The organism is Pseudomonas sp. PDM13, assembly GCF_025685765.1.
In the GTDB taxonomy this organism is placed as follows: domain Bacteria; phylum Pseudomonadota; class Gammaproteobacteria; order Pseudomonadales; family Pseudomonadaceae; genus Metapseudomonas; species Metapseudomonas solani.
Map to the genome: position 1 here is coordinate 279,627 of NZ_JAOTQU010000001.1, position 56,993 is coordinate 336,619.

The window sequence follows — 56,993 nt, forward strand, 5'->3', positions numbered from 1 at the left end:
GCCCAGCAGCAATGACGGGAGGCCGCCGCATCCGTGACGCCGCCTCGGCACGCCATAAAAGGACTTCACAGGTCGGCGGGGCGGCCGTCATGGAAGCAGGCCCGGGCAGGTGTCGGGGCCGTAACGGAACCAAGGAGAAGGGAACCATGACTACTTTCAACGTGAACTTCGCTGTCGACGACATGGAGGGCAAGACCGTGCTGGTCTTCCTCAAGCCGCAGAACCCGCAGCGCGATTACCGCATCCACGCCTGGCAGGTGCTCACCGGCTCGGCCGGGGCGACCGAGTCGTTCGACTACGAGGCGGTGATCGAGACCGACGTCTCCAGCAATGGCGAGAAGGCCGGCAACCTGATCGTCTCCGGGCGCAAGGCCGCCCTGCCCGGTGGCCTGTTGCAGGCCGTCAGCCCCGGCGGCCTGTCGCCGCAGCTGGAACAGGCGGCCACCTCGCTGGCCCAGGAAAAACTCACCCCGCAGCAGTGCGGCGTGATCAACAAGACCAACCCCTACATCCAGTTCGACAGCAACTGGTACGTCAACGGCCGCCCGGTGGTGACCATGCCCAAGGTGGACTCACGCATGACCGTGAGCTTCGAGTACGAGCCCAATTTCTACTTCATGGTGGCCACGCCGCCCATGATCGGGCAGACCTACATCGTGCAGAACTTCTCGGACATGACCCAGTACGTGGCGCCCATCACCGCCACCGAAGTGGACGTGACCCTGAGCCGCCCGAACGGCCTGTGGACCTTCGACTTCCTGTCGCGCTGAAACCCGCTCGACCCCGTATGAAGAAAGCCCCCGGCGAGTGATCGCCGGGGGCTTTTCGTTGAGCGGGCTCCCGGGCTGAAGCCCGGGCTACGACACTCACAAATACTCGGCAAAGTGGCTGTTCCTGCTCCATTATCAACGCCTGCCCTGACAAGTGCCGGGGCTACGAAGGAACCAAGGAGACAGGGACCATGATCAATTTCAACGTGCATTTCGCTGTGGAGGATATGGAAGGGAAGACCGTGCTGGTCTTCCTCAAGCCACAGAACCCGCAGCGCGACTACAACATTCATGCCTGGCGGGTGCTGACCGGCTCGGCGGGGGCCAGCGAGCAGTTCAGCTACGAGGATCAGATCGAGACCGATCTCTCCAGCACGGGCGATACCCCGGATGAGCAGATCATCTCCGCACGCGTGGCCGTCCAGCCCGGCCAGTTGCTGCAGGCAGTCAGCCCGGGCGGGCTGTCTCCGCACCTGCAACAGGCCCCGACCTCTCTGGCCGAAGAAAAGCTCACCCCACAGCAGTGCGGCGTGATCAACCAGACCAACCCCTTCATCCAGTTCACGTGCAACTGGTATGTCGGCGGCCATCCGGTGGTGAGCATGCCCAAGGTGGACCGGAACATGACGGTGACCTTCGAGATGATGCCAGGCCACTTCTACTTCATGGTGGCCTCGGCGCCCCTGGCGGGGCAGACCTATATCGTGCAGAACTTCTCCGACATGACCGAGTACGTATTGCCCATCACCGCCACCGAAGTAGAGGTGACCCTGACGCGCCCCAGCGGCTTGTGGACCTTCGAATTCATGTCCCTCGGTTGAAGGCCCCCAGCTGGAGTCGAGAGGTTTCCCGGTATTCGCCCCAGGGCTCCCGGACTGAAGTCCGGGCTGCGGTGGCCCGATGACGACCGTTCGGCAGGGCGGGCTCTGCACCGCCGGAAAGTGGTGATGATGGGAACGTACTCCGGCAGGGACCGGGGCCCGAATGGAACCAGGGAGAAAAAGGATCATGGCCACAAAATTCAACGTGAACTTCGAGGTCGACGACATGCAAGGGAAGACCGTACTGGTCTTCCTGAAGCCACAGAATCCGCAGCGCAACTACCAGATCCATGCCTGGCAGGTGCTCACCGGTTCGGCGGGAACCACCGAAACCTTCGACTACGAGGCGGTGATAAGCACAGACGTGGCGACTCAGGGTTCCAGCCTTGAAACACCCCTGATGCCCGGTGTGATGCATGTAATCCCTGGCCGGGTATTTCCCCTGGAGCCCGGCGAGCTTCTCTCACAGCTGGAACAGGGCGACCCACGGAAAGACCCCGCCGAATGACCTGGGGCCACGGCACAAAAAAGCCCCTGGTGATCGCTCACCAGGGGCTTTTTCATTGCCGTTCAGCTTAGAGCGGCTTGCCGCGGTTGCCGTGGGCGGCGACGAAGGCCTGGATGGTCTTCAGGTCGTTGGCCAGGACGGTGCAACGTTCTTCGCGCTGGAACAGGTCGGCGAGGTGCGGCGGCAGCGCCGGGACCGCGTCGATGCCGGCCTTCTCCACCGCTTCCGGGAACTTGACCGGGTGCGCGGTGCCGAGGGTGACCATGGGAGTGGACAGGCTGCGGCGGCATTCGCGGGCGGCGCGCACGCCGATGGCGGTGTGCGGGTCCAGCAGCTCGCCGCATTCCTTGTAGACCTCGGTGATGGTCTCGCAGGTCTGCTCGTCGTTGACGGCCAGGGAGTCGAACAGCTTGCGCGCTTCGGTCCAGCGATCGTCCTCGACGCTGAAGCCGCCGCCCTGCTTGAAGGTGTCCATCAGCCCGGCAATGGCGGCGCCGTTGCGGCCGTGCAGGTCGAACAGCAGGCGCTCGAAGTTGGACGAGACCATGATGTCCATCGACGGCGACAGGGTCGGGTGCAGGGTGTCCTTGACGTAGCGGTTGCCGCTCATGAAGCGGTGCAGGATGTCGTTGCGGTTGGTGGCGACGATCAGCTGGCTGATCGGCAGGCCCATGTTGCGCGCCAGGTAGCCGGCGAAGATGTCGCCGAAGTTGCCGGTGGGCACCGAGAAGGCCACGGAGCGGGCCGGGCCACCGAGCTGCAGGGCGGCGTGGAAGTAGTAGACGATCTGGGCCATGATCCGCGCCCAGTTGATCGAGTTGACCGCGACCAGGCGGGTGCCCTTGAGGAAGCCCTGGTCGGCGAAGCTGGCCTTGACCATCTCCTGGCAGTCGTCGAAGTTGCCTTCCACGGCGATGTTGTGGATGTTCTCGCCGAGGATGGTGGTCATCTGCCGGCGCTGCACCTCGGACACACGGTTGTGCGGGTGCATGATGAAGATGTCGACGTGCTCGCAGGCCTTGCAGCCTTCGATGGCGGCCGAACCGGTGTCACCGGAGGTGGCGCCCATGATCACCACGCGCTCGCCGCGCTTGGACAGCACGTGGTCGAGCAGACGGCCCAGCAGCTGCAGGGCGAAGTCCTTGAAGGCCAGGGTCGGGCCGTGGAACAGCTCCAGCACCCACTCGTTGCCGTTCAGCTGGCGCAGCGGCGCCACGGCGTTGTGGGCGAAGACGCCGTAGGTCTCTTCGAGGATCTTCTTGAAATCGGCATCGGCGATGCTGCCGGCAACGAACGGGCGCATCACGCGGAAGGCCAGCTCGTGGTACGGCAGGCCGGCCCAGGAGGCGATCTCTTCCTGGGTGAAGCGCGGCAGGTTTTCCGGTACGTAGAGGCCGCCGTCGCTGGCCAGGCCAGCCAGCAGCACGTCTTCGAAGTTCAGGGCCGGGGCCTGGCCGCGGGTACTGATATAGCGCATGGGTACAAACCTTCGGTTTGAGCGGCAAGCTGCAAGTTTCAAGCTACAAGCGGAACACCCGCTTGCGGCTTATGGCTTGCAGCTTGCCGCTCCAATTAATTGAGCTGTTCGACGCGGATGCGGACTACGCTGCCGACCACGTCGTCGAGGGCTTCCAGTGCGGCGATGGCGTCGTTAACGCGCGCTTCGACGACCCGGTGGGTAACCAGGATCATCGGCACCAGTCCGTCCTGCTCTTCGACTTCCTTCTGCATGATGGATTCGATGTTGATGCCGCGCTCGGACAGGATGGTGGCCACCTGGGCCAGTACGCCCGGGTGGTCCTTGGCCTGGATGCGCAGGTAGTACGCGCTCTCGCAGGCATCGATCGGGAGGATCGGGTGGTCGGACAGCGAATCCGGCTGGAAGGCCAGGTGCGGTACGTGGTTCTCCGGGTCGGCGGTCAGCGCGCGGACCACGTCCACAACGTCGGCGACCACGGCGGAAGCGGTGGGCTCCATGCCGGCGCCGGGGCCGTAGTAGAGGGTGCTGCCGGCAGCGTCGCCGTTGACCATCACGGCGTTCATCACGCCGTTGACGTTGGCGATCAGGCGGTCGGCCGGGATCAGGGTCGGGTGCACGCGCAGCTCGATGCCCTTGTCGGTACGACGGGCCACGCCCAGGTGCTTGATGCGGTAGCCCAGGGCTTCGGCATAGTTGACGTCGGCGCTGGTGAGTTTCGAAATGCCTTCGGTGTAGGCCTTGTCGAACTGCAGCGGGATGCCGAAGGCGATGGAAGCGAGGATGGTCAGCTTGTGGGCAGCATCGATGCCTTCGACGTCGAAGGTCGGATCGGCTTCGGCGTAGCCCAGCGCTTGCGCTTCCTTGAGCACGTCATCGAAGGCACGGCCTTTCTCGCGCATCTCGGTGAGGATGAAGTTGCCGGTGCCGTTGATGATGCCGGCCAGCCAGTTGATGCGGTTGGCGGAGAGGCCCTCGCGGATCGCCTTGATCACCGGGATGCCACCGGCGACGGCGGCTTCGAAGGCGACGATGACGCCCTTCTCGCGGGCCTTGGCGAAGATTTCGTTGCCGTGCACGGCGATCAGCGCCTTGTTGGCGGTGACCACGTGCTTGCCGTTGTCGATGGCCTTGAGCACCAGGTCGCGGGCCAGGGTGTAGCCCCCGATCAGCTCGATGACGATGTCGATTTCCGGGTTGTCGGCCAGGGCGAAGATGTCGGCGGTAATGGGGGTGGTACCGGTTTCACACTTCGGATTGGGGCGACGAGCAGCGATCTGGGCAACTTCGATTCCACGCCCGGCACGGCGGGCAATCTCCTCGGCGTTGCGTTTGAGTACGTTGAAGGTGCCGCCACCGACGGTCCCCAGGCCACAGATGCCTACTTTTACCGGCTTCACGCTGAACTCCCCATCTTCACTGCGAAAAACGGCCGGGCATGGTCCCGGCCGTGGAAAAGAGCCGCACTTTACGAAGCGGCTGATTTTTGGTCAATCGATGTGATACGCGCAGAGCCCGTGTTACTTGGCTTCCAGGGCGATCTTGGCCAGTTGCGGGGCCGGCTGGTAGCCCGGGATCATCTGGCCGTTGCCGAGGACGATGGCCGGCGTGCCGTTGACGCCGATCAGCTGGCCCAGCTCGAACTGCTTGGCCACCGGGTTATCGCAGGTGGCGGCGGGAAGCTCCTCGCGGGACTTGGCCTTGTTCATCGCGGCCTGGCGGTCCTTGCTGCACCAGACGCTGACCAGGCTGTTGTAGCCATGGCTGCCAAGACCCTGGCGCGGGAAGGCGACGTAGCGCACTTCGATACCGCGACGGTTGAGCTCGGGCACTTCGCTGTGCAGTTTCTGGCAGTAGCCGCAATCGGTGTCGGTGAACACGGTGATATGCGCCTTGGCCGGCTCCTTGGGCGCGAAGACCACCATCTCGCTTGCGGGGATGGCGTTGATCTCCTTGGCGATGGAGCGGCTCTCGGACTGCTCGGTGAGGTTCACCGGCTTGCCGTCCTTCACGTGGTACAGGTAGCCCTGCATCAGGTACTGGCCGTCGGCGCTGGTGTAGAGCATGCGGCCGCCCTTGAGCTGCACCTGGTAGATGCCGCTCATGGGACTTTCGCCGATGGATTCGATGGGCAGGCCCAATTCAAGGCCGCTGAGGGTCTTGCGGATGGCCTGGTCCGGGTCGTCGGCGAGGCTGAAGGTGCTGACAAGGCCAAGGGCCATGGCTGCGAAGAGACGGGTCACGCGCATGGTTACTCCTGTGGAGCGGGGACATTCGGGCGGATGCCGAAGATTATCACAGAAGCCCCGAAGCACCGCGCCATAGAGCCGAACGGAGGTAAGGCCGGGATATCCGGTGCATGTAGGGAACAGGCGGCCACCTTTTCCAGCTCAGCCACGCGGGTGGTGGCGGGCGTGCAGGTCCTTGAGACGTGCCTGGGCGATGTGGGTGTAGATCTGCGTGGTGGAGAGGTCGGCATGCCCCAGCAGCATCTGCACCACCCGCAGGTCGGCGCCGTGGTTGAGCAGGTGGGTGGCGAAGGCGTGGCGCAGGGTGTGGGGCGACAGCGACTTGACGATGCCGGCGACCTTGGCCTGGTGCTTGATGCGGTACCAAAAGGTCTGCCGGGTCATCTGCTCGCCACGCTGGCTGGGGAACAGCACGTCGCTGGGCTTGCCGTCGAGCAGGAAGGGCCGCGACTCACGGACGTAGCGCTCGATCCAGGCGATGGCTTCTTCGCCGAGCGGCACCAGGCGCTCCTTGCTGCCTTTGCCGAACACCTTGACCACGCCCTGGCGCAGGTTGACCTGCTCCAGGGTCAGGCCCACCAGCTCGCTGACCCGCAGGCCGCAGGCGTAGAGCACTTCGAGCATGGCACGGTCACGCAGGCCGATGGGGTCGTCCAGCTCAGGGGCGTCGAGCAGGGCCTCGACGTCCGCCTCGGACAGCGACTTGGGCAGCGGGCGCCCGAGCAGCGGCAGGTCCACCTGCAGGGTGGGGTCCTCGCTGATCAACCCTTCACCCAGGAGAAAACGGTAGAAACCGCGGGTTCCCGAGAGGAAGCGTGCCGTGGAGCGGGCCTTGTAGCCCTGCTCCAGGCGCCAGGCGAGGTAATCGAGGATCAGGTCGCGGCCGGCGGCCTGCAGGCTCGCGCCGCGCTCCTCCGCCCAGCCATTGAAGTGCGCCAGGTCGCTGCGGTAGGCGGAGCGGGTGTGGGGCGAGAGGCCCTTCTCCAGCCACAGGGCATCGAGGTAACGGTCGATCAGGGGGTGGTCGAGGGCGGGCATGACGGAACGCTGGTGGGATGAACGGCGTCTAGTCTTCCACAAGCGTCCCGCCCTTCACCAGCGACAAGGAGTCCTGATGGACGAACCCCGCATCCTCCTGGCCCTCGGCGGCATCGGCCTGGCCGCCCTCGGCAGCCAGTGGCTGGCCTGGCGCCTGCGCCTGCCGGCGATCCTGTTCCTGCTGCTGTCCGGCATTCTCGCCGGGCCGATCCTGGGCTGGCTGGACCCGGGGCTGCTGTTCGGCCCCCTGCTGTTCCCGCTGACATCGCTGGCGGTAGCGCTGATCCTGTTCGAAGGCAGCCTGACCCTGCACGTCTCCGAATGGCGCGAGATCGGCACCGTGGTCAGGCGCATGGTGACCTGGGGCGCGCTGATCACCTGGGCGGTGATCGCCTGCGCCACCCACCTGCTGCTGGGCTTCTCCTGGGACCTGGCGCTGTTGTTCGGCTCGCTGACGCTGGTCACCGGCCCCACGGTGATCGTGCCGATGCTGCGCGTGGTGCGGCCGAAGGCCTCAATCGCCAACATCCTGCGCTGGGAAGGCATCGTCATCGACCCCATCGGCGCGCTGCTGGCGGTGGTGGTGTTCAGCTTCATCGTCAGCCGCGACCAGGGCGGCTGGAGCGAGAGCCTGGGCACCTTCGCCAGCGTGATCGCCTGCGGCTGCCTGCTCGGCGCCTTCGGTGGCTGGGCGTTCGGCACGGTGCTGCGTCGCCACTGGCTGCCCGAGTACCTGCACAACCTGGCGGCCCTGGCCGCGGTGCTGGGGGTGTTCATCAGCGCCAACCTGCTGGTGCACGAATCCGGCCTGCTGGCGGTGACCGTGATGGGCATGGGCCTGGCGAATATGCGCGGGGTGGATATCAAGCCGATCCTGCACTTCAAGGAAAACCTCAGCGTGCTGCTGATTTCCGGGCTGTTCATCCTGCTCGCGGCGCGCCTCGACCTGGCGGCGCTGATCGCCCTGGGGCCGGCGACGCTGGTGCTGCTGGCGGTGATCCAGTTCATCGCCCGGCCGCTGAACGTCGGCGTCTGCACCCTGGGCTCGCCGCTGAGCTGGCGCGAGCGCGCGCTGCTGGCCTGGATCGCGCCACGGGGGATAGTCGCGGCGGCGGTGTCGGCGATCTTCGCCCTGCGCCTGCAGCAGCACGGCAATGAACAGGCGCACCTGCTGGTGCCGCTGACCTTCCTGGTGATCATCGGCACGGTGGTGCTGCAGAGCGCCACCGCGCGCCCACTGGCACGCCTGCTGAAGGTGGCCGAGCCGGCCCCGGCGGGCTTTCTGATCATCGGTGCCAACCCGGTGGCGCGGGAGATCGGCAAGGCCCTGCAGCACCTGGGCAGCCGCGTGCTGCTCACCGATTCGAGCTGGGAGAACATCCGCGCCGCACGGATGGACAACCTGCCCACCTACTTCGGCAACCCCACCTCGCAGCACGCCGATGCGCACCTCGACCTGGTGGGGCTGGGCCACCTGCTGGCGCTCTCCCCTTCCAGCGAAATGAACGCCCTGGCCTGCATGCGCTTCCGCCACGACTTCCCGGCGCTGCGCCGCTTCACCCTGCCCAGTGGCGCGGAGAGCCGGCGCACCGACAAGCACCGCGTCGGCGACCAGGTGCGCGGACGGCCCCTGGGCAGCCCGGCGCTCAGTTATCCACAGTTCGCCGGCAAGCTCGCCCGGGGTGCGGACGTGCGCACCACCACCCTCACCGCCACCTTCGACTACGCCGCCTACCAGGCCCTGCATGGCGAGCGCGCCATCCTGCTGCTGGCCCGCGACCCACGCGGCTGGGTGCACCTGGCGAGCACGGAAGTGCCCCTGAAACCGGAAGCGGGCTGGAGCCTGGTGGCATTGATCGAGGAAGAAGCCGGGGCCTTCGGACCTGTGGATAAAAACGCTTCCTAAGCACACGGACAAATGGTCATGTAAGCCTATCCTTTGTTGGGTGACAGCCTCTTCCTACGAGAGGATGATTTCACCTTGCCACCACTCCAATCCGGTCGAGCACCATGTCGAATCAGCAGAAATCACGCCTTGGCCAGATTCTGGTCAACAAGGGATTGATCACCAGCCAGCAGCTGGACGCTGCCATCAAACTCCAGTTGACCTGCGACAAGCGCCTCGGCGAGGTGCTGATCGAACAAGGATTGTTGAGCCGTCGGCAACTCGACCGCGCCCTGAAGAAGCAGAACAACCTGCGCCTGGCCGCCACCCTGATCGCGGCCCTGATGAGCCCCTTCCAGATGGCCAGCGCGGACATCCAGCAGACCCCCAGCGCGATTTCCCAGCAGCACACGCCCAAGGGCCTGCGCCCGTTGAGCGATGCGGAGATGAGCGACGTCAGCGCCCAGGGGCTGGACGAGGTGCTGCAGGGCCTGTTCGTCCAGGCCGAAACCGGCGATGGCATCGGCACCGTCAAGGCGCTGAGCCGCCTGGTGATGCCGGTGCTGGACAGCCTGGAGGCCGAGACCTCGATGAAGGACGTGGTCTACGACACCAGCCACATGCACTCGACCATCAACCCCGATGGCTCGATCAACGTGCGCCTGCCCAGCTCCATCGGCGAGCTGCGCTTCGACAATGTCCGCGTCGCCGGCGCGCCGCAGAACCAGAGCTTCGGCAGCCTGACCCTGAGCAACATCGACCTGTCCCAGGCCTCGCTGAAGATCGCCCTGCGCCACTGACCCGCTCCTGCGGGCCGGCTCGCCTGGCGAGCCGGATCAGGCCGCCTGTTCGATGGCCGATTCCGGCAGTACCGGCACCGGGCGCTTCTCCTCGTCGATGGCGACGAAGCTGAAGACCCCGGTGATGGCCTTCTCGCGGCCGTTCTCGTACATGCTTTCGACGAACACCTCCACCTCGACCTTGAGGCTGGTGTTGCCCACCTTCACCACGCGCCCGACCAGCTCGACGATGGAGCCGGCGGGAATGGGGTGCTTGAAGTCGATGCGGTCGGTGGAGACGGTCACCAGCGGCAGGCGGCAGAAGCGCGTGGCGCAGATGAAGGACACCTCGTCCATCCAGGCCAGCGCAGTGCCGCCGAACAGGGTGTTGTGATGGTTGGTGGTCGGCGGGAAAACCGCCTTGGTCACGCGGCTTTCGGACAAGGCGGTGCGCCGGGCGATCTCTTGCTCTCTCGGGGTCATGCCACTACTACCTGAATACAACCCAATGTGGCTGCCACTCGTGCGGCGTCTGTTGTCGTTGTTGTGCGCTTTCGAACGGGCAGAACGGCTCCCGTTGGCCGCAGACCGCAGCACCTTCACGGGAGTTGCCCAGGGACCTGGCCCTGCGGCGGCGCGATTATTCCATAGCTCGACACCCCGGGCAGCACTCGCGAGCGACGAGCTGGGCAGCACACCGGGCTACGACCTGACCAGACGTGCAACGCCGTGGAGATGCCGAGCCGTCGGCCGCGCTGCTCGGCTTGCGGAGCACACCGTGTAGGCGCCAGTCACCACCATCTAGAAGACATTTCCCAAGCCGCTCCACGGGTGATTTTGTGTGATTGGGAATGGGCTATTTTCCGCTGCCGTCGCTGCCATTTCGCCAATGGCGGCCCTCGTGGAACCCGGCCAAAAGGAAAGCCCCATGCACAGATCGCCGCTCGCCCGCCCCCTGTTGCGCGCCCTGGCCGGCCTCTTCCTGACACTGCTTGGGCCCCAACTGCCCGCCGAAGAACAACTGCCCCTGCTCAGCCGCCCACTCCCCACCGACGCCAAGGCGGCCCTGGAGCTGCAGGACTGGCGCTGGCTGCGGGACAAGCGCGAGCTGCGCCTTGGCATAGGCGCAGACCTGCCGCCCTTCGACATCACCAGCAGCGGTCGCGACTTCGAAGGCCTCACCGCCGACGTTGCCGGCGTGATCGCCGACAAGCTGGGCGTCGACATCAAGGTGCTGCGCTTCCGTGATCGGGAAGAGGCCCTGCTGGCGCTGATGGATGGCCGCATCGACCTGCTCAGTGCTTCCAACACCTACGAGACGGCCAATCGCCAACTGCTGCTCAGCGATACCTATGCACCGGACCAGCCGGTGCTGGTCAGCCGCGACGACGAGCGCCGCCCGCTGTCGCCCGGCCTCAACGGCATGCACCTGGTGATGCCGGCCGACTACCAGCCCCTGGAGAAGATCCGCGCGCACTATCCCCTGGCGCGGGTCAGCACCGAACCCGACCCGCGCTCAGCCCTGCGCGCGGTGGCCCTTGGCCGTGCCGACCTTTACCTGGGCGACCTGGTGATGGCCAACTACCTCATCAATCAGAGCCAGGCCGGCCCGCTGCGCCTGGCCGGCTACAGCAAGATGCCCAGCAGCGGCTTCGGCTTCGCCATGCGCAATGACCAGCCCGAACTGCTGAAGGTGATCAACGCCGCACTGGCCAGCATCCCCCCGGAGCGTCAGGGGCAGTTGCTCAAGCGCTGGGGCGGTGGCAACGGCCCCTTGCTGTCCGACTCCAGCCTGGTGTTCACCCAGCAGGAACAACGCTGGCTGCTGTTGCATCCGGTGCTGCGCATCGCGACCTTCGGCAACCTCTCGCCAGTGAGCTTCTTCGACAGCGATGGCAACTACCACGGCATCACCGCCGATGTTCTGGACCAGGTGCGCATGCGCACGGGGTTGCGCTTCGAGATCATCCGCACCTCCAGCCAGGAAGAGATGGTGGAGAAGCTGAAGGCCGGTGAGGCCGACCTGATCGGGGCGTTCAATCCGGCGGCCAGCACCACCGATGGCCTGGCCTACACACGTCCCTACATGAACGCCGGGCTGGTAATCATCACCCGCCGCAGCGATACGCGTTCGGTGGACCTGGAGTCCCTGAATGGCAAACGCGTCGCGCTGCCGCGCACCCCGCAACTGGTGAAATGGCTGCTCGCCAACTATCCCCACCTCGTGCCCCTGGAGTACGACTCGATGCACGAGGCGCTGACCGTCACGGCAGACGGCGGCGCCGATGCGGCGATTCTCCCCGGGACCATCGCCGAGCACCTGGTCCAGCGCTTCTTCGACGAGCGCCTGTGGATATCCGACGTGGTGCCCCAGCAGTTGGAGCCCACGGTATTCGCCCTGCGCCGTGGCGACCTGGAGCTGCTGTCGATACTCGACAAGGCCCTGGTCAACATCCCGCCAGACGAGCTTGCGGTACTGGTCAACCAGCGTTGGCGCTCCACGGTGGAAGTGGCCAAGCCCGCCTGGCGCGATTATGAACGGCTCATCTATCAGGTGAGTGGCGTGGTGGGCCTGCTGCTTAGCGTGTCCCTGATCTGGAACGCCTACCTGCGGCGCCAGATGAAACTGCGCGCCTTCGCCGAGCAGGCACTGAACGATCAGTTGCAATTGATGGAGACACTGATCAACGGGACGCCACACCCCATATATGTACGGGATCGTGAGAGCCGCCTGCTGCTGTGCAACGACAACTATCTGGAGGCGCTCTCCATCGAGCGTGCGCAGGCCATCGGCGAGCTACCACTGGCCGGGGTTTTCGGTGACGACACCAGCTCACCGCAGATGCTGGAGGACTACCGCAAGGTGATGGAAATCGGCCAGGGCATGCAGGCCGATCATCACCTGAGCAGGAAGGATGAACCGTTCAGCATCTACCACTGGATCGAGCCCTTCCGCGACTCCCGCGGGATCATCAAGGGCGTGGTCGGTGGCTGGATCGACATCACCGAACGCCTGCGCCTGGTGGCCGACCTGCAGGAGGCCAAGGAGCGTGCCGACGAAGCCAGCCGCGCCAAAAGCACCTTCCTCGCCACCATGAGCCACGAGATCCGCACACCGATGAACGCAGTGATCGGCATGCTCGAACTGGCCTTGCAACGCGCCGACCAGGGCCACCTCGACCGCCAGGCCATAGAGATCGCCCACGATTCGGCGAACAACCTGCTGGAGCTGATCGGCAACATCCTCGACATCGCCCGTATCGAGTCCGGCCGCATCAATCTGAGCCCCGTGCGCTGCAACCTCCGCGAAGAGGTCGAGGCGGTGGTTCGGGTATTCGACGGGCTGGCGCGCCAGAAGAGCCTCGCCCTGCGACTGGAGTTCGACCCCAGGGCCGGCATCGACGTACTGCTGGACCCATTGCGCTTCAAGCAGGTGCTTTCCAACCTCGTCAGCAACGCCATCAAGTTCACCGAACGCGGCCGGGTGACGCTCAAGGTTGCCGCACAGGCAATCGCGAACAAGCGCCTGGAGCTGACGCTGCTCGTGGAGGACAGCGGCCAGGGCATCGAGCCCGAAGACCTGGAGCGGCTGTTCCAGCCCTTCAGCCAGGGCCAGCAACAGCCCAACAACACCATCGGTGGTACTGGCCTGGGCCTGGTCATCAGCCGAACCCTGTGCGAGATGATGGGTGGCAGCATCGAAATGACCAGCCGGCCCGGCCACGGCACCTGCGTGACCGTGCAACTGGCGCTGCAGATACTCGACCCGCTGCCACGCAAGGAAGCGAGCCCGGTTGCGCAGATCACCGCTCCCCAGCAAAGACTCGACGTACTGGTGGTGGACGATCACCCAGCCAACCGCGAACTGCTCAAGCAGCAACTGATCTTCCTCGGTCATCGGGTCAACGAGGCCCATAACGGCGCCAGCGGCCTGGAGCTATGGCAACGACAGCGGTTCGACCTGGTGATCAGCGACTGCAACATGCCGATCATGAATGGCTACGACCTCGCCCGGGCCGTCCGCAACCTCGAGCGCCGCGACGCACTGACACCCTGCCGCTTCATCGGCTACACCGCCAACGCGCAGAACGAGGAGCATGAACGCTGTCGCCAGGCTGGCATGGACGCCTGCCTGTTCAAGCCGATCAGCCTCGGCGAGCTGGCGGCCCAGTTGGTTGATATCGCGCAACAGGCGCCACTGACGGAGCAACTGCCCGCAGCCTGCGACCTTCGGGAGTTCGAGCAGTTGGCAGGCCGCGACCCGACACTGCGCACTCGCCTGCTGGATACCTTGCTGGACAGCAACCGCAACGACCTGAAGTTGATGCAGGGCTTCATGGATGATGGCGACAGGCAAGCGATGGCCGAGGTGGCGCACAAGATCAAGGGCGCCGCGAAGATCGTCCATGCCAGCCCGCTCATCGCCTGTTGCGAATCCCTTGAAGCACTGTGCGAAGCGAATGCTGGCGAGGACGAACTGCTCGCCAAGTTCAGTGCGCTGCGGGCTGAGCTGGAGCGCCTGGAGCACAGGCTGCAGGATGAGATGAGCCCGACGACGTGTGCAGACCCATTATCTCCGACCCAATAAAAAGCCCGCCGCGGTTTCCCGGGGCGGGCTTTTGAGGGAAGCAGTCCTTAGACCAGCTTCTCCTTGATGCGAGCTGCCTTGCCGGACAGGTCGCGGAGGTAGTACAGCTTGGCCTTGCGCACGTCACCGCGGCGCTTGACGCTCAGGCTGTCGACCAGCGGGGAGTAGGTCTGGAAGGTACGCTCTACGCCTACGCCGTTGGAGATCTTGCGAACGGTGAAAGCGCTGTTCAGGCCGCGGTTACGCTTGGCGATGACAACACCTTCGAAGGCCTGCAGACGCTGACGGTCGCCTTCCTTTACTTTCACTTGCACGATCACGGTGTCGCCGGGGGCGAAAGCCGGGATCTCTTTGTTCATTTGTTCAGCTTCGATTTGCTGAATGATCTTGTTGGTCATCGCTGCGCTCCTAAGACAAGCCACCGGCCTGCCATCGATACGTTAACTATCGTCCCGCTGACGGATGTATTCCGCCAGCAGCTTCTTCTCTTCTCCAGAAAGCGAGCGGCTATCCAGAAGATCGGCACGACGTTCCCAGGTCCGACCAAGGGACTGCTGCAAACGCCAACGCCGGATGTGTTCGTGGTTGCCGCTAAGCAACACATCAGGAACACGCTTGTCCGCGTACACCTCAGGTCGGGTGTAGTGCGGGCAATCGAGGAGGCCGTCCGTGAACGAGTCTTCCTCTGCGGAGTCCGCATGGCCCAGTGCACCGGGCAACAACCGCGTCACCGCGTCGATCAGCACCATTGCCGGCAGCTCACCGCCGGACAATACGTAGTCGCCAATCGACCATTCTTCGTCGACGTGCTCTTCGATGAAGCGCTCGTCGATACCTTCGTAGCGACCGGCGATCAGAATCATGGACTCCGACTGCACCAGTTCGCGCACGGCCTCCTGCTTGAGCTGGCGACCCTGCGGCGAAAGGTAGATCACCTTCGCCTGCTCCCCCGCCGACGCCTTGGCTGCTGCCAGGGCCCGCTCCAGGGGCTGTATCTTCATCACCATGCCTGGGCCACCGCCGAAGGGCCGGTCGTCCACCGTCTGGTGGCGGTCCTCGGTGAAGGTCCGCGGGTTCCAGCAGGTCAGCTTGAGCAGACCCTGCTTTACCGCTCGGCTGGTAATGCCGTATTCGCTGATGGCGGCGAACATCTCCGGAAAGATGCTGATGACCTCGACCTGCATGCTTTTCATGTCATGCAGCTCAGAAGTCAGCGTCCCAATCCACCCGCATCTCGCCTGTTTCCAGGTCGATCGTCAGCACGCATTGCGCCGTATAGGGCAACAGGCGCTCACGGTCATCGAGGCTGCCGGGGCAGGGCTTGACCACCATCACGTCGTTGGCGCCGGTCTCCAGCAGATGATCGACGACGCCGAGCAATTGCTCCTGCTGGTCGATGACCTTGAGACCTTCCAACTGATGCCAGTAGTACTCGTCACCTTCGAGTTCCGGCAGCTCGCTGCGGGGCACGCAAATGTCGAAGCCCGCGAAAGTACGAGCGACTTCGCGATCATCGAGACCCTTCAGCTTTGCCACCAGGACCTTGCCGTGCAAGCGTCCACTGGCCACTTCGACCTGCTTTACCTCGTTGTCGCGTTTAAGCGTCCAACGGCGGTAATCGAGCACGTTATCCAGCGGATCGGTAAAGGAATACACCTTCACCTCGCCCCGTACGCCATGCACCGAAAAGATCTTGCCAAGAACGATGAGGTCCTCGGCCTGTGCCGGCGTCGTGCTCATAAAGTTGCTTAGGCAGCAGCCTTGGCAGCTTCCTTCAGCAGCTGAGCAACGCGCTCAGACGGCTGGGCGCCCTGGCTCAGCCAGTAGGTAGCGCGCTCTTGGTTCACGGAGAGCTTCACTTCGGCACCCGAAGCGACCGGGTTGAAGAAGCCGATACGCTCAACAAAGCGACCGTCGCGCGCATTGCGGCTGTTGGTCACGGTCAGGTGGTAGAAGGGGCGCTTCTTGGAGCCGCCACGAGCAAGACGGATGGTTACCATTGAACTTCGTTCCTATAGGTCGGTGCTTTTCAAGCTGTGCACACACATGGGCCATGGGCCCGAAAGGCCGCATATTCTAAGGATTATGCGGCCGATTGCAAATCTCTTTTACCAGCCACCTGTCGGTGGCGGCTGCAAGCCGCAGATTTCAAGCCGCCGGAGGCCCGGCAGCTGATCGCTTGCAGCGCTTTCATTTACATCTTCGGCATGCCGCCGCCGGGGAACATGCCACCCATGCCGCGCATCATCTTGGCCATGCCGCCCTTGGCGGTGACCTTCTTCATCATCTTCTGCATCTGCTTGTGCTGTTTGATCAGCCGGCCGACGTCCTGCACCTGGGTGCCGGAGCCGAGGGCGATACGGCGCTTGCGCGAGCCGCTGATGACTTCAGGGTCGCGGCGCTCCAGCGGCGTCATCGAGTTGATGATCGCTTCCATCTGCTTGAACTGCTTCTCAGCCGCGCCCTGGGCATTGCCCATCTGCGCGAGGTTGACGCCACCGAGCATGGGCAGCTTGTCCATGAGCCCGCCGAGGCCGCCCATATTCTTCATCTGCTGCAGCTGGTCGCGGAAGTCTTCGAGGTCGAAGCCCTTGCCCTTCTTGATCTTCTTCGCGAGCTTCTCGGCCTTCTCGCGGTCCATGCCCTGCTCGGCCTGTTCGATCAGGCTGAGCACGTCACCCATGCCGAGGATGCGCGAGGCGATGCGGTCCGGGTGGAAGGGATCGAGCGCTTCGCTCTTCTCGCCCATGCCGAGGAACTTGATCGGCTTGCCGGTGATGGCACGCACGGAGAGCGCGGCACCACCACGGGCGTCACCGTCGACCTTGGTCAGCACCACGCCGGTGAGCGGCAGCGCTTCGCCGAAGGCCTTGGCGGTGTTGGCCGCGTCCTGGCCGGTCATGGCGTCGACCACGAACAGGGTTTCCACCGGCTTGATCGCCGCGTGCAGCGCCTGGATCTCGGCCATCATCTCGCCGTCGATGTGCAGGCGGCCGGCGGTGTCCACCAGCACCACGTCGATGAACTTCAGCTTGGCTTCGCGGATCGCGGCCTCGGCGATATCCACCGGTTTCTGGCTGATGTCGGAGGGGAAGAAGGTCACGCCGATATCGGCGGCCAGGGTTTCCAGCTGCTTGATCGCCGCCGGGCGGTAGACGTCGGCGGACACCACCAGCACGGACTTCTTCTTGCGCTCCTTGAGGAAGCGCGCGAGCTTGCCGACGGTGGTGGTCTTGCCCGCGCCCTGCAGGCCGGCCATCAGCACCACGGCGGGCGGGGCGGCAGCCAGGGACAGGTCTTCGTTGGCCACGCCCATCAGCTCGATCAGCTCGGCCTGGACGATCTTCACGAAGGCCTGGCCCGGGGTCAGGCTCTTCGATACCTCGGTACCGACGGCGCGTTCCTTGACCTTGTTGACGAAGTCCTTGACCACGGGCAAGGCCACGTCGGCCTCGAGCAGGGCCATGCGCACTTCACGCAGGGTGTCCTTGATGTTGTCCTCGGTCAGCTTGGCCTTGCCGGTGACATGGCGCAGCGTCTGCGAGAGGCGGTCTGTAAGATTTTCGAACATGCACGTTCCTTTCAGGTTCGTCCGAACCGAGGGTGAGCTTGCGGCAAGCGGCGGATTATAGCGAAGTGTCGCCAGCGCCGACACCGCCTGCGGTCTTTCGTGAGCCCCCTCATCTGTGCCAAACTCAGCGCCTTTCGGGCTTGCCTTACAAGGACTTATGCACCCTCTGCTGCCCAGCCTCCTGGCTGCCTTCCTTTATGCCGGCGCCGCCACCTACCAGGGCCTGCGCCTTCGCCAGCGCACCACGCCGGACAAACGCCTACTGGTCCTGGTCGGCTCCCTGGCACTCGTCGCCCATGCGCTCAGCCTTTATATCCAGCTGATCACCCCGGTGGGCCTGACCCTCGACTTCTTCAACGCCGCCAGCCTGATTGCCGCAGCCGTGATCTTCCTCACATTGCTGGCGATTGCACGGATACCGGTGGAGAACCTGCTCCTGCTGCTGTTGCCGCTGGGAATGCTGACCGTCCTGCTGGCCGCCTTCGCCCCCTCCGGGACGGTGCAGGCGATCAACGAGGAGCCGGGCATCCTGGCGCACATCCTGCTGTCGATCCTGGCCTACGGCATGCTCACCATCGCCGTGTTCCAGTCGCTGCTGCTATTGCTCCAGGACCACCAGCTCAAGCACAAGCACCCCTCCGGGCTGATCCGCAACTTCCCGGCGCTGCAGACCATGGAAAGCCTGCTGTTCGGCTTCCTCTGGGCGGGCTGGCTGCTGCTGTCCCTGTCACTGCTGTCGGGCTGGCTGTTCGTCGACAACCTGTTTGCCCAGCACCTGGCGCACAAGACCCTGCTCTCGTGCATCGCCTGGGTGGTATTCGCCGTACTGCTGTGGGGCCGCCACCAGCTCGGCTGGCGCGGGCACAAGGCCATCCGCTGGACCCTGGCGGGCTTCTGCCTGCTGATGCTTGCCTACTTCGGTAGCAAGCTGGTCCGCGAATTCATCCTGCATATCTGAGATGCCCATCGACGGCTTGATCGCCGGGCTGCTGCTCGGCCTGCTGCTCGCCTCCCTCGCCGGCTCCGTGCTGGCCTGGAGCCTCTCCCGTCGACGTCGTGCCCCGGTGCAGGTGGAGCCCGAAGCGACGCCCCGCCTGCCCCCCTCGCTCACCGAAGCCCTGCAGCGCGTGCCCATCGCCGCGATCATGATTCCCCGCAGTGAGATCCAGGGCATCGACATCAGCCAGCCACCGGAACGCATCCTCGAACAGCTGCGCACCTCCACCCATACGCGCCTGCCGGTGTACCGCGAAGACATCAACCAGATCGAAGGCATCCTGCACATCCGCCAGGTCGCCCGCCTGCTGCCCCAGGATGGCGTCAGCGCCGAAGACCTGCTGGCGGCCTGCCGCGAAACCTACTTCGTGCCGGAAAGCACCCCGCTGCTCACCCAGCTGGTGAACTTCCAGAAGGAACAGCGCCGGGTCGGCATCGTCGTCGACGAGTACGGCGATGTGATCGGCCTGGTCAGCCTGGAGGACATCTTCCAGGAACTGATCGGCGAATTCGGCAGCCTCGACGACCTCGCTCCCAACCCGGCGATCCAGCCCCAGGAAGACGGCCGCTTCGAGCTGGACGGCTCCCTGCACCTGCGCGAACTCAACCGCGTGCTCGGCTGGCACCTGCCCTGCGAAGGGCCGAAGACCCTCAACGGCCTGATCACCGAGGCCCTGGAGCAGATTCCCGACACCAGCGTGTGCCTGAAGATCGGCCCCTACCGCCTGGAGATCCTCCAGTCCGGCGAGAACCGCGTACAGCGCGTACTGGCCTGGCGCGCCTGACACCTCTGCGACCTTGGTCGAGGTCCCTTGCCGTGGTTTTCCGCCGCTTTCTATAATCCCCGCGGGCTTACCCAGCCCCCTCGGCCGCCGCGGCTATCCGCCCACGCGCCATCGGCCAGCCCGCCTGGCCGCCTGAGAACCACCTGCCACGGCCCCACAGGCCCGTCCGCAGCCAGCAAGGCCCCTGGTCCGGCGACCCGCCGCATCATCCCCTTCCCTCAGCACAACACGACAGCCATGAGATTCCGTCGGGCCGTGATGGCCGCGACGACTGACAGGGGACCCACTGATGACCACCGCCGCCCTGAGCGACACCGCAAGCGCGACACCGGCCAACTCGCCGGCCCGCGTCGCCACCGCCAGCTTCATCGGCACCGCCATCGAGTTCTACGACTTCTACATCTACGCCACGGCCGCCGCCCTGGTGATAGGCCCGGTGTTCTTCCCGCAGACCTCCGGCACCGCACAGATGCTCTCGGCCTTCCTCACCTTCGGCATCGCCTTCCTCGCCCGGCCGCTGGGCTCGGCGCTGTTCGGCCACTTCGGCGACCGCATCGGGCGCAAATCCACCCTGGTCGCTTCGCTGCTGCTGATGGGCGCCTCCACCACCCTGATCGGCGTGCTGCCCGGCTACGACACCATCGGTGCCTGGGCGCCGATCCTGCTCTGCCTCCTGCGCTTCGGCCAGGGCCTGGGCCTCGGCGGCGAGTGGGGTGGCGCGGCATTGCTGGCCACCGAGAACGCCCCGCCCGGCAAGCGCGCCTGGTTCGGCATGTTCCCCCAGCTCGGCCCCTCCATCGGCTTTCTCGCCGCCAACGGCCTGTTCCTCACCCTGGCCCTGTGCCTGAGCGACGAGCAGTTCCGCGCCTGGGGCTGGCGCATCCCCTTCCTGCTCAGCGCCGTGCTGGTGATGGTCGGCCTCTACGTGCGCCTGAAGCTGGAGGAGACGCCGGTCTTCGCCAAGGCCATGGCCCAGCACGAGCGGGTGAAGATGCCGGTGATCGAAGCCTTCGGCAGCCACTGGCGCCCGATCGTCCTCGGCGCCCTGGCGATGGTGGTGTGCTACGCGCTGTTCTACATCTCCACCGTGTTCTCCCTCAGCCACGGCGTGGGCAGCCTCGGCTACAGCCGTGAAAGCTTCCTCGGCATGCTGTGCTTCGCCGTGCTGTTCATGGCGGCGGCGACCCCGCTGTCGGCCTGGCTTAGCGACCGCTACGGGCGCAAACCGGTGCTGATCGTGGGCTGTACGCTGGCGATCCTCTCCGGCTTCGCCATGCAGCCGCTGCTGACCCAGGGCTCGACCCTCTCGGTCACCCTGTTCCTCAGCATCGAACTGTTCCTGATGGGCGTGACCTTCGCCCCCATGGGCGCGCTGCTGCCAGAGCTGTTCCCCACCCACGTGCGCTACACCGGCGCCTCGGCGGCCTATAACCTCGGCGGCATCGTCGGCGCCTCGGTGGCACCCTTCTTCGCCCAGAAGCTGGTGGCCATGGGTGGCCTGTCCTGGGTCGGTGGCTACGTATCGGTGGCGGCGGCACTCAGCCTGCTGGCGGTGCTCTGCCTCAAGGAAACCCGCGACGACGACCTGGGCACAGTGCGCTAAGACCTCGCCCCTTGGGCGTCAGGCTCCAGCCGTCTCTTCGACGAGGCGGCTGGCAGCCGGCGCCACCCTCCCCGCCCGCACGATCCACTCCGCCAGCAAGCCGCCCCAGACCGAACACCCCAGCTGTGACGGGTGATAGCCGTCCAGCGCCAGGTAGTCGGCCTGCATGGCGATGCTCGCCGCGCAGTGCTCGGCCCCCAGCTCGTCGGCCAATGCCCGCACCTGCATGTCGAGCAGGCGCGCACGCCAGCCCAGCAGGCGGCGCAGCAACCAGGGCAAGGCGCTGAAGTGCTGCAAGGGGGGAACGGCGGCGAACACCACCTCGACGCCCCGTGCCATGAAGGGGGCAGCCAGCCGTCGCAGGGATTCGCGCCAGGCAGCGGTGGAACTGAAATGGGTGGTGTCGTTGACACCGAAGACCAGCAGCACCAGGTCCACCGGCTCGTCCTGCACCTGCGGCAACAGACGCTCACAGGCTTCGCCCGCGGTAATGCCGTTCTCACCACAGGCGCGCCAGGCAACGGGCCGTCGCAACTGCCGGGAAAGCGCCGCAGCCAGTTGCCCCGGCAAGGCCTGTTGCAGGCAGGAGACACCGACACCGGCAACGGTGGATTCGCCGATCAGGAGAATGCGCAGGGGCTCGCCCGCGAATTCCGCTCCCGCCAGCCCGTGATCGGGGCCAGCGGCAGGGGCCAGGCGCAGGGCGGTGCGCTTGGTGTACAGGGCCTGGGGCAGCACCAGGGGCATCAGCGCCAGCGCCGATGCCCACCAGAGCAGCCCGGCCCCTCGGCTCACAGCTTGACGTCGACGGCTTGGGCCGCGCGGGTCGCCTTGGCACGGGCCAGGTCGGTGGACTCGTCGCGGGCCAGGGCCACGCCGAGGCGACGCTGGCCGTCCACCGCCGGCTTGCCGAACAGGCGCAACGCGGTGTCCGGCTCGGCCAGGGCCGCAGAGAGGTTGCCGAAGCTCATTTCGGTGGATTTGCCTTCCACCAGGATCACCGCCGAGGCCGACGGGCCGGACTGGCGGATCACCGGGATTGGCAGGCCGAGGATGGCGCGGGCATGCAGGGCGAACTCGGACAGTTCCTGGGAAATCAGGGTGACCAGGCCGGTGTCATGGGGGCGCGGCGACACTTCGCTGAACCACACCTCGTCGCCTTTGACGAACAGCTCGACGCCGAACAGGCCACGACCGCCCAGGGCCTCGGTCACGGCCTTGGCCACGCGCTCGGACTCGGCCAGGGCCTTGGGGCTCATCACCTGGGGCTGCCAGGACTCGTGGTAGTCGCCCTTCACCTGGCGGTGGCCGATGGGCGCGCAGAAGGTGGTGCCGCCGACGTGGCGCACGGTGAGCAGGGTGATTTCGTATTCGAAGTCGATGAAGCCTTCGACGATCACGCGGCCCTTGCCGGCGCGGCCGCCTTCCTGGGCGTAGTCCCAGGCGTATTGCAGGTCGTCGTCGCTCTTGAGCACCGACTGGCCCTTGCCGGAGGAACTCATGATCGGCTTCACCACGCAGGGATAGCCGACGCTGGCGACGCCGGCGCAGTAATCCTCGAAGGTGTCGGCGAAGTGGTACGGCGAGGTGGGCAGGCCCAGCTCCTCAGCCGCCAGGCGACGGATGCCTTCGCGGTTCATGGTCAGCTGCGCGGCGCGCGCGGTGGGGATCACGGTGTAGCCTTCGGCCTCCAGCTCCACCAGGGTGGCGGTGGCGATGGCCTCGATCTCCGGCACGATGTAGTGCGGCTTCTCCAGCTCGATGACACGGCGCAGGGCCTCGCCGTCGAGCATGCTGATGACGTGGCTGCGATGGGCGACCTGCATGGCCGGCGCGTTCTCGTAGCGGTCGACGGCGATCACTTCGACGCCCAGGCGCTGCAACTCGATCACCACTTCCTTGCCCAGCTCGCCAGAGCCGCAGAGCAGTACACGGGTCGCGCTCGGCGACAGCGGGGTTCCAATACGGGGCATCGGTGTTTCCTCGAAAGATGAAAGGTATTCGCTCGGGCGGCGGGCAGGTGCCGCCGCCGCTTCAGTGGGGCTGGATCAGGAACTGGCCACCGGCCCGCGCACGCTCCATGCAGCGCACCAGCACCTCGCGGCGCTCGGCGTTGTCCATGCGCCCCCAGCGGGTGATCTCGTCGACGCTGCGCTGGCAGCCGGTGCAGATGTCGTCATCGTCCAGCGCGCAGACATGCACGCAGGGCGAGGCGACGGGGCGTTCACGTTCCATCAATCTTCCTGTTCGACCAGTTCCCGTGCATAACGCTGGGCGTTGTGCACGTAGTGCGCGGCGCTGCCCTCGAGCATCTTCTTCTGCTGCTCGGTCAGCTCGCGGACTATTTTACCGGGCGAACCCATGACCAGCGAGCCATCGGGAATTTCCTTGCCTTCGGGGATCAGGGCGTTGGCGCCGATGATGCAGTACTTGCCGATCTTGGCGCCGTTGAGGATCACGGCGTTGATGCCGATGAGGCTGTAATCGCCGACCGTGCAGCCATGGAGCATGGCGTTGTGGCCGATAGTCACGCCCTTGCCGATGTTCAGCGGGAAGCCCATGTCGGTGTGCATGACGGTGCCGTCCTGCACATTGCTGTTCTCGCCGATATGGATGAGTTCGTTATCGCCGCGCAGCACGGCGCCGAACCAGACGCTGGCGCCAGCGTCGAGGCGGACCTTGCCGATCACCGCCGCGTCGGGGGCGATCCAGCTGTCGGGATGGGTTTCGACACGGGCGTTGCCCAAGCGGTATTTCATCAGGCGCTCCTCTATCAGGCGGTTGAAAAACTAACTGCGTTGCCGCTGCGGCGTTGAAAACGCCCAGAAAATGCTCATTTACCCCGCGTAAACTGCGCTTTCTCGGCCGTTTTCGCCTTGCATCGTCGGCCTCGTCCACGCTTTTCAACGGCCTGGCATACGGGGCTTAGTTGAGTTTGACGAAGGTGGCCGGCGGCTCGCGCATCTCGATGCCGGCATCGAAGACCAGGTTGACCAGTTCCACCACCATGATCGCGGTGAGGCCCCAGATCTTGTACTGGCCGAACTGGTAGCTCGGCACGTACCAGCTCTGGCCGAGGTAGTCGATGCGGTGGGTCATCTCGCGGGGGTCGCTGCGGAAGAACTCCAGGGGCACGCTGAAGACCGAATCGATCTCGCCGTCGTTGGCCTTGTATTCCACGTAGTCGGGCACGAAGCCGACATAGGGCGTGACCTGGATGCCATGGCGCGAGACCAGGGTGCTGAGCGGGCCGATCACCTCGACCAGGCCGGGCGGCAGGCCGATCTCCTCCTCCGCCTCGCGCAGGGCGGTGTGGATCAGGTCGCGGTCCTCGGGGTCGCGTCGGCCACCGGGGAAGGCCACTTCGCCACCGTGGGTGGACAGGCCGCTGGCGCGCAGGGTAAGCACCAGCTCGGGTTCGGCGCTGCGGGTGATGGGCACCAGTACCGCCGCCTCGGGGAACGTGCGGTCGGTCACCAGCGTCTTCGGGGAGTAGCTCCGCACGCGGCGGTGCAGGTCATCCAACATGGACAGTCTCGGCTTTTATTCTGCCGGGCATCATGGCACGAACCCGCAGGCCGCCCAACCCCCGAACCGACGTTCGAGGCACGCGCAGCCCCCGTCCCGCTTGCCGTCGAGGCACGAGCCGCGCCAAGATTGCGCCCTCGACCCCGAGGATTCCCGATGAAGTTCTGCAGCCAGTGCGGCGGCCCCGTGATCCAGCGCATCCCCGAAGGCGACAATCGCCTGCGCCATGTCTGCGAGCTATGCCACACCATTCACTACCTGAACCCACGCATCGTCGCCGGCTGCGTACCGGTCTGGGGCAAGCAGGTGCTGCTGTGCCGCCGCGCCATCGAACCGCGCAAGGGCTACTGGACCCTCCCCGCCGGCTTCATGGAAAACGGCGAGACCATGGAACAGGCCGCTGCCCGTGAGACCGCCGAGGAGGCCTGCGCGCGGGTGCGCAACCTGCAGCTCTATACCCTGTTCGACCTGCCGCACATCAGCCAGGTGTACACCTTCTTCCTCGCCGAACTGGAGGACCTGGACTTCTCGGCCGGCGAAGAAAGCCTGGAAGTGAAACTCTTCGACGAAGCCGACATCCCTTGGTCCGAGCTGGCTTTTCCGACCGTCGGGCGTACCTTAGAATGCTACTTCGCCGACCGTGTCGAGCAGGTCTATCCGGTCCGCAACGAGCCATTGGCGCCCTTACTGGCCTACTACAAGAAAGCCTGACCGTACTGCCGAATTCGAACACTCTGGGGATGCTGTAGAAATGCGCTGGTTGCTCGTTGCCTTGATCCTTTGCTTTACCTCCCTGTCCCACGCCAGCGCCGCCCCCAGCCTCGAAGGCAAGGGCATCGACAAGGTGCTGGTGGTCAAGTCCGAGCGCAAGCTGCTGCTCATGAACCGCGGCAACATCCTCAAGAGCTACCGCATCTCCCTGGGCAAGCAGCCCAAGGGGCCGAAGCTGCGCGAGGGCGACCAGCGCACGCCGGAAGGCTTCTACTGGATCGACTGGCGCAAGACCAGCGACAAGTACAACCTGGCCATGCACATCTCCTACCCCAACGCCCGCGACTCCCTGCAGGCCCGCGACAAGGGCGTGCCCGCCGGCGGCATGATCATGATCCACGGCACCCCGCTGGATGAGGAGTACCCCGAGTGGTACTTCCACACCCTGGACTGGACCGAAGGCTGCATCGCCATGAAGAACGCCGACATGCGCGAGATCTGGAGCCTGGTGAAGGACGGCACGCTGATCGAGATCCGCCCCTGATGTGAGGGGAACGACAGACATGAAAAGGCGCCCTGAGGCGCCTTTTTTATTGGCAATGTCCCGCACACGCCGGGCGAGCCACAGTGCTACGACGGTGGGTTTCGCTGCGCTCTACCCACCCTACAAAAGCCAGGCGGCAATGAGACGCCGGGTTCAGAACACCAGGTCGGACAGGCGCCAGACCTCATAGGCGGGCGTCTCGTAGGGGTGGGCCTGCTTGAGGGCGCGCACGGCATCGTGGATCAGCTCGTCGGCCACCACCATCTCCACCTTCCACTCGGATACATGCTCCACCCGGCCGGCCTGGCCGATGAAGGGATCGGCTTCGGCCAGCGGGCGGAACTGGCCCTGCCCCAGGCTTTGCCAACAGCAACTGTCATAGGCGCCGATGCGGCCGCCTCCCGCCGAGAAGACCGCTTTCTTGACCGGCTCCAGATGGGATTCCGGAACGTAGAAGCACAGCTTGTACATCAATTACTCCGTAGGCAATTACAGGCTGGACGCTAGTGGCCAGATGATGCCATCGGACGATGGCCATTCGCCAATACTTTGTCGCGACCAGCGTCACGATACCGGCATTCGACTGACCGCCGGTCAAAGTGTTCAGCGCGGGGATAGAGCCGTTGGCCATAAGGCCGCTGTCGTGCGGAGTGCCTTGCGGTGGGGTTACGAGCCGTGTGGGCGGTCAGTCGCCCTGCCAGAACCGGCGCCACTTGTCCTTCAGCGAAGGCGCGGCGGGGGCGTGGCTGCCATCGCAGTACGGCAGGCGTCGGGAGAGGCCACAGCGGCAGAGGATGAGCAATTGCTGGCGTTCGATGTGAAGCGAGAGGCCCTGTCGGCAGTCGGAAGGGCAATCGGGAAGCCGGGACGAATGCCCACAGCGGCACAGCAGCAGAGTGGCGCCGGGCTCGACCCGACGCACCTCGGGTAGCGACGCGCCCTCCTCCGTGGTGGAGAGAGGGCGCTCGCCGGCGTCGTCAGTCGACCCAGACGCGGGCATTGCGGAACATGCGCAGCCAGCCGCCGTCTTCCTGCCACTCGTCGGGGCGCCAGGAGTTCTGCACGGCACGGAACACGCGCTCCGGGTGCGGCATCATGATGGTCACGCGACCATCGCGGCTGGTGAGGCCGGTGATGCCACGGGGCGAGCCGTTCGGGTTGGCCGGGTAGCCTTCGGTGACCTTGCCGTGGTTGTCGACGAAGCGCATGGCCACGCAACCGGACAGGTCGGCTTCCAACAGGGCTTCCTCGCTTTCGAACTCGGCATGGCCTTCACCGTGGGCGATGGCGATGGGCATGCGCGAACCGGCCATGCCACGCAGGAAGATCGACGCCGACTCCTGCACCTGGACCATGGCCACGCGGGCCTCGAACTGCTCGGAGCGGTTGCGCACGAAGTGCGGCCAGAACTCGCTGCCGGGGATCAGCTCGTGCAGGTTGGACATCATCTGGCAACCGTTGCACACGCCGAGGGCGAAGCTGTCCTTGCGCTCGAAGAAGGCCTGGAAGCCATCACGGGCACGGGCGTTGAACAGCACCGACTTGGCCCAGCCCTCACCGGCGCCGAGCACGTCACCGTAGGAGAAGCCACCGCAGGCCACCAGGCCCTTGAACTCTTCCAGGCTGACGCGGCCGGCGAGGATGTCGCTCATGTGCACGTCGATGGCGGCGAAGCCGGCACGGTCGAAGGCCGCAGCCATCTCCACCTGGCCGTTGACGCCCTGCTCGCGCAGTACGGCGACCTGGGGACGCGCACCCTTCTTTATATAAGGAGCGGCGATGTCCTGGTTGACGTCGAAGCTAAGCTTCACCGACAGGCCGGGGTTGTCTTCGTCCAGCAGGACGTCGAACTCCTGGTCGGCGCAGGCGGCGTTGTCACGCAGGCGCTGGACCTGGTAGCTGGTCTCGGCCCACTGGCGCTGCAGCAGGCGGCGCTCACCGGCGAACACCGGCTCGCCGTTGAAGGAAATAGCGACGTCGGCACCGTTGACCGGTTGGCCGATCACGGCCACGCAGTCGCCCAGGCCGGCGGCACTGAACTGGGCCAGCACTTCCGGCGTGGCGCCCTGCTGGACCTGGATGACCGCACCCAGCTCTTCGTTGAACAGCACGGCCGGCAGCTCGTCGGCGGCATCGGCCAGGGCGTCCAGTTGCAGGTCCAGGCCGCAATGACCGGCGAAGGCCATTTCCAGCACGGTGGTCAGCAGGCCACCGTCGGAACGGTCGTGGTAGGCCAGCAGCAGGCCGTCCTGGTTCAGGCCCTGGATCACGGCGAAGAAGGCCTTGAGGTCCTCGGCATCGTCGACGTCCGGCACGGCCTGGCCGAGCTTGGCGAAGGTCTGCGCGAGGATGGAACCACCCATGCGGTTCTGGCCGCGGCCGAGGTCGACCAGGATCAGGTCGGTCTCGCCCTTGTCCAGGCGCAGTTGCGGGTTGAGGGTGCGACGGATGTCCTGCACCGGGGCGAAGCCGGTGATCACCAGGGACAGCGGCGAGGTGACGGACTTGTCCACACCCTCGTCCTGCCAGCGGGTCTTCATGGACATCGAGTCCTTGCCCACCGGAATGGTGATACCCAGCGCCGGGCACAGCTCCATGCCCACGGCCTTGACCGTGTCGTACAGGCGCGCGTCCTCACCCGGGTGGCCGGCAGCGGCCATCCAGTTGGCGGACAGGCGGATATCGGAAATCTTCTCGATGCTCGCACAGGCCAGGTTGGTGACGGTCTCGCCGACCGCCATGCGGCCCGAGGCCGGGGCGTCCAGCAGGGCCAGCGGGGTGCGCTCGCCCATGGCCATCGCCTCGCCGGTGTAGACGTCGAAGCTGGTGGCGGTAACGGCGCAGTCGGCCACCGGAACCTGCCACGGGCCGACCATCTGGTCGCGGGCGACCAGGCCGGTGATGGTGCGGTCGCCGATGGTGATCAGGAAGCTCTTGCTGGCCACGGCCGGGTGACGCAGCACACGGCTCACGGCATCGGCGATGTCGACGCTGGCGGCGTTGAAGTCATCGCCCTGCTCGGCTTCGCGGCTGACGCTGCGGTGCATGCGCGGCGGCTTGCCGAGCAGGACGTTGAGCGGCATGTCCACCGGCTTGTTGCCGAAGTGGCTGTCGGCGACGGTCAGGTGCGGCTCCTCGATAGCCTCGCCGACCACCGCGAAGGGGCAGCGCTCGCGTTCGCAGATGGCCTTGAAGCGCTCGAAGTCGGCGGCGTCCACCGACATCACGTAGCGTTCCTGGGACTCGTTGCACCAGATTTCCAGCGGGCTCATGCCCGGCTCGTCGTTGGGCACGGCGCGCAGTTCGAAACGGCCGCCGCGGCCACCGTCGTTGATCAGTTCCGGCAGGGCGTTGGAGATACCGCCGGCACCCACGTCGTGGATGAACTTGATGGGGTTCTCGGCGCCCAGCTGCCAGCAGCGGTCGATCACTTCCTGGCAGCGACGCTCCATTTCCGGGTTGTCGCGCTGTACGGAGGCGAAGTCCAGGTCGGCGGAACTGGCACCGGTGGCCATGGAGGAAGCGGCACCACCGCCCAGGCCGATGAGCATGGCCGGGCCACCGAGGACGATCAGCTTGGCGCCGACCGAGATCTCGCCCTTCTGCACGTGCTCGGCGCGGATGTTACCCATGCCGCCGGCGAGCATGATCGGCTTGTGGTAGCCGCGCACTTCTTCGCCGTGGGGGGTGTCGATGGCCTGCTCGAAGGTACGGAAGTAGCCGTTCAGCGCGGGGCGGCCGAATTCGTTGTTGAACGCGGCGCCGCCCAGCGGGCCTTCGATCATGATGTCCAGCGCGGTGACGATGCGCTCGGGCTTGCCGTAGGGCTTCTCCCAGGGCTGCTCGAAACCGGGGATCTGCAGGTTGGAAACGGTGAAGCCAGTGAGGCCGGCCTTGGGCTTGGCGCCACGACCGGTAGCGCCTTCGTCGCGGATCTCGCCGCCGGAGCCGGTGGAGGCACCGGGGAAGGGCGCGATGGCGGTCGGGTGGTTGTGGGTTTCCACCTTCATCAGGATGTGCACCGCTTCCTCGGTCGCGCCGTACTGGCGGGTACCCGGGTTGGGGAAGAAGCGGCCGGCGGTGAAGCCCTCGATGACCGACGCGTTGTCCTTGTAGGCGGACAGCACGCCTTCGCTGTTCATCTCGTAGGTGTTCTTGATCATGCCGAACAGGCTCTTCTCCTGCGCCTGGCCGTCGATATCCCAGCTGGCGTTGAAGATCTTGTGGCGGCAATGCTCGGAGTTGGCCTGGGCGAACATCATCAGCTCGACGTCGTGGGGGTTGCGCCCCATCTCGTTGAAGCTCTTCACCAGGTAGTCGATCTCGTCTTCGGCCAGGGCCAGGCCCAGCTCGACGTTGGCGCGGGCCAGTGCGTCGCGGCCACCGCCGAGGATGTCGACCACGGTCAGCGCCTTGGGCTGCGCGTGGCTGAACAGGCTGGAAGCTTCTTCCAGGGCGCCCAGCACCAGCTGGGTCATGCGGTCGTGCAGGGCGCTGGCGATCAGCTGCGCTTCGGCATCGGAGAACTGGCCGGCCACGTAGTAGGCGATGCCACGCTCGATGCGCTCGATCTTGGCCAGGCCGCAGTTACGGGCGATGTCGGTGGCCTTGCTCGACCAGGGCGAGATGGTGCCGAAGCGCGGCAGGACCAGGAACAGGCGGCCCGCAGGCTCCTGCACCGGGACGCTGGGCCCGTACTTGAGCAGACGCGCCAGGACCTTTTCCTCGTCGGCGGTGAGCACGCCGGTGACTTCGGCAAAGTGGGTGAACTCGGCATACAGACCGGTGACGGCGGGAACCTTCTGGGTCAGTTGCTCGAGCAGTTTGCCGTGGCGAAAAGCGGAAAGGGCGGGGGCACCGCGCAGGATCAACATCTTCTGGACAGCCTCTGGGAAGGGGTGTGCTTAGAGGCCGTGCATTCTAGCGCAAAGCGCCTGATTCCGGCACCCGTGCCGTCGCGCTCGAAGCGGCCATCCGAGGAGCGGCAGGGCAAGCGCCCGCCGACCGCAAACGCCCTCCCCCGGGGGCCTGCGGCTAGCAGAGAAGATTTCCACTGTCGAGATATGGCAAGGATCGGGGTTTGCGTATACTGCGCCGATGTTCACCCCACCCGTGTTCCGCAAGCGTCGTGCCGTCTGGCTATTGGCGACCGGAATCCTCCTGCTGCTCGGAGGCTGTAAACAGCCGTCCACCCTCGAGCGCATTCAGGAGGAGGGTGTTCTACGCGTGGTCACCCGTAACAGCCCGGCCACCTATTTCCAGGACCGCAATGGCGAAACCGGCTTCGAGTACGAGTTGGTGAAACGCTTCGCCGATGACCTGGGCGTCGAGCTGCAGATCGAGACCGCCGACAACCTCGACGACCTCTTCGCCCGCCTCGGCCAGGCCAACGGCCCGGTGCTCGCCGCCGCCGGCCTGGTGGCCAGCGACGCACGCCAGCACGAGTCGCGCTTCTCCCATCCGTACCTGGAAGTCACGCCGCAGGTCATCTACCGCAATGGCGAGCGTCGCCCCACCCGCCCGGAAGACCTGGTCGGCCAGCGCATCCTGGTGCTCAAGGGCAGCAGCCACGCCGAGCAGTTGGCCGCGCTGAAGGTGCAGTACCCGGAGCTGAAGTACGAGGAATCCGACGAAGTGGAGATAGTCGACCTGCTGCGCATGGTCGATGAAGGGCAGATCGACCTGACCCTGGTGGACTCCAACGAACTGGCGATGAACCAGGTGTACTTCCCCAACGTGCGCGTCGCCTTCGACCTGGGCGATGCCAGCAACCTGGCCTGGGCGGTCGCCCCCGGCGAGGACGACAGCCTGCTCAACGAGGTCAACGGCTTCCTCGACAAGGCCAAGGAAAACGGCACCCTGCAGCGCCTCAAGGATCGCTACTACGGCCATGTCGACGTACTCGGCTACGTCGGCGCCTACACCTTCGCCAAGCACCTGCAGCAGCGCCTGCCCAAATACGAACAGCACTTCCGCCAAGCCTCCCAGGACAACCAGGTGGACTGGCGCCTGCTGGCCGCCATCGGCTATCAGGAATCCCTCTGGCAGCCCACCGCCACCTCCAAGACCGGCGTGCGCGGCCTGATGATGCTGACCCAGGACACCGCCAAGGCCATGGGCGTGGCCAACCGCCTGGACCCCAAGCAGAGCATCGTCGGCGGCAGCAAGTACTTCGGCATGATCAAGCAGGGGCTGGCCGATGAGCTGGTAGAGCCGGACCGCACCTGGTTCGCCCTGGCCGCCTACAACATCGGCATCGCCCACCTGGGGGATGCGCGCAAGCTGGCCGAGGCCGAAGGCCTGAACCCGAACAAGTGGCTGGACGTGAAGCAGATGCTGCCGCGCCTGTCGCAGAAGCAGTGGTACCGCAAGACCCGCTACGGCTATGCCCGTGGCGGCGAGACCGTGCACTTCGTGCAGAACATCCGCCGCTACTACGACATCCTCACCTGGGTGACCCAGCCGCAGATGGAAGGCTCGCAGGTGGCCGAAAGCAACCTGCACGTTCCGGGTATCGACAAACGCAAGCCCAGCGAAGAAACCCCGCCGCTCTGAGTCTCTGAGCACCTGAATCCAGCTAGCGGATGCCGGCCCCTCAGCCCTTCAGCGAACGCCGCATCTTGAAGAACTCGCTGAGGATCGCCCCGCACTCCGTCGCCAATACGCCCCCCTCCACCAGCACCCGGTGGTTGAGGAAGTCCTGGGTGAAGAACTGCCCACGGCTGATCGCCACCCCTGCCTTGGGCTCGGTGGCGCCGTAGACCACCCGCGCCACCCGCGAATGGACGATGAGCCCGGCGCACATGCTGCAAGGCTCCAGGGTCACGTAGAGGGTGCTGCCCACCAGCCGATAGTTTTCCACCGCCAGCGCCGCATCGCGGATGGCGACCATCTCGGCGTGGGCGCTGGGGTCGTGACGGGAGATCGGGCAATTGAAGCCGCGCCCGATCACCTGGCCGTCCTGCACCAGCACCGCGCCGACCGGCACCTCGCCCAGGGCCGCGCCCTCGGCGGCGAGCGCCAGGGCTTCACGCATGAAGTCCTCGTCACGGCTGCGGTCGACGATCATCGGCTGGCGCATCCTCAGGCCACCTCGATCGCGGCCATCAGGCCGGTCTCCATGTGGTCGATGACGTGGCAGTGGAACATCCACACGCCGGGGTTATCAGCCACCAGGGCTATGCGCGCGGTCTCGTTCTTGCCCAGCAGGTAGGTGTCGGTGAAGTAGGGAATGATCGCCTTGCGGTCCGAGTCGATCACCTTGAAGGCCATGCCGTGCAGGTGGATCGGGTGCAGGTACTGGGCCATGTTGCGCAGCTCGAAGATGTAGTGGCCGTTCTTCTTCAGCGTGGCGATGGGGCGGTCGGCGCAGGTCTTGTCCTGGATGTCCCAGGCCTTGCCGTTGATCTGCCAGTAATTGCTGGGTCGGCCAGCGACGCTGGTCAGGGTCGCGGCCCATTCGAACTTGAAGCTGAGGATCTCGGCCTTCTCCAGGTCCGGCTCCGGCACCGGGTTGGCCGGCAGCGCGGGCGGCCAGTCACCGGCAGCCTCCTCGGTGGCGACGCTCTTCAGGGTCGCCAGGCGCAGCGGCCCGTTGCGCAGCGGCAGCTCCTGGCCGGCGGCGGGCACCTTGAGCGCCAGCTCGATGCGCATGCCCGGGCCGAGCAAGTACTCCTTGCCCAGGTCGCGCGGCGCCACCGGGTGGCCGTCCAGCGAATAGATGCGCACCTCCGCGCCCGGCATGTTGAGGCGGTAGGTGACGGTGTTGTCGAGGTTGAGCAGGCGCAGGCGCACCACCTGCCCGGCGGGCAGTTCGAGGGTCGGCGCCGGCTTGCCGTTGATGGTGGTCAGGCGACCCCGGGTGCCTTCGCGGGCCGCCTCGCGGGGCACGCTGAACTGGGTGAAGGCGCCCTCCTCGTCCACGTGCCAGGTCTTCAGGCTGAGCACGCGCTCGTGGCGGAAGCCGCTGGGCTCGCGCTCTTCGACGATCAGCGGGCCGACCAGGCCGCGCCCCAGCTGCTCGGCGCTGGACAGGTGCGGGTGGTACCAGAAGCTGCCGGCGTCTTCGGTGCGGAAGCGGTAGTCGAAGTACTCGCCCGGCAGCACCGGCAGTTGCGAGACATAGGGCACGCCATCCATCTCCAGCGGCAGGCGGATGCCGTGCCAGTGGATGGTGGTGGGCTCGTCGAGCTTGTTGATGAAGCGCACGCGCAGCCAGTCGCCCTGGCGCGAGCGCAGCTCCAGGCCGGGTGCCTGGCCGCCATAGGCCCAGGCCGGGGTGACGTGGCCGGAGACCAGCTCCAGGTCCAGCGGGGCGGCGAACAGTTCGTAGTCGTGGGTCTTGGCGTCGAGGCTGCGACCCAGCCAGTAGCGGGCGCCGCCGGCGCCCAAGCCGACCACGCCGAGGCCGACCAGGCCACCGAGAATCTGTCTGCGGGTGAATGACACGGGATGCAGGCTCCTGTGAAAAATGCTTGGCGGGGCCATCAGGCGGTGCGCTGCCGCTCTGTGGCGGCAAGAAAGGCCGGCCCACAGGGGGCCGGCTCACGGGTGGCACATTCTGGCACAGCCCCTGTGCGTCAGGGCAGCGCCGGGCCGTGGCCAGATGCCACAGCCGCCTAGCGGTTGCGGCCCAGGTAGGCGCGGGTGGTGAGCAGGTACACCGGCAGCCCGGAGACCAGCACGATCAACGCGGCGTAGGGCGCAGCAGCGGCGTATTCCAGGTTGGCGGTGTGCGACCACACGGCGGTGGCCAGCGTGTCCAGGCCGGTGGGGCCGAGGATCAGGGTGGCCGTCAGCTCCTTCATGCAGTCGAGGAACACCAGCACGAAACCGGCGCCGATGGCCGGGAAGATAATCGGCAGGGTCACCCGCAGGAAGGCCTTGAACGACGTCTGCCCGAGGGTGCGCGCGGCCTCCTCCAGCTGCGGCGAGGCCTTCTCCAGCGCCACGCGGATCGGCGACTGGGCCATGGGCATGAACAGCAGCGCATAGGCCACCAGCAACAGCAGCGTGGTCTGGTACAGCGCCGGTGCGTAACCCAGGGCGAAGAACACCAGAGAGAGCGCGATCACCAGCCCCGGCAGTGCGTGCAGCAGATAGGGCAGGCGTTCGGCCAGGCGCGCCAGGCGCCCGTGGTAGCGCACCACCACCAGCCCCACCGGCAACGCCAGCAGGCAGCTGATCAACGCGCCACCGAAGGACAGGTAGAGCGACGAACCCAGGGTGCGCAGGATGTCCATCAGCGGGAAGGCCGCCGAACTGCCTTCGTGAATCCAGAAACCGAGCATGGCCAGCGGCGTGCCCGAGCCGATCACCACCAGCGCCACCAGCAGCACCTGGATCGGCCAGTTCCACAGCCCCAGGCGCACGGGCGCGGTGCGTCGCGCCACGCCTTGCCCGGTACGGGCGAAGCCGCGCCCGCGCAGGCGCAGCTCCATGCCCATCATCAGCATGCACAGGGCCAGCAGCAGCGCCGAAAGCATCGCCGCGTTGGCGTTGCTGAATTCCAGCTCGAACTGCTGGTAGATGGCGGTGGTGAAGGTCTGGTAGCGCATGATCGATGGCGCGCCGAACTCCACCAGCATGTGCAGCGCCACCAGCAGCCCGGTGCCCATCAGGGTCGGTCGCAGCAGCGGCAGGGTCACCCGCCAGAACACCTGGCGCCGGGTGTAGCCGAGCATGCGCGCGGACTCTTCCAGCGCCGGGTCGAGGTTGCGCAGGGTGGCCACCACCGGCAGGTAGATCAGCGGGTACTTGGAGAGGATCATCACCAGCGCCGTGCCGCCAAGGCCCTCGAACACCGGGCTGATGGAAATCCACGAGAAACCGGCGACGAAGGCCGGGATCGCAAAGGGCAGGCACAGCAGCACGTTCCACTGGCGGCGCCAGCGCAGGTCGCTGCGCTCCACGCACCAGGCCAGGGCCAGGCCGAGCAGTACGCAACCGGCGGTCACCAGCACCATCAGCTTCATGGTGTTGGCCAGCAGGTGGAACACGAAGGGGCGCCACAGCAGTTGCCAGGCGGTGTGCCAGCCGGATTCCCAGCTGCGCACGGCGACGTAGAACAGGGGCAGTGCAGCGACCAGCAATAATGCCAGGACCGGCACCTGCAGCCAGATGGGCGGGGAGCGGCGACGACGGCCGAGGGGTTTCGACGCCGAGGCCGCCAGGGCCGGGTCCAGGACTTCGGATTGCATCAGTTCAGCCCGACCTCACGCTCCAGCTCCAGGGCGTCCTCCGCCAGGCCGATGTCAGCGGCGGTGAGCTTGGGCGGGCGCAGTTGGTCATAGGGCTTGAGCAGCGGGTCGGCCGACACCTTCTGGTTCACCGGGTATTCGGCGGACTGGCTGAGGATGGCCTTCTGGCCTTCTTCGCTGAGCATGAAGGCGACGAACTGCTGGGCCTCCTTCGGGTGCTTGCTGGCTTTCACCACCGCCACGCCGGAGACGCTGGCCAGGCCGCCGGCATCGCCGTCGGCGAAGTAGTGCAGCTTGCTCTTCAGCTCGCCCTTCTCCTTCTTCAGCGCCATCCAGTAGTAGCTGTTGATCAGCGCGGCGGCGACTTCACCGTTCTCCACCGCCTTCATGGCGATGACGTTGTTGGTGTAGGTGGAGCCGAAGGCCTTGAGGCCGGTCAGCCATTCCTCGGCCTTCTCGCGACCCTCCAGCTTGATGATGGCGGCCACCTGGCCAAGGAACTCACCGCTGCTGGGCACGAAGGCGATCTTGCCGCTCCATTCCGGGTCGGCGACGTCGAGCACGCTTTGCGGCAGGGCCTGGTCGCCCAGCTCCTCGGGGTTGTACGCCAGCACGCGCACACGGGAGGTGACGCCGATCCAGTTGCCGGCGGGGTCGGCGTACTGCGGCTCGACCTGCTTGAGGGAGCTGTCGTCGACCTTGGCAAGCATGCCCTGGCCGGCCAGCTTGATCAGCGGCGGCGCTTCTTCGGTGTAGATGATGTCGGCGGGCGAGCGCTCGCCCTCTTCGGCGATCTGGTTGGCCAACTGGCCACCGCCCCCCTTGCGGATGCGCACCTGGATGCCGGTCGCCTTGGTGAAGGCCTCGGCGACGGCCTTGCCGGTCGCTTCGTGCTGCCCGTTGTACAGAGTCAGGGTCACCGCGTCGTCAGCCTGGGCCGCCATGGGCAGCAACAGACCGAGGGACAGAACACCGGCGCCGCAGACGCGGGCCAACGCAGTTACGAGACGTGCCGACATAAGCCACTCCTATCAACTCAGCAATAATCGGAAACGATTATACGGATCAACTGCGCTTCATTCTCAAGAAAAGGCTGCGACAGGTTGCTGCGGCAGACGTGAGAGGAAGCGATGGCGGATATGAAAAAGGCGCGGACCGCATGCGGTCCGCGCCTTCGACGCTGCCTTCAGGCCTGCGCCGTCATTCCCACTCGATGGTCGCCGGCGGTTTGCTCGACACGTCATAGGTGACGCGGGAGATGCCTTCGATCTCGTTGATGATGCGGTTGGAGACCTTCTCCAGCAGCTCGTAGGGCAGGTGCGCCCAGCGGGCGGTCATGAAGTCGATGGTTTCCACCGCACGCAGGGCGACGACCCAGGCGTAGCGACGGCCGTCACCGACCACGCCGACGGATTTCACTGGCTGGAACACCACGAAGGCCTGGCTGGTCTTGTGGTACCAGTCGAAGGCACGTAGCTCTTCGATGAAGATGTGGTCGGCACGACGCAGCAGGTCGGCGTACTCCTTCTTCACCTCGCCGAGGATGCGCACACCCAGGCCCGGGCCCGGGAACGGGTGGCGGTAGACCATGTCGTAGGGCAGGCCCAGTTCGAGGCCGAGCTTGCGCACTTCGTCCTTGAACAGTTCGCGCAGCGGCTCCACCAGGGAGAACTGCATGTCTTCCGGCAGGCCGCCGACGTTGTGGTGGGACTTGATCACGTGGGCCTTGCCGGTCTTGGCGCCGGCCGACTCGATCACGTCGGGGTAGATGGTGCCCTGGGCGAGGAACTTCACGTCCTTCAGCTTGGTGGCTTCCTCATCGAACACCTGGATGAAGGTGCGGCCGATGATCTTGCGCTTCTCTTCCGGGTCGGAGACACCGGCCAGGCGACCGAGGAACAGCTCTTCGGCGTTGGCGCGGATCACCTTGACGCCCATGTTCTCGGCGAACATGGCCATCACCTGGTCACCCTCGTGCAGGCGCAGCAGGCCGTTGTCGACGAAGACGCAGGTCAGCTGGTCGCCGATGGCCTTGTGCAGCAGCGCCGCGACCACCGAGGAGTCGACACCGCCGGACAGGCCCAGCAGCACCTTGTTGCTGCCCACCTGGGCGCGCACGGTGGCGATGGCGTCGTTGACGATGTTGGAGGGGGTCCACAGGGCTTCGCAGCCGCAGATGTCCAGCACGAAGCGGGAGAGGATGCGACCGCCCTGCTTGGTGTGGGTCACTTCCGGGTGGAACTGCACGCCGTAGTACGCGCGGCTGTCGTCGGCCATGGCGGCGATCGGGCAGCTCGGGGTGCTGGCGAGGATGTGGAAGCCCTCGGGCATGGCAGTGACCTTGTCGCCGTGGCTCATCCACACGTCGAGGCCGAACAGGCCGTCAGCGTCGACATGGTCTTCGATGCCATCGAGCAGGCGGGCCTTGCCGACCACGTCGACACGGGCGTAGCCGAATTCGCGCAGGTCGGAACCCTGGACCTTGCCGCCCAGTTGCTCGGCCATGGTCTGCATGCCGTAGCAGATGCCGAACAGCGGGACGTTGAGATCGAACACCGCCTGGGGCGCGCGCGGGCTGTTGGCCTCGTGCACCGACTCAGGGCCGCCGGCGAGGATGATGCCCTTGGGCGCGAAGGCGCGGATGGCATCGTTTTCCATGTCGAACGGGTGGATCTCGCAGTACACGCCGATCTCGCGAACGCGGCGAGCGATCAGCTGGGTGTACTGGGAACCGAAGTCGAGGATCAGGATGCGGTGGGCGTGGATATCTTGATTGGCCATGAGCTTTCCTTCGGAAAGAGCTTGAAGCTGAAAGCCAGAAGCTGGAAGTGCAGGGCGAAAGTCATGCTTCCGTCCTCCAGCTTCCAGCTTCCAGCACCTGTTACGCGGCCCCTTAACCTACGCGGTAGTTGGGCGCCTCTTTGGTGATCTGCACGTCATGCACATGAGACTCGGCCATGCCGGCACCGGTGATGCGCACGAACTCCGGCTTGGTGCGCATCTCTTCGATGGTGGCGCAGCCGGTGTAGCCCATGGAGGCGCGCAGGCCGCCCATCAGCTGGTGAACGATCGCGGACATGGTGCCCTTGTAGGGCACGCGGCCTTCGATGCCTTCCGGAACGAGCTTCTCGGCACCGGCGGAGGAGTCCTGGAAGTAGCGGTCGGAGGAACCCTGGGCCTGGGCCATGGCACCCAGCGAACCCATGCCGCGGTAGGCCTTGTAGGAACGGCCCTGGAACAGCTCGACCTCGCCCGGGGCCTCTTCGGTACCGGCCAGCATGGAGCCGATCATCACGGCGGAAGCGCCTGCGACGATGGCCTTGGACAGGTCACCGGAGTAACGGATGCCGCCGTCGGCGATCAGCGGAACGCCGGTGCCGGCCAGGGCAGCGGCGACGTTGGCGACTGCGGATATCTGCGGGACGCCGACGCCGGCGACGATACGGGTGGTGCAGATGGAGCCCGGGCCGATGCCGACCTTGACCGCATCGGCGCCCGCTTCGGTCAGGGCCTTGGCAGCTTCGCCGGTGGCGATGTTGCCGCCGATCACCTGGACTTCGGGGAAGGTCTGCTTGACCCAGCGAACGCGGTCGATCACGCCCTTGGAGTGGCCGTGGGCGGTGTCGACGATGATCACGTCGACGCCGGCATTCACCAGCGCGGTGACGCGGTCAGCGGTATCGGCGCCGGTACCGACGGCAGCGCCGACGCGCAGGCGACCCTGGTCGTCCTTGCTGGCCAGCGGATAGGCCTTGGCCTTCTCGATGTCCTTCACGGTCATCATGCCCTTCAGGCTGAAGGCGTCGTCGACGATCAGGACTTTCTCGATGCGGTGCTTGTGCAGCAGCTCGCGAACGGTGTTCTTGTCGGCGCCTTCCTTGACGGTGACCAGGCGCTCTTTCGGCGTCATCACGTCACGGACGCGGGCGTCCAGGCGGTTTTCGAAGCGGACGTCACGGGAAGTGACGATGCCCACCAGGTCACCGTTGGACAGCACCGGCACACCGGAGATGTTGTGCTGGCGGGTCAGTTCGAACAGGTCGCGCACGGTGGCGTCGGCCTCGATGGTGATGGGGTCCTTGACCACGCCGGCCTCGAACTTCTTCACCTTGCGGACCTCGGCAGCCTGCTGCTCGACGGTCATGTTCTTGTGGATGATGCCGATGCCGCCTTCCTGCGCCATGGCGATAGCCAGACGGGCTTCGGTCACGGTGTCCATCGCGGCGGACAGCAGGGGGATATTCAACTCGATGCCGCGCGTCAGGCGGGTCTTGAGGCTGACGTCCTTCGGCAGGACCTCGGAATACCCCGGGATCAGGAGTACGTCGTCGAAGGTGAGGGCTTCTTGGCTGATGCGCAGCATGGCGGGGCTCCCAGGCGGGAAAATTGGAAGCGCGGCATTATATCTCAGCTGTGATGGCGCGCTCAATGAAACCGTTACCTTCGGCCTCACCTTCTTCACTGCCGTACCACCCTTTCCGATGGAGTGCCATCCCGCATCTGCAGGATAGCGGCGGCGCGCCGGGCCTTCCGATACTCCCCCATGACGTTGCGCCCCAGGCGGGGCGCGTTCGCCGACGCCGATAACGACAAGAATAAAGAGTGGGAACCATGCGCCAGCCCCTTGCCCTCCATCCGTCACCCGCCGACTCGACGCTGGCCGATCCCCCAGAGCAACGCAACGGCCGCGCCTGGTTCCGCCGCAAGCGCAGCACCGGCGATCCGCGACCGCCCCACCCTGCCAGGCTCCATCCCCGCACCACCCTCCCGCTGCACCAAGCGCCCCGCGCGCACCGCCCCCAGGCGCCCCCAGACCTCCCGCCCGCTCACCACCACCGCCCATCAAGCGGCGACACCCGTTCGCCCCGAGGAAAGGACATCGTCATGACCCGCTCACCCTTGCCCCTTTTCGCCACCCTGCTGCTGATCCTGAGCCCAACCACCCAGGCCACGCAGCCGGAACTCATGCCCTACCTGCCGCAACGGACACTGGAGCTCGCGGAGTACCTGCCACCGCCGCCGCCCGCCGGCACCGCCGAAGACCGGCTCGACCTCGATACCGTGCTGCTCGTCCAGCGCGAGCGCACCCCGCAGCAGGTGGAGCAGGCCAAGCGCGACGACCACCTCGACGACGCGGCCTTCCCCTTCGCCCAGGGCATCCTCGGGGCGGAGTTCACCGTCGAGCGGCACCCGCAGACCGCGCACTTCTTCCGCCGCGTGCTGGTGGACCTGGAGCAGACGCTGATGCCCGCCAAGCACCACTTCGCCCGCCCCCGCCCCTACGAACTCAGCCAGGAGGTGAAGCCGATACTGCCGCCCCCCATGGGCGAGTCCTACCCCAGCGGCCACACCATGGATGCCTACCTCACCGCCATCCTGCTGGCCAAGATGCTGCCGGAACACCGCGCCGAGCTCTTCGCCCGGGCCGCAGCAGCCGCGCAAAGCCGCGTGGTGGCGGGTGTGCACTACCCCACCGACCTGGAAGGCGGGCGCATATCCGCGGCGGTACTCGCCAACGAGCTGCTGAAGAACCCCGGCGCCCTGCGTGACTTCGAGCACGCCCGGCGCGAGGTGAGAAGCAACCTCGCCCTGGATTGACGCCCACCCGGGCCGCGGTGGGTGACGCCGCGGCCCGCCATGGAAGGCACCACCCCACGCAGGGAGCCGTAGCCTCTATAAGAAGGAGCGACACCATGTTCGTGAATCGCCTCGCCCTCCCCCTCTGCCTGCCACTGCTGACCGCCCTCGCCTGCCACACTCAGGCGCAGGAAACCTCCTGGAGCGACGCCCTCGCCCAGGGCGACGCCCGCCTGTTCTTCGACAACCAGTACTTTGCCCGCGACTTCCGCGATGGCCCGAACAACGCCGGGCGCAACCGCTACAAACCCCGCGACGAACGCAACGGCTACCGCCAGGAATGGGGACAGTCCGTACAGCTGCATTACCACTCGGGCTTCACGCCCGGCCTCATCGGCCTGGGCGTCGACGCCTTCGCCATGGCCGCGTTCAAACTCGACAGCGGCGGCGGGCGCACCGGCACGGGCACCCTGGCGGTGGACGGCCAGGGCCACCCGCGAGACAGCCACGGCAAGGCCGGCGGCGCGCTCAAGCTGAAAATCGCCGATGCGCAGCTCAGGTACGGCAACTTCAGCACCCAGGCGCCGGTACTGGCGGCGGACAACAGCCGCATCATCCCCGGCATGGCCCACGGCCTGTACCTGCAGGGCGACTGGGCCGGGCTGCAACTGGAGGCGGCGCGCTTCACCGCGCTTTCCGGCCCCACCGAAAGCAAGAGCCGTGGCGCCATCTCCACCGTCGTTGGCCGCCCGGACCGGCGCGGCATCGATATCCACAGCGCCAGCTATATAGGGCTCAGCCATCGCGGCGAACCCTGGAGCCTCTCCTATTACCTGGGCCAACTGGAGGACGTCTGGACCCAGCACTACCTGCACCTGGGTCACGAACAGGCGCTCGGCGCCGGCACCCTGAGCAACAGCACCCACTTCTATCGCACCCGCGACAGTGGCGCCTCGCTGTTCGGCCCCATCGACAACCTCATCGGCTCCCACGCCATTGCCTACCGTTTGGGCGCGCACCGCCTGACCCTGGCCTACCAGCGTACCTTCTCGGACACGCCCTTCGACTACATCGGCTTCGGTGATGGGCAGAGCAGCCAGTCGATCGTCCTGGCCAACGCCGCCGCGTATTCGGACTTCAACGGGCCCCGTGAGCGCTCCTGGCAGCTTCGCTATGACCAACGCCTGCACTGGCTGGGCCTGCCGGAGCTGAACCTGGCCCTGCGCTACCAGCAGGGCTGGGGCGCAGACGGCAGCCATGCCTCTAGCCACAGCATCTACCACGGGCTCTACGGTCGCGACGGCAAGCACCACGAGCTGGACCTGGACCTCGGCTACACCTTCGCCAGTGGCCCGCTGAAAAACCTGCACCTGCGCGCCACGCAGATCTGGCACCGGAGCAACCGCGCTTATGCGGACGCCTCCATCGACCAGACGCGCCTGCGCATCCAATACCCGCTGGAGCTGTTCTAAATCCGCGCCGCCCGCTTCAGTGCCGCAGCGGGCGGCGCGCCACTCAAGGCTGCAGCGCCAGGTAGCGCGCCACCAGCGCCACGCCGCTGCACAGCACCAGCCAGGTGACCAGCCGCACGAAGGCCTCGCGGGACAGGCGCAGGGTCAGGCGCCGGCCTATCCACAACCCCAGCGCCATGGCCGGCAGCAGGCTCAGGGCCAGCAGCAGTATCTGCCAGTCGGCGTAGAGCCCGGCCACGACGAACAGCCCCAGGCGCACCAGGGTGCTGCAGCCGATCAACGCACTCTGGGTCGCGCGGATCCGCTCCTTCTCGGGCAGACGGCCACTGAGATACAGCGCATAGAGGAAGCCTCCACTGCCGAACAGCGCCCCGAAGGTGCCGCCAAAGACACCGAAGGGCACCACCCAGAGGGGCTTCATCGGTGCCTGCCGCACCGGCTGCAGAAACAGCGACCAGATGGCATAGGCACAAACGAACAGGCCGAACAGCAGCATCAGCAACTCGGCATCCAGGTTCACCAGCCCGTAGGCGCCAATGGCGCAGCCCAGCGCCATGCAGGGAAACAGCCGACGCAGCTCGCTCCCGGCCACCGCCTTGCGCGCCGTGAACCAGCTGCCGGCGGATGCGACGAAATCCAGCAGCACCAGCAGCGGGATGATCCGCGCCATGGGCAGGCTGCTCACCAGCAGCGGCCCGGCCACCAACGCCGTGCCGAAGCCGGCGATGCCGAACACCACATAGGCCAGGACGATGGCACCCGCGATGAGCAACCAGTCGGTCGGCGAAAACGACAGCAGGGCGAACAGGCTTTCGACACTCATGGAACGACGCTCGACAGGGACGTGCCGTCAATCTAGCGAGCGCGACAGGCATCAGGCCAATACAATCCACCGCCTCGCCCCATCTCCAAAAAGCATGGCAGGAGCCCCCGTGATCTCATTACGACAACTGCGCTATTTCATCGAGATCGTCGAGAGCGGCAGCTTCAGCCGCGCGGCCGAACGCCTGTTCATCGCCCAGTCGGCCCTCAGCCGGCAAATGCGCGAACTGGAAACCCACCTCGCCACCCCCCTGCTGGAACGCGGCCCGCGCCAGGTCGAACTGACCCCAGCGGGGCGTGCCTTCCACCCCCTGGCACTGCGCCTGCTGCAGGACCTGGAAGCCGCCGGCGAGCTGGCCCGCCAGGTCGGCCAGGGCCAGCACGGCACCCTGCGCCTCAGCCATTCCAGCTCGGTGCCCCTGGGCGCGCCGCTGCAGGCGCCCCTGCGCAACTACCTGGAGCGACACCCGGGGGTGAACCTGGAGATCGTCCAGCAATCCTCCGAGCAGCAACTGGCCGATCTGCAGGAAGGCCGCCTGGATGTGTGCCTGCTGCGCCTGCCGGTGCTGCGCCAGTACCCCGGCCTGGCCCTGCAGCCGCTGTACCGCGAACCGCTGCTGCTGGCCGTGGCCGCCGAGCACCCGCTGGCCGATGAGGCAGGGCCCATTCCCCTCGCCCGCCTGGCGGACGAACCCTTCGTTTCGGTGCCGCACATGCAGCGCGGCGGCCTCAGCTACCGTGCCGCCGAACTCTGCCTGCGCCAGGGCTTCTTTCCCCGTGCGGCCCGCGCCGTCTCGCGCAAGACCAGCCAGCTGCAACTCATCGAAGCCGGGCTCGGCGTCGCCCTGGTGCCCGCCTCGATGCGCGCCATCGCGCCTGCCGGGGTGCGCTTCCTGGCACTGGCCGATGCCGACTGCGACAGCCAGGTTGCCCTGGCCTGGCGCCACGCTGCCACGCCCCTGAGCCAGGGCCTGGTGGAGCACTTCCGCCAGCAACTGGGCGCAGGCTGATTCCGTCGCCTCGCGGTTGACGCCCGCCGACTGGCGGTTAAGCTGCGCGCCCCTGATCCCTCGGAGCCCCGTGTGGAAACCCGTCAACTGATCATCGTCCCGCAGATTTCCACCGTGCCTGGCCACCATGCCCTGGCCGGCCGCATGCTGCGCTGGCTGGTGCGCCAGGGTGTGGTCGAGGCCTTCCCCAGCGCCTTCGCCCGGGGTGGCAACCGCATGATCCACGCCGTCGCATCCGGGGCGCGCCAGGTGGCCGAGCACCCCGACCGGCTGCCGCTGGGCAAGCCCGGCGCCGGGTTGGAAATCGTCGACAAGCGCTGCATCTACACCCCCGCCCGTGGCTTCCTGCACGAGGCCGGCTGCCCGGAGTGCCGCCGCGAGGTCGGTGAGCCGCTGTTCGAAAGCCTGGAGGAGTGGTGGCCGGGCGAGACCGATAACTTCACCTGCCCCGAGTGCGGCTTCGAAGACGACATCAACGGCTTCCTTTATCTGCAGGCCTGCGGCTTCTCCAACCTGGCGTTCGTCTTCAACGATTGGCTGGAAGCCGGCTTCAGCCGCGCCTTCCTCGCCGCCTTCGCCGACCGCCTGGGCTTCCCCGTGCGCCTGGTCGAGGTGCACGACTGAACCGCGCGCATTGAGCGCGGGCCATCGCCGCCCGTATCATGCCGCTCATGTTCAAAGACCCCTTCCAACGGCTCGGCCTCGACCGCGAGGTGCTGACCGTCAGCCAGCTCAACCAGCGTGCCCGCCATCTGCTGGAGGACGTGTTCCCCCAGGTCTGGGTGGAAGGCGAAATCTCCAACCTGGCCAAGCCCGCGTCCGGCCACCTGTACTTCACCCTCAAGGACAGCCAGGCCCAGGTGCGCTGTGCACTGTTCCGGCAGAACGCCGCCAAGGTGCGCCAGGCCCTGCGCGACGGCCTGGCGGTGAAGGTGCGCGGCAAGGTCTCGTTGTTCGAGGGCCGTGGCGACTACCAGATGATCGCCGATGCCGTGGAGCCCGCCGGTGACGGCGCCCTGCGCCTGGCCTTCGAGGCCCTGAAGGACAAGCTCGCCGCCGAAGGCCTGTTCGACGCCGAATCCAAGCGCCCGCTGCCGGCCCACCCGCAACGCATCGGCATCGTCAGTTCGCCCACCGGTGCGGTGATCCGCGACATCATCAGCGTGTTCCGCCGCCGCGCGCCGCAGGTGGAACTGACCCTGGTGCCCACCGCCGTGCAGGGCCGCGAAGCCACCGCGCAGATCGTCCGTGCCATCGAGCGGGCCGACGCCCAGGGCTTCGATGCGCTGATCCTGGCCCGTGGCGGCGGCTCGCTGGAAGACCTCTGGTGCTTCAACGAGGAAGCCGTGGCCCGCGCCGTGGCCGCCTGCCAGACGCCCATCGTCAGCGCCGTAGGCCATGAGACGGACGTGTCCATCGCCGACTTCGTCGCCGACGTCCGCGCGCCCACGCCGTCCGCCGCCGCCGAACTCCTGGCCCCGGATTCCAGCAGCCTGCGCCAGCGCCTGGACAGTCTGCAGCGGCGCCTGGTGTTGCGCATGCAGCAGCAGATCGCCCATCACCACCTGCGCGTCGACGGCCTGACCCGGCGCCTGCGCCACCCCGGTGAACGGCTGCGCCAGCAGGCCCAGCGCCTCGACGACCTGGAGATGCGCCTGCAACGCGCCCTCGATCGCCAGCTGAGCACCCGCCGGGAACGCTTCGCGCGCCTGGAAACCCGCCTGGCCGCGCAACATCCGGGCCGCGCCCTGAGCCTGCTGCGCCAGCGCCTGGACAGCCTCGCTGCGCGCCTGCCGCGCGCCATGCAGGAAGGCCTCAAGGAGCGCCGCCTGCAGCTGCAGAGCCAGGTGCAGACGCTCAATGTCGTCAGCCCGCTGGCCACCCTCGGCAGGGGCTACAGCATCCTGCTCGACGAACGCGGCCAGGCCATCCGCAACGCCGCCCAGACCCGTCCCGGCCAGCGCCTGAAGGCTCGCCTGGGCGAGGGCGAACTCGACGTGCGGGTCGAAGACAATCACCTGACCCCGGTCACCCTTTCCCTGCTGGATTGATAGATGCGCCTGCTGCTCGCCCTGCTTCTCGCCGTCACCCTCCCCGCCCAGGCCGAAGGCTTCATCAGCCGCCTGCTGAACAAACCGGTGCCCGGCGGCGTCGCCGTGGTGCAACTGGGCCAGGGCGCCACGGCGCCGACGGCGCGCTTCCAGGACAAGCCCGTGCTGGTGGTGAAGGAAGAGGGCCGCGACTGGATCGCCATCGTCGGCATTCCCCTCGGCACCCAGGCCGGCACCCAGCAATTGAAGGTGAGCGATGGTCGCAGCCTGCCCTTCAGCGTCGGCAGCAAGCACTACAAGGAACAGCGCATCACCCTGAAGAACACCCGCCAGGTGAACCCGCTGCCCGAGGACCTCAAGCGCATCGACCGCGAGCTGGCCGAGCAGACCCGCGCCTACCGCAGCTTCACCCCGGGCACGCCGAGCAACCTGCTGTTCGACAAGCCGGTGAACGGGCCGCTCTCCAGCCCCTTCGGCCTGCGCCGCTTCTTCAACGGCGAGGAGCGCAACCCGCACTCGGGCCTGGACTTCGCCGTGGGCGCCGGTACACCGATCAAGGCACCGGCGGCCGGCAAGGTGGTGCTCATCGGCGACTACTTCTTCAATGGCAAGACGGTGTTCGTCGACCACGGCCAGGGGCTGATCAGCATGTTCTGCCACATGTCGAAAGTGGACGTGAAGCTCGGCCAGCAACTGCCGCGCGGCGGCGTGGTCGGGCGCGTCGGCGCCACCGGTCGGGCCACCGGGCCGCACATGCACTGGAACGTCAGCCTCAACGATGCCCGCGTCGACCCGGCCATCTTCATCGGCGCCTTCAAGCCCTGACGCTGGGCGCGGGATCGTTCGCGGCCGGCCCCTTCATACAATTCCCCTTACAGACGTCGCCTGGGCCGGGCGGCGCATTTTTGCTAAGGTCCGCCAGCTCCGGGGGCCGGCCGCAACGGCTGGCCCCATCGCACCGATGACATGGAGCCGCACATGCCCCACGAGCTGGCAACCTGGATGGACTGGCTGAAGGGCCACCCCGAACTCCTCACCCTCTGCGCCTCCACCCTGCTGGTACTGGGTGCCTGGGTGGCCAACTGGATGGTCAAGCGCATCCTCGTGCGCGGGCTGTACCGCGCCCTGAGCGCCACCGCCATGGGGCGCAACACGCACCTGGGCGAGAACGGCATGATCAAGCGGCTGGCCAATATCGTGCCGGCACTGATCCTCTCCAGCGGCGTGGTCCTGATCCCCGGCCTGCCGGAAACCCTGGTCACCGTGGTGCGCAACGTCTGCGGCGCCTTCATCGTGCTGACCATCGCGCTGGCCCTGAGCGCCCTGCTCGACCTGATCAACACCCTCTACCAGCTGCGCAAGGACGCTCACCTGCACCCGATCAAGGGCTACCTGCAGGTGATCAAGATCCTGGTGTTCGCCATCTGCGCGATCCTCATGGTCGCCACCCTGATCGACCGCTCGCCGCTGATCCTGCTCTCCGGCCTCGGTGCCATGGCAGCCGTGCTGATGCTGATATTCCAGGACACCCTGCTGTCCCTGGTGGCCAGCGTGCAGATCTCCTCCAACGATGTGATCCGCGTGGGCGACTGGATCGAGATGCCGCAGCTGAACGCCGACGGCGACGTGATCGACATCGCCCTGCACACGGTAAAGGTGCAGAACTGGGACAAGACCATCACCACCATCCCCACCAAGCGCTTCATCACCGACTCGTTCAAGAACTGGCGCGGCATGCAGGAGTCCGGCGGCCGGCGCATCAAGCGCTCGATCTACCTGGACCAGAACAGCGTGCACTTCCTCGTCACCGACGAGATCGCCCAGTTGCGCCGCTTCCGCCTGCTGGACCAGTACCTGAAGGCCAAGGAAAGCGAACTGCTGAGCTGGAACAGCCAGCTCGACGAGCCGCTGCGGGTGCCGGTCAACAGCCGCCAGCTGACCAACCTGGGGACCTTCCGCGCCTACGTGGAGAACTACCTGCGCCACAACGACGACATCCGCAAGGACATGACCCTGCTGGTGCGCCAGTTGAACCCAACCGCCGACGGCCTGCCGCTGGAGCTGTATTGCTTCACCAACACCACCGCCTGGGCGCGCTACGAGGCCATCCAGTCGGACATCTTCGACCACCTGCTGGCGATCCTCCCGGAGTTCGGCCTGCGCGTGTTCCAGCACCCGAGCGGCGCCGACATGCGCGAGCTGCGGCTGCCCGCCAAACAGCCACAGGCCCCGGCTCCCGCAGCTTTCGACCATTCGTCGGCCTGAACCGAAGCGACATCAAGAAGCCAGTACGCCCGCCGATGCAGTGTCGATACCGGAATTTCCGGTAGTGCGAGCGAGAAACGGGATGCTGACGGTCAATACCAACATCGCCTCCTCGTTCACGCGTAGACAGTTGAGCAACACGGACAACGCACTGGGTAAGGCCATGCAGCGTCTGTCGACCGGCCAGCGCATCAACAGCGCCAAGGATGATGCCGCCGGTTTGCAGATCTCCAACGCCCTTACGTCCCAGGTGCGTGGGCTCAACGTCGCCACGCGGAACGCGAATGACGGCATGTCGATGCTGCAGGTGGGAGAAGGCGCGCTGGAAAGCGTGACTACCGCGCTGCAGCGCATCCGTACGCTCGGCCTTCAGGCCATGAACGGCTCCAACACCGAGACCGATCGCGCCGCACTGAACCAGGAAGCGCAGAAGCTCCTGGAAGAGATCAACCGGGTCAACGAGACCACCACCTTCGGCGGCCGCAAGATCTTCAGCCAGGGCAGCGGCTCGCAGTTGGGCAAGCTGGACGAGCGCGCCGTGCTCAACTCGCTCAAGGGCTTCTGGATCAGCGAGGGCGAGCAGCGCGTCTTCGACGCCTATGGCATCAAGGCCGACGGCGCCACACTGAAGATCACCCTGAGCAACGATCCCTCCAGCACCACCCTGGCGTCGGTGGCCGGCTCGCCCGGCGCCGGGGGCAAGTACTACAACCAGGTGCTCGACGTGAACATGGCCTACTTCGATGGGTCCAGCCTGCCCAACGGCGGCAACAACCCGGGCCAGTACACCGACCGCGTCCTGGCCCACGAGATGACCCACGCGGTGATGGGCCGGGCGATGAACTTCAACGCCCTGCCCGGCTGGTTCAAGGAAGGCACGGCCGAGGCGGTGCAGGGCGCCGACGAACGCCTGCGCAGTGACATCGCCGCCAGCAGCGTCGGTGCGGTGGTGGGCGCCTTCGGCGGCATCGGCAACAGTGCCGGCTACTCCGCCTCCTACGCCGCGGTGCGCTACATGCACGCCGAGATCAAGGCCGCAGGCGGCAACGGTATCAAGGACGTGATGCAGTACCTGGCCGGCCACGCCAACTCCACACTCGACGACGCCCTGGCCAACGCCAGCCACGGCGCCTTCGCCAGTGCCGCCGACTTCGGCACCCAGTTCTCCGCCAACGGCGCCGCCTTCATCGGCACCATGGACCTGACCAACGAAGACACCGGCGCCATCGGCGGCTTCGATGCCGACGGCGGCGATGTATTCAACGCCGAGAACGTGCTGCCCAACCGCGGCACGGGCACACCCGGCTCCCTGGGCTTCAAGCTGGAAGAGCCCAAGCTGTTCGACGCCAACGCCACCGGTGGAGGCATGCAGACCTCGCTGCAGGTGGGCGCCAATGCCTGGGAAACCATTGATGTCGGGCTCGCCTCCTTCAACACCGGGGCGATGGCGCTGAGCAACGTCAACCTGATCAAGACCCCGGGCCTGGCGGTGATGGACATCGACGACGCCCTCGCCTACGTGGACCGCCAGCGTGCCTATATGGGTGCCATCCAGAACCGCCTGGACAACACCGTCGCCAACCTGCAGAACATCGCCGAGAACGCCAGCGCCAGCCGCTCGCGCATCACCGATGCCGACTTCGCCTCGGAGTCCGCCACCCTCGCGTCCCAGCAGATTCTCCGGCAGGCGGCGCAAAGCATGCTGGTGCAGGCCAACCAGATGCCCCAGGCGGTACTCTCGCTCCTCGGCTGACGCGCAATTCTCGCTACGTTTGGCCTCCCTCCAAGCAAGAATCTCTCACCTCACCAATCCCTCCGCACGAAATCACCAATTTTCTGACAAGCCTTGCCATATTCAACCCGAGTGAATAGGGTTGTCGGCATGAAAACCGCTCACACCCTCATCCTCCTGCGTCAACACGCCTGCCTACGTCTGGTCAGCCCACGACTGCGTAGCTGAATCGCGACGCCCTGCTCCACCCCGCATTTCATTTGGCCGGCCGCCGTCATCAGGCCCATCAGAACAAGGATTTCCCCATGAGCATGCTCAACGACCCGTCTCGCAAGTACCGCGCCTTCCCCGCCATCAACCTGCCCGATCGCACCTGGCCGTCGAAGACCATCACCGAAGTGCCGATCTGGTGCAGCTCCGACCTGCGCGACGGCAACCAGTCGCTGATCGAGCCGATGGATGCGCAGAAGAAGATGCGCTTCTTCAAGACCCTGGTGCAGGTGGGCCTGAAGGAAATCGAGGTGGCCTTCCCCTCCGCCTCGCAGACCGACTTCGACTTCGTCCGCGAGCTGATCGAGAACGGCCACATCCCGGATGACGTCACCATCCAGGTGCTGACCCAGGCCCGTGAAGACCTGATCACCCGCACCTTCGAATCCCTGAAGGGTGCGAAGAAGGCCATCGTCCACGTCTACAACGCCACCGCGCCGTCCTTCCGCCGCATCGTCTTCAACCAGGACCGCCAGGGCGTGATCGATATCGCCACCGGCGCTGCCCGCCTGATCAAGCAGCTGGCCGCCAAGCAGCCGGAAACCCAGTGGACCTTCCAGTACTCGCCGGAAATCTTCAGCTCCACCGAGCAGGACTTCTCCCTGGAGGTGTGCAACGCGGTGATCGACGTCTGGGAACCGACCCCGACCAACAAGATCATCCTCAACCTGCCGGCCACCGTGGAATGCGCCACGCCGAACGTCTACGCCGACCAGATCGAGTGGTTCGGCCGTTACATCAACAAACGTGACAGCGTGATCATCAGCCTGCACACCCACAACGACCGTGGCACCGGCGTGGCCGCCACCGAGCTGGGCCTGATGGCCGGCGCCGACCGTGTCGAAGGCTGCCTGTTCGGCAACGGCGAGCGCACCGGCAACGTCGACCTGGTGACCCTGGCGCTGAACATGTACACCCAGGGCCTGCACCCGCAGCTGGACTTCTCCGACATCGACGCCGTGCGCAAGGTGGTCGAGGAGTGCAACCAGCTGCCGGTTCACCCGCGTCACCCCTATGTGGGCGACCTGGTGCACACCGCCTTCTCCGGCTCCCACCAGGACGCCATCCGCAAGGGCTTCGCCCAGCAGAAGGAAGACGGTGTCTGGGAAGTGCCCTACCTGCCGATCGACCCAGCCGACATCGGCCGCAGCTACGAGGCGGTGATCCGCGTCAACAGCCAGTCGGGCAAGGGCGGCATCACCTTCCTGCTGGAGCAGGAATACGGCATCAGCCTGCCGCGCCGCATGCAGATCGAGTTCAGCCAGGTGGTACAGCGCGAGACCGACCGCCTCGGCCTGGAGATGACCGCCGAACAGATCTACAAGCTGCTCGACAGCGAGTACCTGCAAGCCACCACGCCCTACACCCTGAAGGGCCACCGCCTGCAGGAAGAGAACGGCACCAGCGCCGTGGACATCGAAGTGCAGACCAAGGGCGAGACCCAGCACCTGCGCGGCATGGGCAAGGGCCCGCTGGAAGCCCTGGTGGCCAGCCTGCCAGTGAAGGTGGAGATCATGGACTACTCCGAGCACGCCATCGGTGGCGGCGCCAACGCCAAGGCCGCGGCCTATATCGAACTGCGCCTCGACGGTGGCCGAGCGCTGCACGGCATCGGCATCGACGAGAACATCACCACCGCCAGCTTCCGTGCCCTGTTCAGCGCCCTCAACCGCGCCCTGAGCCAGACCGAAGCCGAAGCCGCCTGACACCCGGCCAGCAAATGAAAACCCCGCCAATCGGCGGGGTTTTGTTTTTCCGGGGATAACCCGGCGTGCGTCTCTAACCCTGTTGCTGCCAGTGGCAACGGCCCCAGGCGCACATCGCTTCCAGCACCGGCTGCAGGCTCGCGCCGTGCTCGGTGAGGCGGTACTCCACACGCGGCGGCACCTCGGCGAACACCGTGCGCGAAAGCACACCATCGTGCTCCAGCTCGCGCAGCTGCTGGGTCAGCATCTTTTCGGTGATGCCCGGCACCCGGCGCTTGAGCTCGGAGAAGCGCAGCGCCTCCTTCATCAGGTGGTACACCAGCAGCGACTTCCACTTGCCGCCGATCACATCCAGCGTCACCTCCACCGGCGTGTTGTAGACCTTGTCGCCCGAAACCAGACGCTTGGATTCGGTGGTGATCGGCTCGTGTTCGCTCATATTGCTTACCCACTAGTAAGTGACTCCCGGAATCGTACGTACTTGTCAGTAAGATTGCCACCTGCATAATCGATTGCCACATTCATGCCGAATGCAGCCGATGGAGATCGAACCATGACCGCACGCAACCTGTTCCAGCCCACCCGACTGGGCAGCCTCCAGCTCCCCAACGCGGTGGTGATGGCGCCCCTCACCCGCCAGCGCAGCCTGCAGCCCGGCAACATCCCCAGCGAACTCAATGCCACCTACTACGCCCAGCGCGCCGGCGCCGGCCTGATCATCAGCGAAGCCACCCAGGTCTGCCCCGAAGGCCAGGGCTATGCCTGGACCCCGGGCATCCACAGCGCCGAACAGGTCGAAGGCTGGAAGAAGGTCACCCGCGCGGTGCATGACAAGGGCGGCCGCATCGTCCTGCAACTCTGGCACGTGGGGCGCATCTCCCACCCGCTGCTGCAGCCGGGCGGCGTCGATCCCGTGGCCCCCTCCGCCATCCAGGCCAAGGCTGATTGCTATGTGCAGGAAGCCGACGGCAGCCACCACCGCGAACCCACCGCCAAGCCCCGCGCCCTGGAGATCGACGAACTCCCCGGCGTGGTCGCCGCCTACGCCCAGGGCACGGCCAACGCCCTGCGCGCCGGTTTCGACGGCGTGGAAGTGCACGCTGCCAACGGTTACCTGCTGGACCAGTTCCTCTGCTCCGGCAGCAACCAGCGCACCGATGCCTACGGCGGCTCGGCTGCCAACCGCGCGCGCCTGGTGCTGCAGGTGATCGACGCCGTGATCGCCACCACCGGCGACAGCGGCCGCGTGGGCGTGCGCATTTCCCCCATGGGCACCTTCGGCGACATCACCGACGCCAACCCGCGCGAAACCTTCGGCTACCTGGTGGAGCAGCTGAACAGCCGCAACCTCGCCTACCTGCACATCAACAAGCCGGACTGGCTGGGCGGCACCTTCGAAGGCTTCGACGACCTGCTGCGCGAACTGCGCGACCGCTACCAGGGCAAGATCATCCTCGCCGGTGGCCTGGACAGCAGCAGCGCCAAAGCAGCCCTGAGCACCGGCCTGGCCGACGCCGTGGCCTTCGGTCGCCCCTACATCGCCAACCCCGACCTGGTGGAACGACTGCGCCAGGGCGCGCCCCTCAACCAACCGGACGCCAACACCTTCTACGGTGGCGCCGAAGCCGGCTACACCGACTACCCGACCCTGGGTTGAACGGAGGCTGAAACAAAAACGCCGGGCAATGCCCGGCGTTTTTCATGACTCTGTCTGCGTCAGCTGTTGTGGTTTTAATGCAGACCCTCAAGCACGGCCCTTTCCGGGCGCCCAAGGGTTTGTGCCACCGCCGCCGCATGGGTTTCGCTCCGCTCTACCCATCCTACGAAAGCCGCCTCCACGTATGCGCGCGCGGTTGGTGCGTACACCGATGCAGGTAATTCGAGCGAAGAACGTTGGAGCAGCCGCCAAACGCCCCTTCCCAGAAGGCCGAGCGAATCGTCGTGGAAGGGGTTGAGCGACATGGATGTCGCGAGAGCCGCGATGGGCCAGGGATGGCCCTTCGCGGCGTGCCCCTGGAACGATGATGGAGCGAGGGAAGTCTGGCTTCAGCCAGACCCGTATGGAGGGGCAAGCGTTTTTGGTTCCTTTTTGGGCGACTGAAAAAAGGGACTCGCCCGGGGGGGCGAAACCAGAAGCACCAGCAAAGCTCGGCAATCAGCTGGGCTCAAATCCTCTAGCAACACTTAACGCAGACAGAGCCTTTTTCATGGCGATGGCTCAGACGAGCCCGAACAGCAGAAGAACCGGCACCATGGCGACGATGAACCCCAGCATGAACAGCAGGCCGATGCCCACGCTGCGCCACAACGAGAAGAACGCGCCATTGGCGATCTTGTGCTGGTCCACCTGCGTGCCGAACAGCTGCCGGGCATAGGCATTCATCGCAATCACCTGGACCACGCCGAACACGATGGCGGGCACGTTCTCCGGCAGCAGGGCGCCGGCAACGATGATCGCGATGAAGAAACCGATCGAGACGGCCCAGAGCTTCCCGGCCTCGCCACCCCGCCCCATCGCCTTGAGATTGGCGGCGATGACATAGGCCCCCGCCAGCGGCGTGCCGAAGAAGGTGGCGATGCCGATACCGGGGATGCTGTAGAGGCGCAGGTGCTCGGTGCCGGTAGTCGGCGTCAGCAGCTCGGCGGCGGGGGTCTGGAAGGGGTTTTCGGCTTCCGTGCTCATATCGGGCTCCTTAGGGGTAACGCAGAAGAAGGACGCAGGAGCGCCATGATACGGAGCCGCCCGGCATCGGGCGACCCCGGATGAAGGGGCGGCCAGTATCAACCGGCCACCCCGCCCATCAGTTGCAGGCGCCCTCGTCGCGCCACACCTTGCCGCTGCCTGCACCACCGGTGAATGCCGGGTTGCCGGGCTCGTTACCCTTGGTCCACCAGCCCGCAGTGTAGAAGCGGCCCTTGTGGCTCACCCTGTCCTTGGCCACGTAGGTGCTTTGGGGGTTCCACGGGCCCTGGCAGCCGACCGGGGTTTCCACCTTGTCGGCGATGACCTTGACCGAGTGATCACGCGTCACTGTCTGCTTGCCATTGCTCAAGCTGAGGGTGACCCGGTAGGTGACGTCCTGGGCCGCTTTCGGGGCCACGAATTTCATCAGGGTGCCCGCTGCCTGGAAATCGACGCGAGGCGTCACGCTCCATGCATAGCTCAGGGGCCGGCCGGCCGGGTCGCTGGAGGCCGTGGCATCGAGGTAGACGGTTTCACCGGACTTGGCCTCAGTGGCTCCACCGATGATGGCCACAGGTGGCTTGACTGGCTCCACCGGAGGCTCGATCGGCTGCCCACCTGAGCCCTGGCAGGGACCCAGGTCACGCCAGACCTTGCCGGCGCCATCCGCGCCCGTGGTCGATGCCTGGCCCGGCTCGGCGCCGGAGGTCCACCAGCGGGCCTGGTACTGGCGCCCCTTCCACTGCACCACATCGTTGCCGACGTAGGTGGCGGTCTTCTTCCATTCCGGCTTGCAGTTACCAACCGCCGCCTTGGCCTTGACCAGCACCTCGTGAGTACGGGTAGTGCTCTGCTTGCCGTTGCTGAGGGTCAGGGTAAAGCGGTAGCGGGTGTCTTCCTGCAGCTCCGGCGCGGTGAAGCTGATGCGTGCACCGTCGAAACTGAAGTCGAGCCTGGGCGTCGACTCCCAGGCGAAGCTCAGGGCAAGCCCCTGGGGATCGCTGGAGGCGGACGCATCCAGGACGATCCTGTCACCGGCATTGGCTTCGGTCTTGCCGCTGATCTGCGCCACGGGCGGCTTGCTGGCTTCCATGGGCTTGAGCGCAGCGGCCTTGAGCTGGTTATCCGCATTGAACTGGCCGTCGGCGAGCAAGGTCCAGCCGCCGTTGGGGCTGTCGCCGCCGTACACCTGGTAGCCCTTGATGATGCCGCTCTGGCCCGCGTCCTGACGGGGCAGGTAATGCAATTGGGAGAAGCGGCTGTCCGTGCCCAGGTCGATGACGATCTGGTGCGGGTAGCGGGCACCGGCGGCGGAGCTCCAATAGGACGCCGGGTTGCCGTCGATGGCATGGG

Annotated in this window: 49 protein-coding genes and 1 pseudogene (1 of these 50 only partly in view); 22 read left to right on the forward strand and 28 right to left on the reverse strand. The window is 66.1% G+C overall.

The window, feature by feature from the left end:
- The first annotated feature begins 146 nt into the window (after positions 1–146).
- The 3 genes from OEJ36_RS01335 (at position 147) to OEJ36_RS01345 (ending at position 2,099) form a co-directional block, all read left to right on the forward strand.
- A complete protein-coding gene (locus tag OEJ36_RS01335) occupies positions 147–770 on the forward strand; it encodes a hypothetical protein (protein WP_263400084.1) in 624 nt (207 codons plus the stop codon).
- 191 nt (positions 771–961) lie between these two features.
- Positions 962–1,591 (forward strand): hypothetical protein, encoded by a 630-nt coding sequence (locus tag OEJ36_RS01340; protein WP_263400085.1) that lies wholly within the window; start codon positions 962–964, stop codon positions 1,589–1,591.
- A gap of 187 nt (positions 1,592–1,778) precedes the next feature.
- Complete coding sequence (locus OEJ36_RS01345; protein ID WP_263400086.1) at positions 1,779–2,099, forward strand: hypothetical protein; 321 nt, start codon at positions 1,779–1,781, stop codon at positions 2,097–2,099.
- 67 nt (positions 2,100–2,166) lie between these two features.
- On the opposite strand, the gene thrC is transcribed toward OEJ36_RS01345, so the two are convergent.
- The 4 genes from thrC to xerD form a co-directional block, all read right to left on the reverse strand.
- On the reverse strand, positions 2,167–3,576 hold the full coding sequence (thrC, locus tag OEJ36_RS01350) for a threonine synthase (protein ID WP_184487539.1): 1,410 nt from the start codon (positions 3,574–3,576) through the stop codon (positions 2,167–2,169).
- Between the two features lie 95 nt (positions 3,577–3,671).
- Positions 3,672–4,976 carry a homoserine dehydrogenase gene (locus OEJ36_RS01355; protein WP_184487538.1) on the reverse strand — a complete coding sequence of 435 codons (1,305 nt, stop codon included), beginning with the start codon at positions 4,974–4,976 and terminating at the stop codon, positions 3,672–3,674.
- A 120-nt stretch (positions 4,977–5,096) separates the two neighbouring features.
- Positions 5,097–5,825: a disulfide isomerase DsbC N-terminal domain-containing protein gene (locus OEJ36_RS01360; protein WP_263400087.1), complete on the reverse strand. Its 729-nt coding sequence runs from the start codon at positions 5,823–5,825 to the stop codon at positions 5,097–5,099.
- Positions 5,826–5,966: 141 nt separating this feature from the next.
- Complete coding sequence (gene xerD, locus OEJ36_RS01365; protein ID WP_263400088.1) at positions 5,967–6,863, reverse strand: site-specific tyrosine recombinase XerD; 897 nt, start codon at positions 6,861–6,863, stop codon at positions 5,967–5,969.
- A 76-nt stretch (positions 6,864–6,939) separates the two neighbouring features.
- Between xerD and OEJ36_RS01370 the strand changes: the two genes are divergently transcribed.
- Both OEJ36_RS01370 and OEJ36_RS01375 read left to right on the forward strand, forming a co-directional pair.
- Positions 6,940–8,769, forward strand: a complete 1,830-nt coding sequence (locus OEJ36_RS01370; RefSeq protein ID WP_263400089.1) for a cation:proton antiporter — start codon at positions 6,940–6,942, stop codon at positions 8,767–8,769.
- 104 nt (positions 8,770–8,873) lie between these two features.
- Positions 8,874–9,548, forward strand: a complete 675-nt coding sequence (locus tag OEJ36_RS01375; protein WP_263400090.1) for a hypothetical protein — start codon at positions 8,874–8,876, stop codon at positions 9,546–9,548.
- A gap of 36 nt (positions 9,549–9,584) precedes the next feature.
- Here OEJ36_RS01375 and OEJ36_RS01380 read toward each other — a convergent pair whose 3' ends face one another.
- Entirely contained in the window at positions 9,585–10,010 is a 426-nt protein-coding gene (locus OEJ36_RS01380; RefSeq protein WP_021217094.1) for an acyl-CoA thioesterase, read from the reverse strand.
- A gap of 445 nt (positions 10,011–10,455) precedes the next feature.
- Here OEJ36_RS01380 and OEJ36_RS01385 point away from each other — a divergent pair, with 445 nt between their 5' ends.
- Positions 10,456–14,115 carry a transporter substrate-binding domain-containing protein gene (locus OEJ36_RS01385; protein ID WP_263400091.1) on the forward strand — a complete coding sequence of 1,220 codons (3,660 nt, stop codon included), beginning with the start codon at positions 10,456–10,458 and terminating at the stop codon, positions 14,113–14,115.
- 47 nt (positions 14,116–14,162) lie between these two features.
- Here OEJ36_RS01385 and rplS read toward each other — a convergent pair whose 3' ends face one another.
- From rplS to ffh, 5 genes are all read right to left on the reverse strand, one after another.
- Positions 14,163–14,513, reverse strand: a complete 351-nt coding sequence (gene rplS / locus OEJ36_RS01390) for a 50S ribosomal protein L19 (RefSeq protein ID WP_043240180.1) — start codon at positions 14,511–14,513, stop codon at positions 14,163–14,165.
- A 42-nt stretch (positions 14,514–14,555) separates the two neighbouring features.
- Entirely contained in the window at positions 14,556–15,308 is a 753-nt protein-coding gene (trmD, locus tag OEJ36_RS01395) for a tRNA (guanosine(37)-N1)-methyltransferase TrmD (protein WP_043240177.1), read from the reverse strand.
- A gap of 10 nt (positions 15,309–15,318) precedes the next feature.
- Positions 15,319–15,855, reverse strand: coding sequence for a ribosome maturation factor RimM (gene rimM / locus OEJ36_RS01400; protein ID WP_021220790.1), 537 nt, complete (start codon positions 15,853–15,855; stop codon positions 15,319–15,321).
- 8 nt (positions 15,856–15,863) lie between these two features.
- Positions 15,864–16,115, reverse strand: coding sequence for a 30S ribosomal protein S16 (gene rpsP, locus OEJ36_RS01405; RefSeq protein WP_021220791.1), 252 nt, complete (start codon positions 16,113–16,115; stop codon positions 15,864–15,866).
- A 194-nt stretch (positions 16,116–16,309) separates the two neighbouring features.
- The gene (gene ffh, locus OEJ36_RS01410) at positions 16,310–17,686 is read right to left on the reverse strand and encodes a signal recognition particle protein (protein WP_021220792.1); all 1,377 of its coding nucleotides are present in this window, start codon (positions 17,684–17,686) and stop codon (positions 16,310–16,312) included.
- Positions 17,687–17,843: 157 nt separating this feature from the next.
- Between ffh and OEJ36_RS01415 the strand changes: the two genes are divergently transcribed.
- The 3 genes and pseudogenes from OEJ36_RS01415 (at position 17,844) to OEJ36_RS01425 (ending at position 21,070) form a co-directional block, all read left to right on the forward strand.
- Entirely contained in the window at positions 17,844–18,644 is an 801-nt protein-coding gene (locus OEJ36_RS01415) for an inner membrane protein YpjD (RefSeq protein ID WP_263400092.1), read from the forward strand.
- 184 nt (positions 18,645–18,828) lie between these two features.
- A pseudogene (locus tag OEJ36_RS01420) lies at positions 18,829–19,467 on the forward strand (transporter associated domain-containing protein); the annotation flags it as partial.
- A gap of 289 nt (positions 19,468–19,756) precedes the next feature.
- Positions 19,757–21,070, forward strand: coding sequence for an MFS transporter (locus OEJ36_RS01425; RefSeq protein ID WP_263400093.1), 1,314 nt, complete (start codon positions 19,757–19,759; stop codon positions 21,068–21,070).
- An 18-nt stretch (positions 21,071–21,088) separates the two neighbouring features.
- Here the strand turns inward: OEJ36_RS01425 and OEJ36_RS01430 are convergent, their stop codons facing one another.
- The 5 genes from OEJ36_RS01430 to OEJ36_RS01450 all read right to left on the reverse strand — a co-directional run bounded on the left by OEJ36_RS01430 (position 21,089) and on the right by OEJ36_RS01450 (position 24,598).
- Entirely contained in the window at positions 21,089–21,865 is a 777-nt protein-coding gene (locus tag OEJ36_RS01430; RefSeq protein WP_263400094.1) for an SGNH/GDSL hydrolase family protein, read from the reverse strand.
- On the reverse strand, positions 21,862–23,043 hold the full coding sequence (gene purT, locus OEJ36_RS01435; RefSeq protein ID WP_263400095.1) for a formate-dependent phosphoribosylglycinamide formyltransferase: 1,182 nt from the start codon (positions 23,041–23,043) through the stop codon (positions 21,862–21,864). The genes OEJ36_RS01430 and purT overlap by 4 nt, the downstream gene beginning before the upstream one ends.
- A gap of 61 nt (positions 23,044–23,104) precedes the next feature.
- Positions 23,105–23,305, reverse strand: coding sequence for a DUF1289 domain-containing protein (locus OEJ36_RS01440; protein ID WP_021220798.1), 201 nt, complete (start codon positions 23,303–23,305; stop codon positions 23,105–23,107).
- Positions 23,305–23,829 (reverse strand): gamma carbonic anhydrase family protein, encoded by a 525-nt coding sequence (locus OEJ36_RS01445; RefSeq protein ID WP_043240160.1) that lies wholly within the window; start codon positions 23,827–23,829, stop codon positions 23,305–23,307. Before OEJ36_RS01445 ends, OEJ36_RS01440 begins: the two co-directional genes overlap by 1 nt.
- A 166-nt stretch (positions 23,830–23,995) precedes the next feature.
- A complete protein-coding gene (locus OEJ36_RS01450; protein ID WP_263400096.1) occupies positions 23,996–24,598 on the reverse strand; it encodes a CoA pyrophosphatase in 603 nt (200 codons plus the stop codon).
- A gap of 156 nt (positions 24,599–24,754) precedes the next feature.
- Between OEJ36_RS01450 and OEJ36_RS01455 the strand changes: the two genes are divergently transcribed.
- Both OEJ36_RS01455 and OEJ36_RS01460 read left to right on the forward strand, forming a co-directional pair.
- Complete coding sequence (locus OEJ36_RS01455) at positions 24,755–25,309, forward strand: NUDIX hydrolase (RefSeq protein ID WP_263400097.1); 555 nt, start codon at positions 24,755–24,757, stop codon at positions 25,307–25,309.
- Positions 25,310–25,349: 40 nt separating this feature from the next.
- A complete protein-coding gene (locus tag OEJ36_RS01460) occupies positions 25,350–25,853 on the forward strand; it encodes a murein L,D-transpeptidase family protein (RefSeq protein WP_021220802.1) in 504 nt (167 codons plus the stop codon).
- Between the two features lie 153 nt (positions 25,854–26,006).
- On the opposite strand, the gene OEJ36_RS01465 is transcribed toward OEJ36_RS01460, so the two are convergent.
- The 3 genes from OEJ36_RS01465 to purL form a co-directional block, all read right to left on the reverse strand.
- Positions 26,007–26,324, reverse strand: coding sequence for a YqfO family protein (locus OEJ36_RS01465; protein ID WP_043240153.1), 318 nt, complete (start codon positions 26,322–26,324; stop codon positions 26,007–26,009).
- A gap of 214 nt (positions 26,325–26,538) precedes the next feature.
- Positions 26,539–26,853, reverse strand: a complete 315-nt coding sequence (locus OEJ36_RS30510) for a CDGSH iron-sulfur domain-containing protein (RefSeq protein ID WP_263400098.1) — start codon at positions 26,851–26,853, stop codon at positions 26,539–26,541.
- On the reverse strand, positions 26,831–30,727 hold the full coding sequence (purL, locus tag OEJ36_RS01475; RefSeq protein ID WP_263400099.1) for a phosphoribosylformylglycinamidine synthase: 3,897 nt from the start codon (positions 30,725–30,727) through the stop codon (positions 26,831–26,833). The genes OEJ36_RS30510 and purL overlap by 23 nt, the downstream gene beginning before the upstream one ends.
- Positions 30,728–30,950: 223 nt before the next feature.
- On the opposite strand from purL, the gene mltF reads away from it, so the two are divergent.
- Complete coding sequence (gene mltF, locus OEJ36_RS01480; protein ID WP_263400100.1) at positions 30,951–32,408, forward strand: membrane-bound lytic murein transglycosylase MltF; 1,458 nt, start codon at positions 30,951–30,953, stop codon at positions 32,406–32,408.
- A 40-nt stretch (positions 32,409–32,448) separates the two neighbouring features.
- On the opposite strand, the gene tadA is transcribed toward mltF, so the two are convergent.
- The 6 genes from tadA to guaB all read right to left on the reverse strand — a co-directional run bounded on the left by tadA (position 32,449) and on the right by guaB (position 40,415).
- Complete coding sequence (gene tadA / locus OEJ36_RS01485; RefSeq protein WP_263400101.1) at positions 32,449–32,934, reverse strand: tRNA adenosine(34) deaminase TadA; 486 nt, start codon at positions 32,932–32,934, stop codon at positions 32,449–32,451.
- Positions 32,935–32,936: 2 nt separating this feature from the next.
- The gene (locus tag OEJ36_RS01490) at positions 32,937–34,301 is read right to left on the reverse strand and encodes a multicopper oxidase family protein (RefSeq protein WP_263400102.1); all 1,365 of its coding nucleotides are present in this window, start codon (positions 34,299–34,301) and stop codon (positions 32,937–32,939) included.
- A gap of 170 nt (positions 34,302–34,471) precedes the next feature.
- Complete coding sequence (locus OEJ36_RS01495) at positions 34,472–36,052, reverse strand: ABC transporter permease (RefSeq protein ID WP_263400103.1); 1,581 nt, start codon at positions 36,050–36,052, stop codon at positions 34,472–34,474.
- Complete coding sequence (locus OEJ36_RS01500) at positions 36,052–37,071, reverse strand: extracellular solute-binding protein (RefSeq protein ID WP_263400104.1); 1,020 nt, start codon at positions 37,069–37,071, stop codon at positions 36,052–36,054. Before OEJ36_RS01500 ends, OEJ36_RS01495 begins: the two co-directional genes overlap by 1 nt.
- A gap of 181 nt (positions 37,072–37,252) precedes the next feature.
- Positions 37,253–38,833 (reverse strand): glutamine-hydrolyzing GMP synthase, encoded by a 1,581-nt coding sequence (gene guaA / locus OEJ36_RS01505; protein ID WP_263400105.1) that lies wholly within the window; start codon positions 38,831–38,833, stop codon positions 37,253–37,255.
- 112 nt (positions 38,834–38,945) lie between these two features.
- Positions 38,946–40,415 carry an IMP dehydrogenase gene (guaB, locus tag OEJ36_RS01510; RefSeq protein WP_263400106.1) on the reverse strand — a complete coding sequence of 490 codons (1,470 nt, stop codon included), beginning with the start codon at positions 40,413–40,415 and terminating at the stop codon, positions 38,946–38,948.
- Positions 40,416–40,936: 521 nt separating this feature from the next.
- Between guaB and OEJ36_RS01515 the strand changes: the two genes are divergently transcribed.
- Positions 40,937–41,650 carry an acid phosphatase gene (locus OEJ36_RS01515; RefSeq protein WP_263400107.1) on the forward strand — a complete coding sequence of 238 codons (714 nt, stop codon included), beginning with the start codon at positions 40,937–40,939 and terminating at the stop codon, positions 41,648–41,650.
- Positions 41,651–41,745: 95 nt separating this feature from the next.
- Complete coding sequence (locus OEJ36_RS01520) at positions 41,746–43,101, forward strand: OprD family porin (protein WP_263400108.1); 1,356 nt, start codon at positions 41,746–41,748, stop codon at positions 43,099–43,101.
- Between the two features lie 43 nt (positions 43,102–43,144).
- Here the strand turns inward: OEJ36_RS01520 and OEJ36_RS01525 are convergent, their stop codons facing one another.
- Positions 43,145–43,924: a sulfite exporter TauE/SafE family protein gene (locus tag OEJ36_RS01525; RefSeq protein ID WP_263400109.1), complete on the reverse strand. Its 780-nt coding sequence runs from the start codon at positions 43,922–43,924 to the stop codon at positions 43,145–43,147.
- A 109-nt stretch (positions 43,925–44,033) separates the two neighbouring features.
- On the opposite strand from OEJ36_RS01525, the gene OEJ36_RS01530 reads away from it, so the two are divergent.
- The 7 genes from OEJ36_RS01530 (at position 44,034) to leuA (ending at position 52,957) form a co-directional block, all read left to right on the forward strand.
- The gene (locus OEJ36_RS01530; RefSeq protein ID WP_263400110.1) at positions 44,034–44,933 is read left to right on the forward strand and encodes a LysR family transcriptional regulator; all 900 of its coding nucleotides are present in this window, start codon (positions 44,034–44,036) and stop codon (positions 44,931–44,933) included.
- 72 nt (positions 44,934–45,005) lie between these two features.
- On the forward strand, positions 45,006–45,557 hold the full coding sequence (locus tag OEJ36_RS01535; RefSeq protein WP_263400111.1) for a sugar ABC transporter ATPase: 552 nt from the start codon (positions 45,006–45,008) through the stop codon (positions 45,555–45,557).
- Between the two features lie 47 nt (positions 45,558–45,604).
- The gene (gene xseA, locus OEJ36_RS01540) at positions 45,605–46,984 is read left to right on the forward strand and encodes an exodeoxyribonuclease VII large subunit (protein ID WP_263400112.1); all 1,380 of its coding nucleotides are present in this window, start codon (positions 45,605–45,607) and stop codon (positions 46,982–46,984) included.
- Between the two features lie 3 nt (positions 46,985–46,987).
- Positions 46,988–47,809, forward strand: coding sequence for a peptidoglycan DD-metalloendopeptidase family protein (locus tag OEJ36_RS01545; RefSeq protein WP_263400113.1), 822 nt, complete (start codon positions 46,988–46,990; stop codon positions 47,807–47,809).
- Positions 47,810–47,962: 153 nt separating this feature from the next.
- Complete coding sequence (locus OEJ36_RS01550; RefSeq protein ID WP_263400114.1) at positions 47,963–49,249, forward strand: mechanosensitive ion channel family protein; 1,287 nt, start codon at positions 47,963–47,965, stop codon at positions 49,247–49,249.
- A gap of 82 nt (positions 49,250–49,331) precedes the next feature.
- Complete coding sequence (locus tag OEJ36_RS01555) at positions 49,332–51,002, forward strand: flagellinolysin (RefSeq protein ID WP_263400115.1); 1,671 nt, start codon at positions 49,332–49,334, stop codon at positions 51,000–51,002.
- A 284-nt stretch (positions 51,003–51,286) separates the two neighbouring features.
- Positions 51,287–52,957: a 2-isopropylmalate synthase gene (gene leuA, locus OEJ36_RS01560; RefSeq protein ID WP_263400116.1), complete on the forward strand. Its 1,671-nt coding sequence runs from the start codon at positions 51,287–51,289 to the stop codon at positions 52,955–52,957.
- A 73-nt stretch (positions 52,958–53,030) separates the two neighbouring features.
- Here the strand turns inward: leuA and OEJ36_RS01565 are convergent, their stop codons facing one another.
- A complete protein-coding gene (locus tag OEJ36_RS01565; protein ID WP_021220824.1) occupies positions 53,031–53,396 on the reverse strand; it encodes a winged helix-turn-helix transcriptional regulator in 366 nt (121 codons plus the stop codon).
- Positions 53,397–53,510: 114 nt separating this feature from the next.
- Here OEJ36_RS01565 and OEJ36_RS01570 point away from each other — a divergent pair, with 114 nt between their 5' ends.
- Positions 53,511–54,614, forward strand: a complete 1,104-nt coding sequence (locus OEJ36_RS01570; RefSeq protein ID WP_263400117.1) for an alkene reductase — start codon at positions 53,511–53,513, stop codon at positions 54,612–54,614.
- A 561-nt stretch (positions 54,615–55,175) separates the two neighbouring features.
- Here OEJ36_RS01570 and OEJ36_RS01575 read toward each other — a convergent pair.
- Both OEJ36_RS01575 and OEJ36_RS01580 read right to left on the reverse strand, forming a co-directional pair.
- On the reverse strand, positions 55,176–55,640 hold the full coding sequence (locus OEJ36_RS01575; RefSeq protein ID WP_263400118.1) for a hypothetical protein: 465 nt from the start codon (positions 55,638–55,640) through the stop codon (positions 55,176–55,178).
- A 118-nt stretch (positions 55,641–55,758) separates the two neighbouring features.
- Positions 55,759–56,993, reverse strand: partial view of a discoidin domain-containing protein gene (locus OEJ36_RS01580; RefSeq protein ID WP_263400119.1) — the 3' end only. The gene runs 1,693 nt beyond the window's last position; 1,235 of the gene's 2,928 nt are visible here — the last part of the coding sequence; its start codon lies off the right edge, out of view; it ends in the stop codon at positions 55,759–55,761.

Bases quoted from the DNA above. Each gene is read 5' to 3' on its own strand.
- OEJ36_RS01335 (WP_263400084.1), top strand. From the start codon at position 147: ATGACTACTTTCAACGTGAACTTCGCTGTCGACGACATGGAGGGCAAG.
- OEJ36_RS01340 (WP_263400085.1), top strand. From the start codon at position 962: ATGATCAATTTCAACGTGCATTTCGCTGTGGAGGATATGGAAGGGAAG.
- OEJ36_RS01345 (WP_263400086.1), top strand. From the start codon at position 1,779: ATGGCCACAAAATTCAACGTGAACTTCGAGGTCGACGACATGCAAGGG.
- thrC (WP_184487539.1), bottom strand. From the start codon at position 3,576: ATGCGCTATATCAGTACCCGCGGCCAGGCCCCGGCCCTGAACTTCGAA.
- OEJ36_RS01360 (WP_263400087.1), bottom strand. From the start codon at position 5,825: ATGCGCGTGACCCGTCTCTTCGCAGCCATGGCCCTTGGCCTTGTCAGC.
- xerD (WP_263400088.1), bottom strand. From the start codon at position 6,863: ATGCCCGCCCTCGACCACCCCCTGATCGACCGTTACCTCGATGCCCTG.
- OEJ36_RS01370 (WP_263400089.1), top strand. From the start codon at position 6,940: ATGGACGAACCCCGCATCCTCCTGGCCCTCGGCGGCATCGGCCTGGCC.
- OEJ36_RS01375 (WP_263400090.1), top strand. From the start codon at position 8,874: ATGTCGAATCAGCAGAAATCACGCCTTGGCCAGATTCTGGTCAACAAG.
- OEJ36_RS01380 (WP_021217094.1), bottom strand. From the start codon at position 10,010: ATGACCCCGAGAGAGCAAGAGATCGCCCGGCGCACCGCCTTGTCCGAA.
- OEJ36_RS01385 (WP_263400091.1), top strand. From the start codon at position 10,456: ATGCACAGATCGCCGCTCGCCCGCCCCCTGTTGCGCGCCCTGGCCGGC.
- rplS (WP_043240180.1), bottom strand. From the start codon at position 14,513: ATGACCAACAAGATCATTCAGCAAATCGAAGCTGAACAAATGAACAAA.
- trmD (WP_043240177.1), bottom strand. From the start codon at position 15,308: ATGAAAAGCATGCAGGTCGAGGTCATCAGCATCTTTCCGGAGATGTTC.
- rimM (WP_021220790.1), bottom strand. From the start codon at position 15,855: ATGAGCACGACGCCGGCACAGGCCGAGGACCTCATCGTTCTTGGCAAG.
- rpsP (WP_021220791.1), bottom strand. From the start codon at position 16,115: ATGGTAACCATCCGTCTTGCTCGTGGCGGCTCCAAGAAGCGCCCCTTC.
- ffh (WP_021220792.1), bottom strand. From the start codon at position 17,686: ATGTTCGAAAATCTTACAGACCGCCTCTCGCAGACGCTGCGCCATGTC.
- OEJ36_RS01415 (WP_263400092.1), top strand. From the start codon at position 17,844: ATGCACCCTCTGCTGCCCAGCCTCCTGGCTGCCTTCCTTTATGCCGGC.
- OEJ36_RS01425 (WP_263400093.1), top strand. From the start codon at position 19,757: ATGACCACCGCCGCCCTGAGCGACACCGCAAGCGCGACACCGGCCAAC.
- purT (WP_263400095.1), bottom strand. From the start codon at position 23,043: ATGCCCCGTATTGGAACCCCGCTGTCGCCGAGCGCGACCCGTGTACTG.
- OEJ36_RS01440 (WP_021220798.1), bottom strand. From the start codon at position 23,305: ATGGAACGTGAACGCCCCGTCGCCTCGCCCTGCGTGCATGTCTGCGCG.
- OEJ36_RS01445 (WP_043240160.1), bottom strand. From the start codon at position 23,829: ATGAAATACCGCTTGGGCAACGCCCGTGTCGAAACCCATCCCGACAGC.
- OEJ36_RS01450 (WP_263400096.1), bottom strand. From the start codon at position 24,598: ATGTTGGATGACCTGCACCGCCGCGTGCGGAGCTACTCCCCGAAGACG.
- OEJ36_RS01455 (WP_263400097.1), top strand. From the start codon at position 24,755: ATGAAGTTCTGCAGCCAGTGCGGCGGCCCCGTGATCCAGCGCATCCCC.
- OEJ36_RS01460 (WP_021220802.1), top strand. From the start codon at position 25,350: ATGCGCTGGTTGCTCGTTGCCTTGATCCTTTGCTTTACCTCCCTGTCC.
- OEJ36_RS01465 (WP_043240153.1), bottom strand. From the start codon at position 26,324: ATGTACAAGCTGTGCTTCTACGTTCCGGAATCCCATCTGGAGCCGGTC.
- OEJ36_RS30510 (WP_263400098.1), bottom strand. From the start codon at position 26,853: ATGCCCGCGTCTGGGTCGACTGACGACGCCGGCGAGCGCCCTCTCTCC.
- purL (WP_263400099.1), bottom strand. From the start codon at position 30,727: ATGTTGATCCTGCGCGGTGCCCCCGCCCTTTCCGCTTTTCGCCACGGC.
- mltF (WP_263400100.1), top strand. From the start codon at position 30,951: ATGTTCACCCCACCCGTGTTCCGCAAGCGTCGTGCCGTCTGGCTATTG.
- tadA (WP_263400101.1), bottom strand. From the start codon at position 32,934: ATGCGCCAGCCGATGATCGTCGACCGCAGCCGTGACGAGGACTTCATG.
- OEJ36_RS01495 (WP_263400103.1), bottom strand. From the start codon at position 36,052: ATGCAATCCGAAGTCCTGGACCCGGCCCTGGCGGCCTCGGCGTCGAAA.
- OEJ36_RS01500 (WP_263400104.1), bottom strand. From the start codon at position 37,071: ATGTCGGCACGTCTCGTAACTGCGTTGGCCCGCGTCTGCGGCGCCGGT.
- guaA (WP_263400105.1), bottom strand. From the start codon at position 38,833: ATGGCCAATCAAGATATCCACGCCCACCGCATCCTGATCCTCGACTTC.
- guaB (WP_263400106.1), bottom strand. From the start codon at position 40,415: ATGCTGCGCATCAGCCAAGAAGCCCTCACCTTCGACGACGTACTCCTG.
- OEJ36_RS01515 (WP_263400107.1), top strand. From the start codon at position 40,937: ATGACCCGCTCACCCTTGCCCCTTTTCGCCACCCTGCTGCTGATCCTG.
- OEJ36_RS01520 (WP_263400108.1), top strand. From the start codon at position 41,746: ATGTTCGTGAATCGCCTCGCCCTCCCCCTCTGCCTGCCACTGCTGACC.
- OEJ36_RS01525 (WP_263400109.1), bottom strand. From the start codon at position 43,924: ATGAGTGTCGAAAGCCTGTTCGCCCTGCTGTCGTTTTCGCCGACCGAC.
- xseA (WP_263400112.1), top strand. From the start codon at position 45,605: ATGTTCAAAGACCCCTTCCAACGGCTCGGCCTCGACCGCGAGGTGCTG.
- OEJ36_RS01545 (WP_263400113.1), top strand. From the start codon at position 46,988: ATGCGCCTGCTGCTCGCCCTGCTTCTCGCCGTCACCCTCCCCGCCCAG.
- OEJ36_RS01550 (WP_263400114.1), top strand. From the start codon at position 47,963: ATGCCCCACGAGCTGGCAACCTGGATGGACTGGCTGAAGGGCCACCCC.
- OEJ36_RS01555 (WP_263400115.1), top strand. From the start codon at position 49,332: ATGCTGACGGTCAATACCAACATCGCCTCCTCGTTCACGCGTAGACAG.
- leuA (WP_263400116.1), top strand. From the start codon at position 51,287: ATGAGCATGCTCAACGACCCGTCTCGCAAGTACCGCGCCTTCCCCGCC.
- OEJ36_RS01565 (WP_021220824.1), bottom strand. From the start codon at position 53,396: ATGAGCGAACACGAGCCGATCACCACCGAATCCAAGCGTCTGGTTTCG.
- OEJ36_RS01570 (WP_263400117.1), top strand. From the start codon at position 53,511: ATGACCGCACGCAACCTGTTCCAGCCCACCCGACTGGGCAGCCTCCAG.
- OEJ36_RS01575 (WP_263400118.1), bottom strand. From the start codon at position 55,640: ATGAGCACGGAAGCCGAAAACCCCTTCCAGACCCCCGCCGCCGAGCTG.